Below are 57,671 nucleotides of genomic sequence, written 5' to 3'. Positions count from 1 at the left end.
TAAAGCTCTCCGCTGCGAACTGGGTATTGCACCATGTGCAGGTTTGGTCCAATCCACATGATGACATCATCTAGGTCTAAGTTTGCGTTAGTAGACACTTCTTCGATTGGTATTGTTCCACGATAAGCTACATACGCAGAGTTTACTGGCTGATCATCAATCAGTTGCTTACGCATGTTTGATTTTACGCCATCCGCCCCAATAACTGCTTCCGCACTAAACGTTTCACCTTTTTGGTTAACAATGGTTACTGTATCACCATTTTGTTCGGCAGTTTGAATCGCTTGATTTGTAAAAAAATGGATATTATTGTGTTTTTGACATGCTTCATAAAGAACTCTGTGTAAGTCAGAACGATGCAATACGATATAGGGTTGACCGAATTCTTTTTGGAAACCCTCCCCTAAATCAAGAGTTGCTAATTCTTTTGCTGTATAAACATCTTTTAGGACAAGACGTTTTGGTACCACCGCATATTTTAAAATTTCTTCTTTTACACCTAAACGGTCTAAAACTTCTAATGCGTTTGGTGCTAACTGAATACCTGCACCTACTTCTCCAAATTCAGGTGCCTGCTCAAAAATTGCGATTGATTTACCCGTTTCTTGGATTGATAGAGCAGCTGTTAAACCACCGATTCCTCCACCAACTATCATAATATCGCTTACATTAGCCATCGAAAATCCCCCTAATTGAGTTTATAAGTTCTATAAATAGTGAACAATGTTCCTTATAGGTAAACTCTAAATCATCTTGCGCTATTTCGTCAATAAAAAAATTATAAAATTCAGAACCTTTCAATCCTAAATATTCAAGTGATTTGAAACTTAAAAATACCCTTATCTGAAAACAATTAATATTGACAATTTTTCAAAAACCAATTAATATTTTTTATAAATAGTGAACTATATCTATAATTAGTGGAATCAAGGAGGGTAACTATGAAACTTATTAATTTTACTACCACTGGACATACACGTTCAGGGGCAATCGTGGATAACAAAGTAATCGACTTAAACTATGCTTATCAAGCACAGTTAAAAGCAGAAGGAAAATACCGATACGAAGCAATTGCCAAGGCATATGTGCCAGATAATACAGATGAGTTATACCAAGGTGGCAAAGAATCGCTGAAACTAGCGCAAAATGCAATCGATTTCATTTTAACGAATCCTGAAAGCTTTGATAAAAAAGTGGTTTATAATCGCGAGGAAATTAAGGTTGAAGCACCTGTCGGGCGTCCTGGCAAAATTATTTGTGTTGGTCACAACTATCGTGAACATATTTTAGAAATGGGCCGTGAACTTCCATCGAACCCAGTTATTTTCGCGAAATTTTCCAATACGATTTTAGGTCCTGAGGACGATATTCCACACTATCCAATTTCCGAGCAACTTGACTATGAAGCAGAGTTTACTTTTGTTGTGGGCAAACAAGCCCGCAATGTTTCCGAAGAAGAGGCATTAGACTATGTCGCAGGTTATACGATTACAAATGACGTTACCTATCGGGATATTCAACGCCGTACGCTTCAATGGTTACAAGGAAAAACAGTAGATGGCAGTGCACCAATGGGACCCTATTTAGTCACTTCCGATGAATTACAAAATCCGGCTGGCTTAGATGTTGTCCTAAAAGTAAATGGGGAAGTACGCCAAAAAACGAATACTGCCAATCTAGTATTCTCCGTTCAAAAATTAGTCGCTTTCTTATCCGAGTTAATGACGTTAGAGCCTGGTGATGTGGTATTAACGGGAACTCCCGGGGGCGTTGGAGTTGCTCTGAATCCACCAAAATTTTTAAAAGATGGAGATGTAGTTCGTATTGAAATCGACCAACTTGGTGCTCTAGAAAATAAAGTAAAGGCAACAGAAATAGTAGCCACTGTTTAGTTTGAAGATGTATGGGGTCGAGTAGCAATTACGCTACTCCCCATTTCTCTATTAAATTTGAAAAGTAAAGGGGAATGTGAAATGGCTGAAGTAAATCCTGAAGTTCAAGAGTTTATGAAAAGCTCAATTGTAACCGATTACACCAAAGATATTCAACAATACAACTTAGGACCTCTTTGGGAAGCAATTCCTACAATTATGCACAAAACGCCAAAGCCCCAAGCACAAGCATATCTTTGGAGCGATGAATTAATCAAAAAGAAAATGGCTGAGGCAGCTCAAATCTTCACACCAGAACGTGGTGGTGAACGTCGTGCGCTATATTTCCAAAATCCTGGCTTAACTTATCGTGAACCTTGGGGTTGGGGATCAACAACGCAAACGATTTATGCAGCGGTGCAAATGTTATTGCCTGGTGAAAAAGCACCATCTCACCGTCACTCACAAAGTGCATTGCGCTTCATTTCTGAAGGTTCAGGTGCCTACACCATCGTACAGGGTGAGCGTATTTTCATGGAAGAAGGCGACTTTTTAATTACGCCAAAGGGCTTATGGCATGGGCATGCCCATTTAGGTGCAGAGCCGATGTATTGGATGGATGCTCTAGATATTCCGACTATTTACGCAATCGGCGGTACATTCTTTGAACCATACGAAGATGGATTACAACAACCGGATATTCCCGATAACTTTACGGAGAAACGTTATCGGGGCGGTATGGTTCGTCCTGTTGGTGATGATAAATTCACAGTGGCTCCACTTGCTAATTATAAATGGGACCGCACTGTAGAAGGAATTAAAGGCTTGATGGAATTTGATCCAAATCCACACCACGGATATGCAGTAGAGTATATTAACCCCTCTACTGGTAGATCGGCAAACCCGACGCTTGGTACAAGAATGCAGCATTTACCGCACGGGTTCCAAACAAAGGCATTACGCCATACACACTCAACTGTTTACCAAGTGCACAAAGGTTCAGGTCATACAGTCATTAATGGCACCCGCTTCGATTGGAAGAAAGGCGATTACTTTGTTGTTCCAAACTGGGCTTGGTATGAACACTTTGCATCAGAAGACTCTTATCTATTCTCAGTAAACGATCTACCAATTATGGACCGTTTCGACTTAGAACAAGAGCAATCGTTTGAAGAAAATAACGGCCACCAAAAAATTACTGGAGAATTTAAAGCGGACCTCCGTTAATAGATTGGGCATTTTTCTTAGTGTTAAATTAGGTAGAAGTAGAGAATTTACGATCTAAAACGCTTGGTCATTCCAAGCGTTTTTCTTTTAGAGTTACTTTTGATAAAAAGGCATAAATATTGCTTTTTAAGTACCACCCCCTATCTCAAATAGTTTAGTATTCTCGAATAAACGTCTTTATTTCATCGGATAAAGTGGCTGTTTTCCATGGATGCCAAAAATAAGTGGAGCCATCAAACTGCAAATCGCATTTGTAGGCAATGGGTTCACCAGTGTAAAATACCATTTCGTAATATGTAGGATCTCCTTTATCTGTGTTAGGCTGGAAAGTAGCATTCGTCTTACTATTAACTAATAGTTGAAGAAATTCTTTAACTTCGTCGTTCATTGTCAATTCAGTGATCAGTTTAGTTCCTTCTTGTGTATAAGCTTGGTAAATTTCAATTTTCTTTACTTTATCGATGGGCATATCTTTAAAATTCCATCGGTTTTCCATATCATCTCTAGAAAAATACACACGATACCCATGTATGGAATCACTAGATTTAACAGCTATTAAATTGGGATGGTCCTTAATCTTGAAAATCTCAGCTCCCTTCTCATGGAAAGCAGCATCACCGTTTTTCATTTTATATTCTGGATTTGTTACATTATCTGCCACTTTAAATTTGACCGTACCAATCTTTTCCCCTATATAGCGTTGATCAGCTAAAACCCCAGAATGGATCCCATGGTACTCTTTTCCATCCCACTTAATAAAATCAACCCATTCAATTACGCTATGACCATCAAATGGTGTCGAGCGGCAACCCGTTAATATGAGCAAAATAATAATAAATATACTCCATTTCTTCATTGACATCGCCCCTTTATCCATTAGACGAAACTTCAAGGAAACCCGTTACGTACCGATGGGTGCCTGACACCTGAGAAATATTTTATATTTAGATCCCATATTGACTTTTAAATTCAAAAATCTCATCAACTGCTTGGTGATATCCACCCGATTTTTGAAAGGATTCCCTAATATTTGCAACAGCTTTATGGAAAGACGGCTGGTTTAACACATGATCTGCTGCATCACACAGCTGATTTGCCGTCAAACTCTCCATTTGTAATTGAATACCGGCCCCGATATTGGCAACTTGTTCGGCAATAACCGGCTGGTCCGCGCTTTGCGGGATAACAATTAGCGGAACCCCGTAATAGAGACCTTCATGGACACTGTTCATCCCGCCATGCGTAATAAATAATTTTGTGTATTTCAGCACCTCTGTTTGCGGAACATAATTTTTTATAATGAAGTTTTTAGGTATCTCCCCCAACTCAGAAAATTGAGTTTTTTCCCCAATCGACATGACCACGGTATGTTCTGTGTTCCCAAGTGCCTCGAAACAAAGCTTATAAAAATTAATTGCTTGGTTAAAAACCGTACCGAGTGAAATATAAATTGGGCTTTTCCCTTTGATTGCCGTAAGATCGAAGTTTTCTTGCGTTAATCGTGAAGAGATGGATGGACCCACAAATTTGTAGGTTTGGTCGAAATCTCCTCCAAAGGGTTGAAACTCCCTCGTTGTATAAACGATTGTAAGCGGTGCAGGATTACAAAAGACTTCGTAAGGAGAACGGATTGGGGTGCCATATTTTGCCTTCACCCTTGCAGTCAGCCTTTGGTATTCTGCATTTGTTTCTGCAGGAATTTTTTTAGAAAGCTGTTCGAACATGTTATCGAATGAGCTTTTAGTCTGTGCAAAGGAAGTACACGAATTGATGGCCGGAAGCTTAAGGATTTGGGCAAGTAAACGGCCGCAGCCAAACATAGAATCGTGGATGATGTAATCAAAATGCTCTCCTTCAATTTGCTCTAGAACACTAGGTATCATAATATCTGCCGTATGCAATAGACCGTTGATTCTTTCGAGTAAATTATTTCTCCCTCCTGAGATAAAGGCTTTTAAAAATTCTTGGACATCAAAGGTTCTTACCGTTGCACCTGTCTTCTCAATGCGCTCTCGAAAATCTTCGATTGTAAAGTACACTACCTCTTCACCACGCGAAATTAGCTCTTGAACAACACCAATAGTCGGATTGACATGTCCTTCTGATCCGGCATTAATAAATAATACTCGTGCCATTTTCACCACTCCTTAGAAAATAGTTTCTTAACAAAAATGCCACTGTCCCTACCCGAATTGCGTTGAGGAGAATTCGACAATTTGCGGTAGGGACACTTATTTTATGGAAAATGAGTATTTTGGACCTAAATTGAAGAGCAATACTTATTTACTAGAAATCTTTAATTCATTTTTACAATACTAGAATATTCCGTTAATATTCCCAGGCTATCATTAAGTAGTACTAAAAACTTTCAACTATTAGGAGGAACAATTTAATGAATAAGAGCAAAGTAATTGTACCATTATTAAGTGCTGCAATTCTCTTCCCTTCTGCAGTAAATGTCCAAGCTAATCCATATAAACCGATTCCAGTAAAATCGGTGGAATTTGTCGGAATGAAGGCTCCTGTTACAAAGGCAGAACGTTCCTCTATGTATAGTCAAGCATCAGCCCTTGTTACATTAAACGATGGTTCTCAAAAGACAGTCCCTCTAGAATATAAATCTTTGGCCCGCCCAGGAGAAATCATTAACGGCAAAGTGGTCGGCGCCGCTTATGATGTTAAGGGGAATATCATAAAAGATAAAGATGGCAAGCCATTTGTTTCTACAGCACCTGACGCGAATTCACTTTTTAGTGTCAACGGAAAAAGCGGAAAATTATATATGGTCAATCACTTCGAAAGTATTCCGGAAAAAGGTTACGGAAATATGCCAAAACCATTGTATTTAAATACAGTAGTACAAGATAAGAAGACGGGTGAACTGAAAATCACGGATATCAATCCGATTGATTTTTCAGCAGATGGCGGCATTTGGACCCCTTGTGGAGGTGTCTTATCTCCTTGGAATACCCATTTAGGCAGTGAAGAGTATGAGCCGGATGCCCGTGCACATGAAGCAAATCCAGCCACTTCCAGTGTAACTGCATTTGCAAAGAATTATTATCAAGACCCTAATGCAGTAGGAAATCCATACCTTTATGGACATACGACAGAAGTAAAGGTACATCCTAATGGTAAAGCAAAAGCTGTTAAACACTACAGCATGGGACGATTATCCTTTGAAAATGTTACCGTAGCACCAGATAACCGTACGGCATACTTCGGTGATGACGGCAGCTATACGATGTCCTTCATGTATGTGGCAGACAAAGCAAATGATTTATCTGCTGGTACGTTGTATGCTGCAAAATGGAAACAAACAAGCGACCAAAATGGCGGCGCGGCTGATATCGAATGGATCAAATTGGGACATGCCACAGACGCAGAAGTCAAGAAATTAGCTGAAAACACTAAATTCAGCGATATTTTTGAAACAACAACGGATGCAGCCTATGGCCAAGCAAATGGGTTTAAAGAAATAAAAACAAATTCCAATGGTGGCGGCAAAACCGAATGGTTAAAAGTGAAACCAGGTATGGAGAAAGCTGCGGCGTTCTTGGAATCCCGCCGTTATGGCGCTATTTTGGGAGCAACTTCCGAGTTCAATAAAATGGAAACTCTCACGTTAAACAAAGCCGACAATAAAGTTTATATGACCATGTCTTATGTTGAAAAAGGTATGACTAAAAATTCTAGTGATCCTGTGGATGATATTCAATTACCAAAATTAAGTTCCGGTGCTATTTATGAAATGAATTTAGCAAAAGGACAAAAAGATCGTGATGGCAAAAAAATTGATAGTGATTATGTCGTAACCGACATGTCCGCATTGCTGACAGGTGAAGACCTTCCTGCTCCTGATAAGGATGGAAACAAATCTAACCTTGAAAAAATTGCTAACCCTGACAATATTGCTTTCTCTGAAAAATATAGAACGTTATTCATCGCTGAAGACAGCGATAGACATATCAATAATGTTGGATGGGCTTATAACGTAGATACCAAGAAACTTTCCCGGATTATTTCGGCTCCAGATGGAGGGGAAGTCACTGGAGTTCAAGCAATCGATGATTTAAATGGTAAATCCTATTTAATGGTTGGTTCGCAAAACCCTGGCAACATTGGTTATATTGATTTATCCTCACTCAACTCTGGTAAGTAATCAATTCAACTCTATGACCGCTGGAAATCCTCCTGCGGTCCTTTTTTTGAAGGAAAAAACGAGGCATGGGAAACGGACCCATGCCTCACTTGTTTTATTTTACCCACTTTCCATTTTGGTTAAAGAAGTAGCGTTTTCCGTTAATTGTAAACCAGCCAGTGACCATTGCACCGGAGTTTTTGAGGTAGTACCAATTTGAACCATCAAGAAGCCATCCGGTTTTCATTGCACCGCTCTTTGCGAGGTAATACCATGTACCTCCACTGTTCAGCCAGCCCGTTTGCATCGCTCCACTCTTTGCGAGGTAGTACCATGTACCTCCGCTATTCAGCCAGCCCGTTTGCATCGCTCCACTCTTTGCGAGGTAGTACCATGTACCTCCACTGTTCAGCCAGCCCGTTTGCATCGCTCCACTCTTTGTGAGGTAATACCATGTACCTCCGCTATTCAACCAGCCCGTTTGCATCGCTCCACTGGATTGAAGGTAATACCAGGTTCCTCCAACATATTGCCATCCGGTCAGCATGATACCTTTTCCGTTCATGTAGTACCATTTTCCACTATCATTTAACCAGCCAGTTACTGGATTTCCGTTCCCATCATAGTAAAACCATTGTCCATTTTCCTTTTGCCAGCCATGTTTATCTGCCCCGACCACTGCCAAAACAGTTGCCCTATCTGCTCCATAAGTGATAGTAATTGAGGTTGATCCTGGTGCTAATGCTTTGACAAGTCCATTTTCAACCTTCACTATTTTCGAATCAAATCCACTATAGTTTGCTAGATTTGTAACATCTGTTTCCGTTACCTTATCGCCTATTGTTTTAATGGATTTTACCTTGAGCTGTGATGCGTTGCCCTTTTTCAATTCAAGGGATGCTGGACTTACCGAAAGTGTAGTGCTTGCTTCAGGTTCGACCTTAACTGTTACTGTCTTAGAGTGCTCACCAAACTTAATCGTAATGCTCGTCTCACCAGCACTTAGGGTCGTTACCTTACCCTTTTCGACCTTTATAATCTTTGCATTAAAGCCACTATAGTCCGCAAGCTCAGTAACATCTGTTTCCGTTACCTTATCACCTTGCGTTTTGATTGACTTTACTGTAAGTTTCTCTGTTGCGCCTACCTTCATATCAAGGGAAGCCGGACTTACTTCCAATTCAGTTGTAACTGCCTCCTTTACTTCAAATGGACCAAATGAAGTAATTTCTTCATTCCCTGCCTTGTCCTTAACCTTGACATGCAAATACCATGTTCCAACATCATTAACTGTAGTTGTAAAATCACCGCCGTACGAAGGAAGATTCACGTTTTTCCAGGACCCATCTGCATCAGAATCTGCGTTTGAAGAAAGCTGATAATCGACTGATGCAACCTCTTCTGATCCTTCCTGAACCTTCACTTTAATATCGAACGGTGCGTCACCGCTTGTTTCTGTATTTTTTAAAATCGCTTTCGCATATTGGAATGGCTCTTGGGCACCGTAATCGACAACCGCGCGAATCATATAGTTACCAACACTCTGATCGGCTTTGAACCATTGGCCACCGAAATAATCCCAGCTTCGTCCAGCCCAGTTCTTTTTATCCCCATCAGATACAAAACCCGGCACATATGGATAGTCGTCAGCCTGCAAATAGGTGATATAAAAATCATCCTTCACAACCAGGCCTAAATTGGAAAGGTCAACCTCTGTCCATTTGGATAAATTGCGCTGTGCCTTCGCTTTTATTGGTCCAGCAAGCTTATTTCCTGGTGCACCATTCTTGCCCTTAGCATCATAGACGGAAATTAAAATGTCATCCCCGCCGGGAACTGGAATATGTCCAGCCCAGAATTGCAGCTTCGCCCCTTTTAGCTTTGCAGAAGTTTCGCCATCTTTTAACGACATTTTCACCGCAAATCCGCTTCCAGCATTGCCCATGACAAGGTTCTTATTGTAGCTGCCATTATCGTATTTGATTTCACCTGATTCCTTATTGATAAAAGGACTTAATTGAATATCACGTTCAAGATTTTTACCTGGTTTAACATCAATTGTTAAGGTCTTGCTGTAATGGTCCTTTGCAAACACCTTAACAGTATAGGATCCCTCATACGCCTTTAGCTGATAATCCCCATTTTCACCCGAATGACCGGGTTCGGCTTTTTCATCCTCTAAAAGAAGAATCGTCGCATCCTTCAGTGCCTTTCCCGATGTATCTGTAACGGTACCCGAAATCGTTTGCCTTGGTAATGGCTCAAGTGTGATTTTCGGATTAACCTCACCTTTACTTGAAACGGTTACCTTCTGGGTCTGAGTCTTGTACCCGTATGCTTGCACCTCAACCGTGTACTTTCCTGGTGGATGATCGATCACAAATTCACCGTTTTGTGGATTTGACTTCGTCTTCCAGTCTGTTTCTACAACCTTAATCCCAGCATCAACCGGCAGCAAAGCAGCATTTTGAGATTCCCTGTCTGCTTTATGAAAGTCCATTAAAGGATAGACTGGATTGGCAAATGCTTCACTGTTCAGCTTAATTTCCTTATAGACTTCATGGTCTGCTCCGCCAGCCGGCGTACTGCCTACAAGTTGCATATCGTCCAAATACCAGCCCGGAACTTTCCCGTCATCTGTTTGAAGGTTAAAAGCAATCGTAATCTTTTTACCGGCATATTTCGATAAATCAATCCCGACCTCATGCCAATTTTCGTTATTTCTTGTAATTTGGTAGATCTTGTCCCAATTCTTTCCATCAGCAGTTACAAAAACGGTTCCGTAATCCCAGAAGCCCATATTGTACCACTGCTTAAAGCGAAGCTGTGTTTCTCCTTCCACAATGACAGGAGGCATCACGAGCGTCATATTTGAAAACATTTCAGTCTGACCGCGCAAATTCGTGGCAATGACATTTTTCCCTGAAGGCGGAGGGGTCTTGGGGCCATACGTTGAAACGCCCCATTCCCATGAGTTATTGATCCCATAGGAGGACCAGCCCTCAGGAAGGCTTTCGAAATCCTCAAAATAGCCGGCACGAATCCCATCCTTGACAGAAACCTTTGCCTCAGCAGTTTTTACCTGATTACCTGAAAAATCTTGAATCGTCCACCAATAGGTTATAGTGCTGCCTTTTACAGCTTCAGCTGGAATAATCGCTTCATATAAGCCATTTCGATAGTCCCCCGCATAACGTTTCGCATTAAAAGCTGCTTCGCTCGCATCCGTATATCGGACATGGAGGCTAACCTGATTCACACTAATATTGTCCATTGCTTGGATGGAAAATGGTGCATTTAACCCCTCATAGACCACATGACGAGCGTCCTGTACATAGGTCGGTGCTTCAGTATCATTGCCTGGCCCAACGACCTGACCCTTAATTTTTCCAATTCCTTGTTCAACGGCCTTTACAGCTGCATTTACATTCACAATTCCGTAGCCATAGCCATTATTCGGGGCTTCCGGATAATTTTCATCGGTTTTTGTTACAGCCGTTAGTTTTAAGATATCCTCAATTTGTGTAAGTGACAATGCTGGGTCCGCTTGTTTTAATAAAAGTGCTGCAGCGGCAATATGCGGAGCCGCCATCGAGGTGCCATTATAGCTGCCATACTCAAATGTATTCCATGTCGCCCCCGGCAATGAAGAGCGAATCCCAACCCCAGGTGCAGAAATGTCAGGCTTAACATCCCCTCTTTCAGTTGGCCCTCTTAGGGAGAAGCTTGCTAACTCATCTGTATTCGTCGTTGCACCAACTGCAAATGACTCCGGATAATTCGCTGGTGAACTTGCTGTTCCCGGCAGCGCAACTGGATTAAAAAAATCCGTATTTCCTACCGAAAAAACCGGGAAGATTCCAACAGAACGCCACGCCTGGACAAGTGGTCTGAACCAATCATTATTAATCGGGCGTCCTCCCCAAGAGTTATTGACAACATCCGGCGCCATTTCGGGATGTGGAACGCCCTTTTCATCTGTTGGCGCTAACACCCATTCAGCTGCTTGAATGATATAAGAATCATAGCTTTCATCATTCGCAAAGGCCCGTGCCGCAATCCATTTTGCACCTGGTGCGACACCAATTTGATTTTGTCCATCAGGCTCCTGCCCAACCATCGTTCCCATCGTATGTGTGCCGTGCCCGTCAGAGTCAACCGGGCTGCCAATTTTGTGAATCGCATCATACCAGTTGAACGTGTGTGATAGTTTATCAGGATTATTCGGGTCATACCCGCGGTACTTGGTTTTTAAGGCTGGGTGACTGACAGCAACACCGCTATCGATATTGGCAACAACCGTCCCTTCCCCAGTGATCCCTCGCGCCCAAACCTCATGAGCACCTACACGTTCAATATTCCATTCAACCGATCCGCTTTCATCTGCCTGCAGTTTCGCAGATTGCTCCTCCTTTTTGATCGGTTCAAGTGTTTGTTTTTCATCAAGGAGGATTGCCTTTACCTCAGGCAGTTCCGCAAGCTTCGCGGCGGACTCCTTCGTACCTGTTACGGAAATACCATTAATGATAAAAAAGTTATGAAACTCTTTTATTTTTCCGGAAGCCTTTTCCTCCTTTAGCCGGAGATTAATCCCCTTTTGTGTGAGTTTAGCCTTGTCCTGTAGGCCTTGTACAACAGCCTTTTGGACATTAGCCTTCATTTCCTTCTGAGAAATGTTTTTCTTAACAGAGGATTGCTTGGCTGATAAAGAAATTTTTTCCGTGTCAGCTTGGTCGCGCAGGACCACAATAAATCTAGCAAATTCATCCTTCTCAAATTTTTTTAATAGTTTCGCATCGATGACTTCACCTTTTGCAGAGCTCGTATCCGCCGGGATTACACTACTTGCAAGCGAATTCGCCGGCAGGGCCATACTTAAGGTCATCACCAACGCAAGTAAAAGCATACAAGCTTTTGCCCAAAATCGTTTGGTACTCCTCATTCTTTCACTCCTCTATTTATTTTTTGTATGTATGTGAATATTCCTAGATGTTATGGTGAGATGGTACTAAGTGGGGAAAACAGGGATGATATGACATGGTGGATAAATCTGCATAAACCTGGATATCTATTATTCTAGTAATAATCGCACCAGATAACTATAGGATGATTTTACTAAATTTTCTGAAATTTATAGGACTAAAGAAAGTGTTGGTATGTTTGCACTAGATAATATTTCCTAATAATCTATTATCCCATTCGCATTGATGAAATAAATTACGCAATAGTACTACAATGGATTCAATGTATCCACAAAGCCTTAACGGGATGGAAAGAAGGGGTGCCAATGTAAGTAGCAAAAGGAAGGGGAACAGCGGATTACCGAATATAAAAATTAGGCAGCAAACGGCGTTCTTATGCTGTACATTTGGCGGACATCGTCCAATAGAGAGGTCTAATAGACAATTTAAGTGGTTTAAAATAGGGTTTTGTCCAATAGAAGGGCTGTAATGGACAATTTGAGTGGTTTATAAGAGGGTTTTGTCCTATAGAAGAGATGTAATAGACAATTCGAGTGGTTTATAAGAGGGTTTTGTCCAATAGAAGAGATGTAATAGACAATTCGAGTGGTTTATAAGAGGGTTTTGTCCAATAGAAGAGCTGTAATGGACAATTCGAGTAGTTTATAAGAGGGTTTTGTCCAATAGAAGGGCTGTAATGGACAATTCGAGTAGTTTATAATAGAATTTTGTCCATTAGAAACGCTCTATGAGGCATCTTAGAAGTTTAAAGGAGAGAAGTGCGACCCAACTTGCGGATAACACAACTCGATTAAATAAAGGGGTTGATACAGAAAATAAGAACCATTTCAACCCATCTTCTTGGCACGCATTAACTTGTTCCTTAGATAAAATATCACAAAGGTCTGCAAAGTTCTTACTGATGGCTTCTTTAATTTTTTCCACAGTTAAATCTACTAGAATAGACCCAAATAATATCCCTCGCTAAATAAAAAATATAAATTAATTTATAACCTATTAAGGATTCTATCTAATCGGCAATTCCACAATAAAAGTTGTTCCTTCATTTTGTTTACTTCTTACATTGATACGGCCGCTGTGCAAGTCGACAATTGTCTTGACGATTGATAAACCCAGACCGGTGCCCTCGATTGTACGTGTACGTGCCTTATCGGCCCGGTAAAAGCGTTCAAATATTCTTTCTAATTCTGTATCATTCATCCCAATTCCTGTATCCTCATAGGTTACGATGACTGTGTCTTCTTTTTTATCAATTGATATCTCAATGCTGCCATTCTGTTTGTTGTATTTAATAGCATTGGATAGGAGGTTATCCCAAACCGTATTGAGCAATGATGGATCACCGATAATCTCGATATCCGGTAATGAGTAACTCAGCATAATCTCCTTGTCACTAACTGCCCATTGATAGTTTTGCACCAATTTCTTCAATTGCTGGCCGAGGTTAAAGGTTTGTTTCTTCATAATATCCTCATTTCTGTCTAATGAGGCCAGAAGCAGCAATTGTTTTGTTAAGGTAGAAAGCCTTTTAATTTCACTGTTAATGATGGATACATATTGGGATCTTTCTTCCTTGCTTATAGAATTAGTTTCTAATAAGTTGGTATATCCTTTTATATTAGACAGTGGTGACTGTATATCATGAGAAATATTCGAAATAAATTCCTTTCTCATGTCATCCATTTGTTCCAACTTTCTCGCCATCCGCAAAAAGCTATGGGAAAGTTCCCCTATCTCATCATGGCGTGTCACATCCAGTTCTACATTAAAATCACCATTTGCCAGTGATTTTGTCGCTTTTGTCAGGTTAGAAATCGGTTTTACTAAATATTTTGTATTAATAACAACCATAATGATGGTTAACGTAATGGCTATTCCAAGAATCCATGCAAATAAAATGTGCATCTCGTTGAAGAGGAATTTGATGTCTGGCCTAATAAAAAGAGCAAAAGTTTCTCCATTATATTTTAATGGCACGCCAATGGTATTATTTAGTTCATTGGCAAAAAAGCCTGTAACAAATTTTCCTCGTGGAAATTGAAGCATACCGTGAAAAATATGGCCGTTTATTACATCTTGTTGTGTTGAAATAGAAAGACTTTTGTTCCTGAAAGGTTCGCCAAAAAAAGTTCTGTTTCCGTTTGTTTCTACTAGGCATATTTGATAGCCAACTTTAGTAATGCTGTCCAAATACTCTGTCAAGCTTATTGTTGGATGACTTTCAGCAAAAGCAGCAATATCTAATGCGACTTTTGTATTTTTATTGTCATTATATGGTTTTAACTTCTGTTGATAATAGGTATTTGAAATGACAAAAGCTAAGAGAAAGCTAATAAACATCATTCCAATAGTTATGACAATAAATTTCGCATAAAGTGTTTTCATTTACGGTGGACCTCCAATAAATATCCAACCCCTCGTACTGTTTTTATTTGAAAATCATCCGTTAAGTTAGAAAAACGTTCCCTTAATCTTTTTATATGAACATCTACCGTTCTCGCATCTCCTTCATAATCCAAGCCCCATATTTGTTCAATCAAGTGTTCTCTGGAAAACACAAGTTTAGGATTAGAAATTAAATAAGATAAAAGCTCGAATTCTTTTAGCGGTAAGAGCAAGGTACGCTTCCCTACCTGAACTTCATAGCTTTTTTTGTTTATCGTGGTATTGCCAATTTGTAGTATGGCTTCATCCGGCTGGTGGTCATATCGCCGCAGCAATGCTTTCATCCGAAAAGTTAATTCTTTTGGCTCAAATGGTTTGACCAGATAATCATCTGTTCCGGCTTGAAATCCTTGCTCCTTATCTTCAATTTCGCTTTTAGCTGTTAAAAGGATTACTGGAATATCATACTGTTTTCGAATCTCTTTCGTAAGGGTATAGCCATCCATAAATGGCATCATCACATCCACTATGGCTAAATCACAGGCAGCCTTCTTGAGTATTTCTAATGCTTCCATCCCGTCTTTTGCCTGAAAAACATTATATCCATGTTCAGATAAGTGAATATCAACAAGCTTTACTATATTTATATCGTCATCCACAATTAAAATATTTGTCATATCATTTTCTTTCTCCTACACTTTTTGCAAAATCTGCCCATCACTCATTTTAATGATATGGTCAGCAAATGAAAGCATTTCTTCGTCATGCGTTACTATTAATGTGGCAATATGGAGTGTCTTTGTTAAATGACTGATTAAGGTCATCACATCTTTTGACCTTTTCGAATCCAAACTTGCAGTTGGTTCATCTGCAAAGAGAACTTTCGGTCTGTGGATAATGGCACGGGCAATTGCAACCCGCTGCCTTTCACCGCCGGACAATGAAGATGGATAGGCATGTTTTCGATGGTCCATTTCAACCAATTTTAGGATTTTGTCAACTTCTTTTTTCTGTTCCCGTTTTTTTAATTTAGATTCAGATACATCCAACATGAGTAACAACTGCTCTTCTACTGTAAGAAAAGGTACCAGGTGGGCAAATTGAAAGACGAAGCCAAATTGATGAGCCCTAATTTTCCGAACTTGTTCCGCATTCATAGAAGTCAAGTTTTTTCCTTCGAAGATTATCTGTCCATCTGATGCCGGCTGGAGTCCTGCAGCTATGGTAAGAAGGGTGCTTTTACCTGAACCTGATGCCCCTACTAAAGAGGTTAACTCCCCTTCTCGAAGAATAAGATTCACACCTTTTAGGATTTCTTCCGTCACTTCTCCATTTTTATAAGATTTCTTAACATTATCTATTTTAAAGATCATATTAAACCTCACCTTGTTGAATAGCTTGTAATGGTTGAACTGATTTAATTTGTAAGCCGGAAAGGGTTGCGCCAATAAATCCTATCATGAGGAAGACGATCGACAATTGAACGGTTGTTTCAGTTGTTAAACTGAAAGGCATTCCTGTAGGTGCTACCCTAGTAAAAATTTGACTAAGGAAAATGGCTATACTAAGTGCAATGACGGTGATAAACACCATTTGCGTCCACATTATTTTAAACAGCGAACTTGTTTTTACACCGATCGCTTTAAGAATACCGTATAAACCAATCTTTTGAACATTCATCATGTAAAAGAAGATGGCAAACAACATGCCGCTAATGACAACTAAAAACCATATAATCATGTTAAGGGACATCTGTTCTGATTTATAACTCGAAATGGTGTTAAGGAATTGATGGTTCGAAAAGGATTCCATACCAGAGAATGTTGGTACTGTACCCCCTTCAGGTATAAAAATCAACTGCATTTCGTCGGTCCCATAAATTTCTTTATAGTCCTCCATACTGATATAAGCTACAGATGCATGGCTGTATTTACTGTGTTTAACAAAACCTTTTACAATAACCTTGCCTTTGAATTGATTATTAGTTAAAGCATCACCAATTTTGATCCCATTATCCTCCATTGACTTGTCGAGTACAATTTCCCCTTTTTCTACATTTATAAACTGCTTAGATTTGGTCGCTGTCACAAACGCGACACTTTGCTGCTTCCCATCACGATCATTCAAAAACCCCATTTGAATGGAAAATGCCGTGGCATCCTTTTGTTTGCTTAAAATTTGATTTTGGATACCGCTGTCTATCCTAGACATGCTGTATTCCTGATTGGCTTCCTTCGTCATATAAAAATGTCCAGCCGGCAAATCTTTTATTAGACCTGCACTCTCTTGTGATAATCCATTTGCCAACCCAGATATCATAAATGTTAATAAGCTAACGAGAAAAATAATGGAACCTAAAATCATAAATTTTGCTTTACTTTTCTTCATTTCTTTCCAGGCAATATTCATCTTCATTCCTCCAATCTTTATTACACCCTTAGTTTAAGATCGGTGTGTGAACGGAAGATGAACAGAAAATTACATTACTAAATTTTGATATTCTAGGTTGCACTATTCGGTAAAAATTTTATAATCAATAATTTGAAAATCTGCCGTTCGCAAGAGACCGTTGATTCTATCGAGTAATTTATTTCTCCCGCCTGAGAAATTGATATCGCAGCAAACAAAGTCAACTCGATAATAACAAAATCCCATTCGTTAGAACGGGATTAAATTTCTATTCTTTAATATAATTTGTGAAACACATTCCACATACCCAGAGTATATGTGGCAACACATGTTATTCCAACGAAATCTTCACAGCATCATCCAAATATTCCGTTGTATTATATCCATAAATCAACAGCCACTTAGGAATCGCATTCTCTCCTGCGTTATCACTTTGTAACTGTATGTTTTGAACTGTAGAGAAATAACGGGGCTGCTCGATTTCTTCATATGCGACATGGATATCATTCATATCGTATTTATTCCCGTTTTTATCAACAAACACTCCGTCAGAACTCATCTCCGTTGAACTGAATTCGCTTCCATTCTCACCTACAATATTGAAGTTAAGCGACTCATATGCTCGATTCTCAGTTTCATAATTGCTTATGACAACAATCGTAGGCTGTCCAACTTCTACCTTGTCGATAGAGATTGTTGTGCCTGCATATTCAAAGCTTTGAGGATATTCTCCAGAAGCATCCAGTTCGATGGTTTTTGGATCTTCAATCGTTAAATGAGCAAATTTGAATTGAACGTTAACCTCTTTTGCTTTTTTTTCAAAAAGCGGATCGAAGCTTGTTTGGTAAGTAAACTGATCCATGTTGTGATCCATAAAAGAGCTGCCATACGTATCAGCTTTCACTTTTTTATTGTTCACTGTTAGATTTTTTAAAGTAAGAAATTCTATCCGCTTCCCAGGCTGATCATTATTAATCATATATTTTAGAATCGTCGCTGTTGGAGCGATGGTTAGTTTATCAAAACGAACCTTGATCCCCTCGATTTCTGTTTCTTCATCCAATGCATATTCTATAGAGGGCTGTTTTGATACAGGAATCTCGAAGTTCCAGTCCCCAAATTCATATTCCATTTCAGTCCCAGCCCTAAAAGCATTCCGATCAGGGGAATTATGAATCAATTTCTGCAGCCTTGTAACCTTCAGTTTAATTGTCCCGTTATCCGTTGACAGTGGCAACAGACCCAGCTTTCCTTGATACACGTTTGCTTTATTATTTACATCCAAGTTAAGGTCAGGAGGATAGTACTTTGTAAATGTTTCACGTCTCATGATTTCATATTCGTTCTTCACAGAAACACCATCATGATAATCCATCACATATTGATTGTCTGCAGCTGTATCTTCTATTTCATAAAAAACAAGCGTCTGAAACTCATCAGCAATCGCGCTCTTGATCCTAATTTTTATCCCGCCGCTTTCCGCTTCCAGGTTCAGCCTTTCACCCAGACCCTGTTGCAGAAAGGCACGCAGCTCTTGATTGTCTTCCGTCCATGTATAGTAGAGATTGGTAAAAGTACCTGTAAAATAACCTATACCTAATAATAATGCAATAACACTCGTAAAAACAATTCCCATTCGTTTACGTTTCTGTTTCTTCTGTTGTCTATGCTTTTCCTTTTCTGCCAGCCTAACTTTGACGTTCTCCATGAAATCAGGCGGCACCTGGAAATCCTCCATCGTTTCAGTAAGATTTATCATGGTTAACATAACATCCTGGAATGTTGCCAAATCCTCCTGACAGTCTTGACAATGATAAATATGTATCTCGAAATCAATCCTTTTCGACCGATCCAGGGCTCTTTCTAAGTAATCGATGTAATCCTTATGAAACTCCTTACAGCCATTAAAGGGTCCGGACCCCAGTTCTTTTCTAAGTGACTGAATTCCGGAAAACAAAAGCGCCTTCATCTTTTCTAGTGAAATGTGGAGAAGATGTGCTGTGTCCTCCTGAGAGATTCCTTTTAAATATGTAAGGAGCAACGCTTCTTTCTCATCCGCTTGCAAGTGATCAAGTGCTTTAAATAAATCCTTATGTTGTTCACTTTCCTCTGAAGCTTGTAAACTTCTATCCTCAGAAAGCTCCCGGCAGTTATCTATGAACTTGGATGTAACCCACGTTTCAAATGATGTTTCACTTTTAAATCGCGGCAATTCCTTTTGGACTTTTATAATAGACCGGAAAAAAAGCTCTTCCATTTGCTGCTGATTACTAAGATAGGACCGACCAAGTGTATAGAACGATTGTTTATGCTGATCGAACCAATCGACGATGGATTCCATTCCTTTTTCGCTTATTGTAGTGATTGACATGGGATCTATTTTTACTGGGATCATAAATGTGTTCCCCCCTTTCTCCTTACCTTGCACGAAGCACCCCATCTGGATCTACCTAGGTTCTCCGTCCTCAAATTTTCAATACTACTATTAATATCTTAATAATAAATGTATCTGTACCATATGATCCATAGTAAGAATAGCCGCCGTGTGGTTGATCCAGTTTATTCGATTCATCAAAGAAAATTTCATAGCTTACTTTAACCCATACTAATTACCTTATATTGTAAACGTAATTAACACACTAAACAATGTAAAAAAGCCCTTTCCGCGGAATGGGCTTTATTTCTAATTACATAATTTTATTTCTCAATCAACTCTAAAAAAGAGCAAATCGTTAAGATCCCTTTATCAAAGTTTTCTAAGTGAAAATGTTCATTTGGTGCATGAAGATTTTCATCTGGCAAACCGAATCCCATTAAGACAACGGGAGCATTTAATGAATGGCTGAAATCCGATACAATCGGAATAGAGCCGCCTTCTCTTTTGTAAACAGGTGATTTCCCGTACACGTTTTGATAAGCCTCGGCAGCCTTTTGAATCATCGGACTGTCAATCGGGGTTAAAAATGGGTTACCCGTATCGCCAAGAGCCACCTTTACCGTACATCCTATTGGTGCATGTTCTTCCAAATGGTTTTTGATCAATTCCTGGATCTTTTCAGGGTTTTGATTGTGGACTAGACGGCATGTGATTTTGGCATGTGCCTCGTTTGGGATGACGGTTTTTGTACCTTCCCCTTGAAATCCGCCCCATAGGCCGTTTATTTCTAATGTTGGCCGGGAACTGATTCTCACTGGGTAAGGATAATTGTTCTCCCCTCCCGATAAATCTGTTAGACCTAACGATTTTTTCAGTTTTTCTTCATCAAAACCCAAAGCTTTAATTTGTTCCTTTTCAAACTCTGTCAGTTCCTCAACATCATCATAAAAATGCTCCACATTTACTTTCCCGTTCGCATCATGAAGGCTTGAAAGCAACTGTACTAATAAGTGGTTAGCGTTCTGAACTCCCCCGCCGAACATGCCCGAATGCAAATCAGAATTGGCCGTGTTAAGGGAAACTTCCAGCGCACATAGGCCTCTTAACGAATAGGTAATGGCAGGCACTCCTTTATCCCACATATCAGAATCGGAAATCACAACCACATCACAGGATAATTTTTCTTTATTTTCGGATAAAAAGTGCGGAAGATTGGGACTTCCGATTTCTTCTTCTCCCTCGATGCAGAATTTTATATTCACCGGTAATTTACCTTCTGATTCCAATAGTGTTTCCACTGCTTTAATATGTAAGAACATCTGTCCTTTATCGTCCGTTGCCCCTCTGGCAAAAATCTTTTCATCCCGGATAGCCGGTTCAAAAGGAGGGGTTTCCCATAAATGAACAGGGTCAATGGGCTGCACGTCATAATGACCGTATACTAACACAGTGGGGGCATTTTCATGATGAATCCAATCAGCATAAATAATCGGGTGCCCTTTTGTCTGGATGATTTCCACATGTTCCATTCCAATGTTATTTAATTTATTGGAAATCCATGAAGCCGCTTTTTGAATGTCCTCTTTATTCTCCGATAAGGAACTAATACTGGGAATCCGGAGTAATTCTTTTAATTCCTCAACATTCTCATGATGATGATTGGATAAAAACTCGGATAATGGGCTCATTTTATCACCTTTTCTATTTTATTTTCTCTTCTATTTTATACAAAAAGTTGGAGAAAACCTACAATTCCAAAGTAAGGAATTCCTGCATACTCACTTCAATCTTGAAATGACCATCCTAATACCTTTCCATAAAACTTCATTGCCCGATCCTTGAAGTATGCCCATCAAGCTGCCTGGTGATGGCTTATTTGATTAAATTAGCAGGTATTTCGCCATTGATCCCGGAAACGAGATTAGTGGCAGCTAACATCGCCATTTTAAAACGCGTTTCATAAGTTGCAGAACCGATATGCGGTAAAGTAACGACATTTTCCATAGAAATTAGTGGATTATCCAAATTAATTGGTTCCTGGACAAAAACATCCAATCCCGCACCATAAATTCCGCCTGTTTGGAGTGCATGAATTAACGCTTCCTCATCCACGGTTTTCCCTCTTGAACAATTGATGAAAATAGCCGATTCTTTCATGAGCTCAAATTCTCTTTTTCCCATTAGCTTTTCAGTCTCTGGGGTGAGCGGTGTCATAAGACAGACAAAATCAGATTTCTTTAATAGTTCTTCCATTGAACAATACATGGCATTATACTTTTCTTCAGCATCCCTATTTCTCGAACGGTTGTGGTAAAGAATCTCCATATCAAACCCAAGGTGCGCCCTTTTGGCAACTACAGAACCTATTCCTCCCATACCAATGATCCCTAAAACTTTATGATGGACATCTATTCCAAACCACGGTTCTTCGAGATTTGTTTTCCACTGCCCAGTCTTCACAAATTGGTCTAATTCCGGCATCCTTCTAGCCGTGGATAGGATCAACCCGATAATAGTATCTGCGACAGAGTCATTTAACACTTCAGGAGTATTAGTTGCCATTATTCCGCGTGCTGATAATGCTGATAGTTGTAAATTATCATAGCCGACTGAAATATTACTTACAATTTTTAGATGGGGAGCATTTTCTAATAATTCCTCATCGACTTTTAACCCGGAACCTATAATACCATTCGCATTTTTTAATTCATGAAGAAATGCCGGATACGTATTTGAATCTAGTTTCTCAAAATACACAATTTCACACGTTTTTTGGATAAAATCTAATACTCTTTGATCTACTTTTTTATATACAATCACTTTAGGTTTCATGAGCATCCTCACTAAGCTTTTTTTATTTTTGGCTGTGTTAAAAGAGAATGTTGATTTCCGTTCCAGGCGCTTCGCGTTCCGCGGGGCGGGCGGTGAGCCTCCTCGGCGCTAAAGCGCCTGCGGGGTCTCACCTGTCCCGCTGCTCCCGCAGGAGTCTCGCGCCTTCCACTCCAATCAACATTGTCATCAAAATCAACAATATTCTTTAACACAGCCTTATTCTTTAGAAAATCTCCGTTAAATTTCAACTAATATTACCGATTCTAAAGAATATGATTTTTTGTTACTTTATGTCGAACGTAATCAAGATGTAAAAACATTTGATGAAATGCCTCAAAAGGATCTCTTTTTTCCAATGCCTTGTAAATTGCCGTATGATGCTGAACAGTTCGTTCTGGTTCACGAACTTTTATCTCATCGTTAATTTTGACAAGTGTTACGATTAACGAATCAACCATACCTTCCACAATTGGATTATTGGCGCTTAACGCAATGATGCGGTGAAATTCTATGTCCGCTTCTCCGTAGTCATTGTCTTTACTGTTTGCAATCACATCAATCGTTTGTTTTAGTCTTTTGAGCTCTTCATCGCTAATTTTCTCAGCGGCTATCGTAATTAATCCTAGTTCCAATGCCATTCGCGCTTCAACCAATGCCTGTAGGTTATCGTGTGCTAGGGATAACATAATCGAAAAAGGATGACTGCTAATTTTATTGTTAAAAAAAGTGCCTTCCCGTGTTTTGCGGGTAATTACACCCAATGATTCAAGTGAGCTGAGCGCTTCACGTAATACAGGACGGCTGACATTTAGTTCTTCCATAAATTCCATTTCCGTAGGGAGCTTATCTCCCGGTTTCAGCTGACCACTATTTAACAGTTGGATAATACTTTCAACTACCTGCTTGGATAAAGTATTGCGGTTTACTGACTCAACTTTTATTTTTTTTGGAGTTTCATCCATCTTTAGGCTCCTTGTTTTTCCATTTTTGTAAGCCTATTATAATATATTGAACCTCCCTTATCACCTTAAGAAATAAAAACGCTGCGAAAAATTAGCAGCGTTATAGAATATTTTTTTGCTACAGTAGCAACCCCGTAAGGAGTTTTGTTACGATAAATCAAATAAAATTAGGACGATAGATTAAAAGAGCAACCGTTTACATTATTTATTGTATTATTGTCTTACAAATAAATCATCATTCAAACTTCTAATAAATGTTTTATTTTTCAGGCAAATAAACAAAGGATTCAAGTAATAGGATGGAATGGACATCCATATGACTGAAGGTATTTCTCATGAAGATAAATATGTAAAAAAGCTTACTCCTAGAGTAAGCTTAACTTCCGATATAAACACTATCACATGTTCCAGCTTTTGGTTCATAATAACAATGGTTTTTAAATTGACCAGAATGAGGTTGACCGTACCATGTTGGAGGGCATGGAGCATATGGATTAAAATACCAAAGGGCATATTTCCCTGGGTGTTCTCTCCAATAATCCAAATTCTTTTTTGCTAATCTTTTTTCAGAAGTTCTCGCTTTTTGATAAAATACATTCCCTTTTTGAACAGCTTCAAAGGAATAATTTCCTCCTTGTACTTGATAAATTACTTGGGGAATTGTTCTTAAATTTTTAAAGTCTGAACAATCTCCTTTAAGACGATTGACAATGACATTTCCAACATATAACATTCCCTGTTTTCCTTCACCTTCGGCTTCTGCTCTCATCATCCTTGCCATTAAGTCCACGTCCGAACTTCGATAATTTACTCTTGGCATATTTTTCACCTCCAAAATATAGTATGAAAAAAAGCCTACATTGATGTCATTGTTAATAAAATTTAATCTGTGGTGCCTAGTCACGTCCCAATTTAGATTCAGATACCTCCAACATTAACATGAGCTGCTCTTCTACTGTGAGAAACGGAACGAGATCGACAAATTGAAATAATAAAAAAAACGCTGCAGAGCGACTGCAACGTTTCGTTTCTATGCATTTTAAGTTAACGGCTAACCTCAGCATTCGCTAATTTTTCATAGTATTTTAAGAGACTGCTATGATCATCAAACTCATTGCCGTCAGTTTTTAACGCATACATCATTTCAAGAACCGCCGCTGTTAAAGGTGTTGGAGCCCCGAATTCATGGCTTGTCTCTAATGCATTCGTTAAATCCTTAATATGCAAATTAATGCGGAATCCAGGATTAAAGTTTCGATCCAGCATCATCGGTGCTTTTGCGTCTAAAACGGTGCTTCCTGCTAAGCCACCGCGGATTGCCTGGTAAACAGCTTCAGGATTCACACCCGCTTTTTGCGCTAATACGAATGCTTCAGAAACAGCTGCGATATTTAAGGCAACAATCACTTGATTGGCAAGCTTTGTTACGTTACCTGCGCCGATTTCTCCGACTAGGACAACCGATCCTGCCATAGCAGATAGTACTTCTTTCACTTCATCAAAAACTTCTTTCTTGCCGCCAACCATCACGGAGATGGTTCCATCAATTGCTTTTGGCTCCCCGCCGCTGACAGGTGCGTCCAGCATTTCTACTCCTTTTTCCACCAATGCTTTATATACTTCCTGGGAAGCTGCCGGTGCAATGGAACTCATATCCACATAAATTAATCCTTCATGCGCGCCTTCAATCAGTCCATTTTCTCCTAAAGCTACTTCTTTCACGTTAGGAGAGTTTGGAAGCATCGTAATGACAATATCTGATCTTTCCGCAATGGCCTTAGGAGTAGATTCTACTTCTGCACCCAATGCTTGGAGTTCTTTAGCTGCATCCTGATTAAAGTCGCTGACAATCAATTGATATCCGGCTTTGATCAGGTTTTTGCTCATAGGCTTACCCATAATTCCAAGACCGATAAATCCGATTTTCTTCATATTATTTCTACTCCTTTATATTTCTATTTTTCTAGTAATCCAGCTTCTGCCATTGAGCTTCTTAATGTCTCTAATAATTCCCCTTTACTGCTCTGGACAGGTTTGACACAATCGCCAACCTCTAATCCGAGTAAATTCGCCATATCCTTTGTGGCGACAGGGAAGGTCGTTTTATCTTGGGCAAGACGAACGGGATTTAACGCGAATTGTGCTTCTAATGCTCCCGCAAAATCCCCAGCCATATATTTGTTGTAAATCGACGTAACCAGCGGGCCAAACATATTGGCGGTTGAACAAACGCTGCCAACTGTCCCTATGCACAATCCCGGAAATACAAGTGTATCTTTACCGGCCATGACTTTAAAATTCAAATCCCTTGTGCAGCGGACCAATTCGCTAAGCATCGTAAAATCTCCGCTTGAGTCTTTTATGCCGACAATATTGTCAACATCCCTGGCTAATTTATCAACCAATTGAACAGAAATGTTGTAGCCAACTCGGCCTGGGTTATTGTAAAGCAGTACTGCAGTGTTTGGAACGACATCTGCCACGGCTTTAAAATGATCATATAATTCGTCAAAGTCTGGCTTTAGAAACATAGGCTGGAGAATCGAAATCCCGTCAGCCCCCATTTCCTCCGCCATTTTAGCAAGACGAACGGCCTGTTTTGTTCGAATCGCCCCAATCCCGAAATAAACAGGAACCCGGCCTTTTGCCTGGTCGATGATTGCTTCAAAAGCAGTAAGCATTTCTTGCTCTTCAAACGCATAAAATTCACCGTTACTTCCGAAAGCTAATATCCCGTGGACTCCATCTTCAATCACATGGTCAACCATAAAACGCAGCTTTGCTTCATCGATATTTTCATCTTTGTCTATTGGAGTGATAATGGGAACAATAATTCCTTTAATATCGTCTATATTCATCATAATTGGATCTCTCCCATGAATGTTACTAGTCATCTATATTTTAATTGTATATTTGTCTTACAAATAAATCATTAGGCAAATACACAAAAAATTACACGTTTTTTTATCATATAACCGTCATTCTTTTTTCATATTCACAATTTGAAAAACACTTCACAAACATAGCTGAATGACGAGCAATGAATAGGTTAGTTAAATCTTTAATACCCTGCAAACATTTTCTGTAGTGAACGCTAAATTCTCATGACCGGATTCAAGAGCTTCCTCAAGTGAGGTAACCCCTTTTAAGATGCCTATTATGGCGTTAAACCCGTGGTGATATAAAACATCAACACCATGGCCAATCCTGCCGGCAAAAGCGATCACAGGAACCGAATGTTTCTTTGCAATGGCAGCCACTCCGTACGGTGTTTTACCAAACAAGGTCTGACCATCAATACTTCCTTCCCCTGTAAAACAGAAGTCCGCTCCGATGATTTTCTCTTCAAGTTCCGTATACTCGATGACAAGTTCAATTCCCTTTTTTAGCCGGGCATTTAAGAACGCCATTAATCCCGCGCCGAGTCCGCCGGCTGCTCCTGCACCTGCAATATGGGCAATATCGAGCTGCAGCTCTGTCTTAACCACTTCTGCAAAATGAGTTAAATTCCGGTCAAGGAGGCTCACCATTTCCGGGTCTGCCCCTTTTTGCGGGCCAAAAATAGCGGAACAGCCATTGTCACCAATTAAGGGATTGTTGACATCGCAAGCCACATCGATTTTTACCTTTTTAAGCCTCGTGTCTAATCCGCTTATGTCAATGGAATGCAGCTGCTCCAAAGCGCCGCCGCCAAACGGCAGTTCATCACCATTTTGATTCTTAAAAGAAACCCCAAGTGCCTGAAGCATTCCCATCCCGCCATCATTGGTAGCACTTCCGCCAATTCCAATTAAAAATCGATTCACACCTTGATCGAGAGCATGCCTTATTAATTGACCCGTTCCATAAGTAGTCGTTACTAGTGGATTGCGGTCTTCTTGTTTAATGAGACCTATTCCACTGGCACTTGCCATTTCAATCACAGCGGTTTTCCCCTCATCCAAAAGTCCGTATTCAGCTATAACTTCTTTTCCTATTGGTCCGATTACCTCTGTCTTGATGATTTCTCCGTTCGAGAAACTCACGAGCGATTCCACCGTTCCTTCCCCGCCGTCTGCCATAGGAACAATTAGACATTCTGCATCAGGAAAGACTTTTTTGATTCCTTTTTCCATTGCAAGGGCAGCATTCTTCGCCGTCATACTTTCTTTAAATGAATCTGGCGCTAGTACAAATTTCATCATAATCTGTCCTTTTCCTCGTTTTCTAGTTTAAACAATGGAGGGTGACGTTTTTGTCACCCCATTTTTCTATCGTACAAGACACGGACGCTTATTATCGAATTTCCATCCTGGGATTAAAAACTGCATTCCGGCGGCATCATCACGGGAACCTAATCCCATGTTGTTATATAGCTCGTTCGCTTTTACAATTTGATCCATATCCACTTCAATCCCCAATCCTGGCTTATTAGGAATGGTGAGATAACCATCCTCAATCTTATATGGATCTTTGGTTAAATGCTCGATGCCTTCCTGCCAAATCCAGTGTGTATCAATAGCCGTAATATTACCAGGAGCGGCCGCTGCTACATGTGTGAACATGGCAAGTGAAATATCAAAGTGGTTATTAGAGTGTGAACCCCATGTTAAACCAAATTCATTACACAATTGGGCTACACGTACAGATCCCTGCATCGTCCAGAAGTGCGGGTCTGCAAGCGGGATGCTCACAGACTGCATTGCGATGGCATGAGACATTTGTCTCCAGTCTGTTGCAATCATATTGGTTGCAGTCGGAAGCCCGGTCTGTTTTCTAAACTCCGCCATGATTTCACGGCCTGAATACCCGTTTTCTGCGCCGCATGGGTCTTCCGCATAGGTCAAGATTCCATGCATATCTTTACATAACTCCACCGCTTCATTTAAGGACCAAGCTCCGTTTGGATCCAACGTGATTCTAGCATCCGGGAATCTTTCTTTTAGAGCCTTAATCGCTTTAATTTCTTCCTTGCCTTCTAAAACGCCGCCTTTTAATTTAAAGTCTGTAAATCCATAAAGCTTGTGCGATGCTTCGGCAAGCTTGACCACTGCTTCAGGTGTTAAAGCTTCTTCGTGACGGATCCGATACCATTCTTCTTCAGCATCCGGATTGCTGTAATACGGTATATCTGTCTTATTTCGATCACCAATGTAGAACAAATAACCCAATGTTTTTACTTTTTCACGCTGCTGCCCTTCCCCTAAAAGCGCTGCAACCGGTACATTTAAATATTTTCCCAGTAAATCTAGTAATGCCGCTTCAATCGCTGTTACAGCATGGATGGTGATTCGGAGATCAAAGGTCTGCAGACCGCGTCCTGCTACATCACGAGAAGCAAATGTTTCTCTTACTTTATTCAAGATACTATGATAATGGCCGATGGATGAACCAACCACCAATTCTTTTGCATCTACAAGCGTTTTACGAATTCCCTCACCGCCGGGAACTTCCCCGACACCAATATTTCCGCATGAATCCTTTAGGACAACAATATTCCTTGTAAAATAAGCACCATGGGCACCACTTAGATTAAGAAGCATGCTGTCACGACCAGCGACAGGGTATACATTCATTTCGGTTACGACGGGAGTAGTTTTTACTGTGTCTTGCACTGTTGACATGATATTATCTCCAATCTTAATCTTATTTTACTTTCAAGTCTTCCTATTTATATAAAGAGTAATTGAATCTCTTATATCCAAAAATCATCGGGCAGTAATCCTATAACCGTTACTGCCCACTACATATCTTTTTAGAAAAATAGATTTAGTATTAATACACCTGCTAAGCCTATCAAACCGAGAGCCGTGGTGTAGGTTGTTCTGATCTTTATTGCTTCGCCTACAGATAAATTTAAGTATTCTTTAAACATCCAGAAGCCCGGATCTGTCACGTGTGAGAACGAGATACTTCCGCAAGTGACGGCTAAGGTCATTAATTCCATGCTGACACCAGATGCCTGAGCGATTGGCAGAACCACACCGGCTGCTGTCATAACAGCCACGGTTGCTGATCCAAGAGCAATACGTAAAAGAGCTGCGATTAACCATGCAAGGATAATCGGAGAAATATTCAAACCGCCTGTGATATCTTTAATGTAGTCGGCAATACCACCATCAACCAATACTTGTTTAAAGGCACCGCCTGCTCCAATTACCAAGATGATCATGGCCATTGGTTTAACAGCATTAGAACATGATTGCATTACATCTTTGAGAGGACGGCCAGCTCTTGGTCCAAGAAGCCACATTGCAAGTAATAGGGCAATCAATAGGGCCATATTGGAAGAACCAACGAAATCCATTATGTGTCTAAAACTATTTTCCTTCGGCAAAAATAATGTACAAACTGCATCAATTGCCATTAATAATACTGGTACAAGTGCAACAAAAACACTTACGCCAAAGCTTGGCATTTCTTCTTCTTTGAATGTTTTGTTTGTAACAAGTCCTTCCGGTATTGACGGATTAATTTTTTTGAAGAAAGGCACCCGAGTCCATGTTAATCCAATAAAAGATGCCGCAGGGATGGCAATAATCAAACCGTAAAGAAGCGTTAATGACATGTTAGCGTTAAAAACTCCAGCAACTGCAGCCGGTCCCGGATGCGGTGGAAGGAAACTATGGGCTGTTGATAATGCGATTGACATCGGTAAAGCTACATAAAGTAGATTTAATTTTGTTTGGCGAACAATCACAAACACAAGAGGTATGATTAATACGAATGCTACTTCATAGAACATCGTAACGCCAAGGATTAAAGATGCGATTAAGATAGCAACTTGAACACGTTTTATTCCCATTTTGTCCATTAGTCTAGTAGCAATCCTCTGAGCGGCACCAGCATCTGCCATCAACGTACCGATCATGGCTCCAAGTCCGACAATAATCGCCGTTCCTCCTAGCTGGCCTCCGAGACCATTAGAGATTGAACCCCAAATTTTGTCGAGCGGCATGCCTACTAAAAAACCAACAAATAAAGAAGTTAATAACAATGAGATAAATCCATTCATTTTTAACGGAATCATCAAAATTAGCAATACGACAACTGCTAAAGCAACATACAATAAGGGCATGTTTATCTTCCTTTCCAGTAAGATATTAAACTGTTTGGTGCCTTTAGGGCATTTGAACAAAACATCAGACTTGCAATGGGACTTCTCTACAATATTCTAAACCAATAAAACTTTTAAAATTCTGTTAGTAAACGTTTACATTTTTATTGTATAATTGTCTTACAAATAAATCATTAGTCAAATGGATAAAAAATATATTTATTTTTTTGTGCAAATACAGTGTAATATTTTTATTTTATCAGGGAGGAAATATGAAAATAAACAAAGTTATAGCTCAAGAGATTGCTGATAAGGTGATGAGCGTTATTCCCTATAAAGTTAATATCATGGATGAAAATGGTTTAATTATTGGAAGCGGAGATAAAAAACGGGTGGACACCATTCATGAAGGAGCCGTTTCTGCCATTGAACAAGGAACTATGGTAACGATCTATAAACCGGAAGGATCTTCAAAACCGGGCGTAAACATCCCCATTCATTTTCAAAATATGACGATTGGGGTCATTGGCATAAGCGGTGATCCGCAGATTGTCGCACCTTTCGCCGAACTAGTCCGTGTAACAGCAGAGCTATTAATCGGCCAGGAATTTTTATTTAAAGAAAGAAGAATAAAGGAACAAAGGATGGAGGAATTTCTGTATCATTGGGTTTTTCGGGACAATGAGTATGATACAGCTTTTTTCAATAGTGCGGAGGCAATTGGGGTTAATCTGAAATTGGTTAGAAAAGCCGTCATCATAAAAGGGAAATTACGTAAACAGCCATCATTATTCACTCAGGAATTTACCTTCAAACTTAATCAGGAAAGCCAGCTATTTATCGTTCCGGATACCAGTGATATTGCCAATCGGTTAGAGCCCCTTATTTCTCAAGACTCAAAAGTAGGAATCGGGGATCGTCATGAAATCCTGGCTAAGTCAGTTCAGGAAGCAAAAAGGGCGATTGAAATATCGGAAAATTTGAAATTTGGACAGATGATTTGTGAGTATCCACAATTAAAATTTATTGATTATTTAACAAATAAAAGTGTGTCTTTTGATGAAATCATTCCTTTTTTCGCGCAGCTCGAAGAAAATCAAAAAGGGCAGGAGTTATTGGAAACCCTTCTTTGCTTTATCGAAAACAGCGGTGATATGAACGCTATATCGTATAAGCTTCATATCCACCGGAACAGCTTAGCCTACCGGCTTCAAAGAATTGAAATCCTTACAAACAAGAACCCCAAGAATTTTATTGATTTATTTCAGCTTTTTACTGGATATGTGCTATATAAAATGAAGCATTCCTCATCATGAAATACAGCCTTCACGTTCGAACGTGAAGACTGTATTTCCCCCCTAATGAATAACCGAAATAATTGAGATCCCAATAAGGGCTATAATGGACAAATGGACACCATTTAATCTTAAGCCTGTTTGAACTCCGGATATTCCGGTCTCCTGCCTGAAAAAGCGATTTGTGATTTCAAAGACATTCCCCCTCTTCTGTCAGGTGATAGGAGCTGGGTTAAATAAAGTAAAATCATTATGAAGACCGTACTTTTCAGCCAAGCATTGTTTACGTCCGCTTGCCACATCAATCATTTCATTAAAAAGCAGTGTGCCAATGTCCTCTATGGTTGCGGCACCTGTTACAATCGGTCCGGCATTAATATCGATCAAATCTTGCCACATATCCTTCATATCATTTCGTGAGCACACCTTAATAACCGGCGCCAATGAGAGTCCATACGGAGTACCGCGTCCGGTCATAAATACTTCAAGCGTCATTCCGCTTGATAACTGACAAGAACCGCACACAAAGTCACTTGCCGGCGTCGCGGCGAAAATCATTCCTCTTTTAGTAGGTCTTTCTCCCGGGGAAAGTACCTCAACAATGGGTGACCTGCCTGACTTGGCAATCGATCCCATTGCTTTTTCAACAATATTGGAAAGTCCGCCTTTTTTATTTCCTGGAGTCGGATTGGCCGATCGGTCCACTTGACCGTTCTCCAAGTATTGATCATACCATTTCATCTCGGCTATTAATTTTTTGCCAACCTTGTCATTTATACAACGTTCGCCAATGATATGGACACCATCGCGGACCTCTGTCACTTCAGAAAACATGACGGTTGCACCCGCTTGAATCAACATATCGGCAGCGTAGCCGGCAGCTGGATTAGCCGTCACACCGGAAAAGGCGTCACTTCCGCCGCATTGCATCCCAACAAGTAACTTGGAGAGAGGAAGTTCGACACGAGTTCTTACATTTAGTTTTTTCAGCTTAGTTTCTGCCTTTGCCAAAATCTCGGCCATAATGGCATCATGGCCCTTTACATTTTGAAATACCACCACATTTTCATGCGTAATATCTTCCTCATCCAATAGCATCTCTAATGTCAGTTTTTCGCATCCCAAAGAGATGACCATCGTTTCCCCGCCGAAGTTCGGATGTTTCACAATATTGTGCAGCATTCGAACAGGAATTTTTGCTTCCGGAGCATTAATAGCCACGCCGCATCCATAGGCATGATTGATGGCTACCACATCATCTACATTTGGATATTTCGGCAAGAGCTCCTCTTTAATCTTCTTTACTGCGTTATTTAAAATGCCCGTCACACATTGAACGGTTGTCACAATCCCCAATATATTTCTGGTCCCTGCATATCCACCATCCGAGTTTGGAAATCCCATGAACGTTTTCTTTGGCGGTTCAGGTAAATCTGTCACCAAATTCACGGCAAATTTCATTTCATCCAAAGATGGGGGATTGGGAAGTGTGATCATATGCTCGTTAATCCAGTCACCTTTATTGATATTCTGCTGCGCATATCCGATTTGAACCCCATAACGGACGATCGCCTCTCCCTCAGGAATATCATTTAAGGCAATTTTATGCCCCTGCGGAATATCTTGATTAGCGGTAATATCCTCCATCACCATGGTGCCTGCTGAAACGGCATTTACCGTTATGGCAACGTTATCATTTTCATTGATCTTTATAGATTGAGTAAGTCCCATGCCTCTCCCGCCTTTACACTTGTTCTTTCTTATTAAAAATCGTAATCTGAAATCAGCAAAAAGTAAAAGTTATAAATTTTAGATTTCTCTTAATAAAATTAAGAGCTAAGAGGTGCATTTTTAGACATGGACTTAAAACAAATCGAATATATCCTTAAAATTGCGGAAGAAAATAATATCACGAGAGCGGCCGAAAAGCTTTTTATCACACAGTCCGCTTTAAACCAGCAGCTTTTAAAACTGGAGAAAGAACTGGGAACCCCACTTTTCGTTCGTTCCAAAAGTAATTGGCACTTAACCCGTGCAGGAGAGATTTATGTAGAAAACGCAAAAAAGATCGACCGTATTAAAAAAGATACGTACAACCAAATAAATGATTTAGTGGAGAGGAAAAAGGGGAAATTAGTCATTGGATTACCGCCGGAACGCGGGCCAGAAATGTTTGCCTCCATCTATCCCCTTTTCTATAAAAAATATCCGAATGTAAAAATAGAGCCGGTTGAAATGGGGGTAAAACAGCAGCAACAAGAAATCAAACTTGGAAATCTTGACATTGGCTTTTTAACATTACAAAGCTTCCAGAAAACAAATGACGAGTATATCCATATCTGTTCCGAGGAAATCATTTTAGCCGTTCCGGGAGCACATCCCCTTGGGCACCTTGGAGGAAAATGGGGTAAAAAGCTTCCTGAAATCAGCTTGGAATCCGTTAAACATGATTCTTTTGCGATTATGCAAAAAGGCTCCACACTAAGAGAAATTTACGAAAATCTTGTTGCTGAAGAGGATTTCAGCCCTACGATTCTTTTAGAAACCAGAAGCTGCCATAACTTATTCCATATGGTCGACGAAGGGATTTGCTGCTCGGTTTTTCCCATTACATACGCCATGGAGAGCCCCGGCGTTTCGTATTTCTTGATTAAACAAAAACCAGTCTGGGAGGTTTACGCCAGTTACAAAAAAGGCAGTTACTTAAGCAGCATAGCCAAAGACTTTATTCAGCTTGCCGCTGATTATTGGTCAGCAAAATTAGGAATTATTCATGAATCCTTGTATTAATTGCTCTGTTTGAAACAGAATAACTAACAATTAATATAAAAAAGAGCAATAAAAGCCCTGAATAAGGGCTTTTTCATATAGTTGTGTCCAGTAGTGGCAATACATGGGATGTTGACGAGTTTTTAAACTCAATTAATCTTATCTTAACTTCTCATTTTATTTCAGCGAAATCTTCACAACCTCATCCAAATATATCGTCGAATTATATCCATAAATCTCCAGCCTTTTAGGAACCACTTTCTCTCCAGCGTTGTCACTATGTAGCCCGTAGCTATAAACTGTATCGAAATATCGAGGCTGCTCGATCTTTTCATATACGATAGGGATATCAATCGTATCGTATTTAGTCCCGTTTTTATCAAAGAGCACTCCTTCAGAATTAATCTCCATTGAAATAGGTTCATTTTCATCCTCACCCACAATATTGAAGTGAAGCGACTGATATGCTCGATTCTCAACTTCACGATTGCTTATGACAACAATGGTAGGCTGTCCAACTTCCACCTTGTCGATGGAGATTGTACTGCCCGCATATTCAAAGGTTTGAGGATATCCTCTAGAAGCATCCAGTTCAATCGTTTTAGGGTCTTCAAACGTTAAATGAACAGATGCGAATTGAACGTGGACCTCTTTTGGTTTTTCACCAAAAAGTGGTTCAAAGTGTGTTTGAAAGGTATTCCAATTCATGTCTAGCAGTGAACCCAAAAAAGAGCTGCCATAGATATCAGCTTTCACTTTTTTATTGTTCACTTCTAGATTGTCAAAATTAAGACCATCTATCCGCTTTTCTAGCCGTTCATTATTAATAGCAAATTGCAGAATTGTCGCTGTTGGAGCAATGGTTAGTTTATTAAATCGAACCGGGATCCCTTCGACTTTTGTTTCTTCATCTAGTTCATATTCGATAGAAGGCTTTTTTGTAACAGGGATCTCGAAGTTCCACTCTCCTGTTTCAAATTCCATGTTCTCGTAAGTACTAAAACTATTCTGGTCAGAGGAATCACGAATCAATTTCTGAAGCTTTGTGATCTTCAGTTTGATTGTCCCGTTATCCGTTGTCAGTGGCAGCAGACTCATCTTTCCGTAAAACACGTTCTTTTCTTTATTATTTTCAGCCGATTTAAGGTCAGGAGGATAGTACCTTGGATATGTTTCACTACTCATAATTTCATATTCGTTCTCCACAGAAACACCCTCATGATAATCGATCACATATTGATTATCTTTAGCGGTATCTTCTATTTCATAAAAAACAAGCGTCTGAACATCGTCAGCAATCGCGCTCTTGATCTTAATTTTCAACCCATCGCTTTCCGCTTCCAGGGTCAGCCTTTCACCAAGACCCTGTTGCAGAAAGGCACGCAATTGCTGGTCCTCTTCTGTCCATGTATAGTAGAGGTTGGTAAAAGACCCTGTAAATACACCTATACTGATTAATAATGAGAAAACACTTGCAAAAACGAGCGTAATTCGTTTACGTTTCTTGTTCTTCTGTTGCCTTTGCTTTTCCTTTTCTGCCAGCCTAGCTTTGACGTTCCCCATGAAATCAGATGGCACATGGAAATCCTCCATCCTTTCAGTAAGATTTAACATGGTTAACATGACATCCTGGAATGTTGCCAAATCCCCCTGACAGTCTGGACAATGATAAATATGTTTCTCTAAATCAATCCTTTTCGACCGATCCAGGGTTCTTTCTAAGTAATCGATGTAATCCTTATGATACTCTTTACAGCCATTAAAGGGTGATCCGTACCCTAGTTCTTTTCTAAGTGACTGAATTCCGGAAAACAAAAGCTCTTTCATCTTTTCCACTGAAACTTGCAGAAGATATGCCGCTTCCTCCTTAGATATTCCTTTTATATATGTAAGGACTACCGCTTCTTTCTCGTACTTTTTCAATTGATCAAGTGCTTTAAATAATTCCTTATGTTGTTCACTTTCCTCAGAAACTTGTAAACTTCTATCCTCAGAAAGCTCACGGCAGTTCTGTATGAAAATGGATGTTACCCACGTTTCGAATGATGTTTCACTTTTAAATCGCGGCAATTCCTTTTGGACTTTTATAATGGAGCGAAAAAAAAGCTCTTCCATTTGCTGTTGATTTCTAAGATAGGACCAACCAAGTATATAGAATGATTGTTTACGCTGATTGAACCAATCTACGATAGATTCCACGCCTTTTTCACTTATCGTAGTGATTGACATGGGATCTATTTTTGCTGGGATCATAAATGTGTTTCCCCCTTTATTACATCTCTTTGTACCTAATGGTATTTACATCTTGAATTCTCTATCATTCTATTCATTGTTTCGAAAATGGACGTGGAATAGGGTTGAATCAAATTTATATAGGACTGTGTACCTGTCTCGATTGTCGAACTTAATTCCCGGCTCCATAATAGGAATAGCCGCTATTAGGTTGATCTTGTTTATTGATTCATCAAAATATATTTCATAGCTCACATTTATCCAACACCATAGTATTATTACCTTATATTGTAAAGGTAATTAATACACTAAACAATGTATATTAAACTAAAAATAAGTTAAAGAGACGGCTAGTCGTTATTATCTCCGGTACTTTGGCTAGAGCTGGCAACTACTAAGGAAATTTAGGGGCAGTCCCCCGTTGCGTTAAATTGGCGGGGACTTACTGTTTTATCCAGGAAACTAATACACTGAAAAAAACAACCTAGAAATAGAGTTTGCAAAAGGATATTAAAAATAAAAAAACACCTGCAATTCTGCAGATGGCGGTAATTACTTTTTATAGATTCTTAGTTTTTCTTAAATATATTGTGAGGCAGCGGAGAAATGGCTTAGATGCAACCCTAGCCGTTATATCGTACAAATTTGTTTCGTATTAAATATACGAACAAAAACATGAACAAAGGCACAATGTAGCTGATCATTTCTAGAAACATGGATTGTGGTTCGTACCTAGATATTATGATTCCCCCATCTGAGCTACCGAGGGTTCCGTTAAAGATACCGTAGCAGACGTTCAGCCCCCAATGGATGCCGGTGTCCCCCCAAAGCGAACCGGTTTTATAAACCGCATATGTTAACGATAGTCCGAGGATAAGAGAAAACAGCGTGTTAGTTAAACTAAACCCTTCATTCCAAGAGTCGTCTAGGGCATAAAGTATAAGGGAAATGATAAAAACCCATTTCAAAGGAATTCTCTCTTTAAAATGCCCAAATACATACCCTCGGATGATGATGTCATTTAAAAAAGATCCGACCAAAAATGTGAGCATCACCATCAAAAGTGACATGATCATCTCTGGGAAAGGCTTCCCACCCGTTATTTCAAATCCGCCAAAAAGATAAACGAGTATGTACTTCATCAGCCAAAATGAAAAACCGATAATAAACCCAATTACCGTATTTCTCCACCATTTTGGATGAAAGCTGATTCCGATACCTTTATACTCTTTTACCTTAGTTAGCATTAAAATTCCCTTCAATAATGGAAAAAACAAAAGGACTAATAAAACCTGTAGTAAAAATTGACTTGACTTCGCAATTCCCATGTTCAAATACAAATCCAGCACAATGAAACCTGCTATTACTTTACCGTAATAACTCATATGTTCCCCCTGATTCTTTTATCTTAATTATAAGAAATTAACTACGCGATGCCTAGTTGTTTTCTTCAAATCGAAAGGAAGGTTTTTACTTAAAGGAAACAGGTGCTTAGTGATGCGAAAAACTGAATAAAATAAGTACACATGAGTTGATGTGATTCATTTTTTCTCTAACTTTTTAAGAGTTACATCATTTCACGGTCCCCATCCATCAAGATTCTTTTCCAAAGTTATCAAGCAATGCACGCACTTCATCTGTTGATTTCGTGTTCATCAATTGATTTCTTAATTCAGCAGCTCCAGGAAATCCTTTTACATAAATTTTGAAAAAGCGATGAAGCCCTGTGATTGAACGTGGCAGTACTTCCGCATATTGATCTTGAAGATCAAGCTGCAGTCTTAAAAGATCAAGGTGTTCTTTACTGCTATGCTCTTTTGGCTCTTTTTCAAAAGCAAAAGGGTTTTTAAAAATACCTCGCCCGATCATAACCCCATCAATACCATATTTTTCAGCAAGCTGCAGCCCGATTTGACGGTCAGGGATGTCTCCATTGATGGTTAGCAGCGTATTTGGTGCGATACGGTCACGTAATTTTTTTATTTCCGGAATTAGCTCCCAATGCGCATCTACTTGGCTCATTTCCTTTCTTGTACGTAAATGAATAGAAAGGTTCGCAATATCCTGTTTTAAAATATGCGTTAGCCACTCCTCCCACTCCTGAACCTCCTCATAGCCAAGTCGTGTTTTCACGCTGACAGGCAGTCCGCCCGCTTTTGCTGCTTGAATAAGTTCTGCCGCAACGTCTGGACGCAGAATAAGACCGCTGCCCTTCCCTCTCGATGCCACATTCGGTACAGGGCAGCCCATATTAATATCGATACCTTTAAATCCTAACTCCGCCATACCAATACTCATTTGACGGAAATATTCGGGATTATCCCCCCAAATATGTGCCACCATTGGCTGTTCATCTTCTGTAAAAGTCAAACGGCCACGCACACTTTTCATGCCCTCTGGATGACAATAGCTATCCGAGTTTGTAAACTCTGTGAAAAATACATCCGGTCGGCCGGCTGCACTTACTACGTGACGAAAAACAACATCTGTCACATCTTCCATTGGTGCAAGTACAAAAAATGGTCGTGGTAATTCACGCCAAAAATTATCTATCATTTCAAACTCAAATCCTCTCACTATGGATACAACTTCAAACTCTCGGTCAAAAAATTTTAAGCCAAATGTTCCACTTCTTTTACACTTATATCATGCTTAATAACTTATTATCAAACACAAGGACATTTATAATTCGTGAAAAACTATTGTGAAAATCGACCATGTTTATTTTAACGAAAATCGGTCCTGAATGGTATTTTTATTAACAAAAAGGCTCTGTTATTATTCATTTTTGATTTTCGTATAGGTATTAGAATTCATAGGCGGAGAATTTCCGGCTAATATATATAAAGGAAGCTTAAGAAGCAGATATAAACGGAGAAATTCCGATTAACGGCTCTAAATAAGACAAAATCCAAAGGTTTGGATAATATAATCGGAAAAACTTCCTTTATTTTTAGGGAAATATGTGTATTTCCCAATTTAAGCGGAATTTTACCGTTTATTTTTCTAAGACTATGAATCATCATTCAGTTATATCAAATCCAGTAAAATTCACCATTTGATAACCCTAAGCATCTTTCACGCTATATTTTTTTCCTTGGTTTATAAATACCCAAATTAATTTAATTGGTAAGTATCCCAGCATACCCCCAAGTGTGTTCAAAATCAAATCGTCTACATCAAAACTACCGAATTTAAAAACCAATTGGGTCAGTTCAAATAACAGACTTAGACAAGCCGTGGCAATTGTGACATTTTTTAGACTTAGAAATCTCTTAGATAGTAGCGGAACAATGAAACCAAAAGGTGCAAAGCCAATAATGTTTCCAACTAAATTCACAATTCGGATATTTAAATTTATATCCGCTAAAAACAAATAATAAATAATTGTTTTGAAAGGTATGAAATTATGAGTGAAATACCAGGAATATTCATCATTACTCTTGAAAGTAAAATTGCTAATTATAACTTCTAAAGGAAGATACTTAAATAATATTAATTTTGTAAGAATTGATAGATACAAACACAGAAGGATTATTAAGACTACCTTGGAAAAAATTTTCATATTTATATAAACTCCAATCTACTATTTTTTATTGACCTTCTCTTTCGAATGGCCCTGATTTCCCCATCTAAGTATATAGACGAATTTACCTTCAATATGGGTTAAAAAAATTAAATGAGTAAGGAGAAAAAGATATTGAGTCTGTATTGAATTTTTATTGAAGAGAATAGAAAAAAGCCCGGGTTCCTATTGAGAAAATCCCGGGATAATATTAAGTGAACCAGCAATCGGAAACTAGTTATTGAACCTTTGCATTATAAGCTCTGCTAAGTAACTTGGGCTGTAGGGGGTCCCTTCTTGTATCCACCATGTTATGATGCCAAGTGACGAGGAAACAAGTATCTCCTTGGGCATTTGGAACGATTTCCCTTTCGCTTTGCGATTTTCTTCCGAATAAGTGACGATATCTAACAAAATACCGAACACTCTTTTACGGAAATCCTTGTTTTCGAGCATTACATTGTAGAGTCCTGCATTTCGATAAAAATGCTCAAGAAAGGAGACCAGCTTAGCCGGAGGTGTTTGAGATCCTGTCATTGCCTGACGATCCTCTGGTGAAGATTTAATCGTCTGACTTAATTCTTCAAATACATCCTCAATCATCTGCTCCATTAGATCATTAATATCATGATAGTGTAAGTAGAACGTAGCCCGGTTTAATTCAGCCCGATCAGAAATCATTTGTACCGTCATTTTGTTTGGATCGTAATGTTCCTGAATCAATGATATGAGTGCCTCTTTAAACATTTTCTTTGTCCGTTTGATTCGCGGATCAATCCTTACCTTCTCTTTTTTTGACATCTAATCACCTCTTCGTCTATTATTTCTAACTTTATCGACAAGAACTTTATTATATGTCCATTAGTTTACAAATCCTCGAAAAGTGTGCATGGTATTTTTCACTCTTCTCATGTTAGTATTTGATTTATTGATACACTATCAACTAAACGACAACGTGTCAATTTAATAATAAAAGGGGAGGGAATTTAATCGACCATGAATCAACCAATCAAAAGAGGGATTCTTCTCTTCATCTTATTGTTAGGTTCATTTCTATCCGTGCTTAATCAGACGATATTAAATGTTGTGCTACCAGATTTGATGAAGGAATTTGCGGTCTCAGCTACCACCATTCAATGGCTGTCAACTGGTTTTATGCTTGTAAATGGAATCTTAATTCCGGTAACAGCCTTTTTAATGCAGCGTTTTACTACTCGGCAGCTTTTTATTAGCTCGATGGTTTTACTGCTTGTGGGTACCTTCATCAACGCAATCGCTCCAAACTTCGCTCTTTTATTAACTGGCAGGATGATCCAAGCTGCCGGAGCAGGTATTATTATGCCGCTATTAATGACGGTTACCCTTGCAGTGTTTCCCGAGGAAAAACGGGGGACGGCAATGGGAACGCTCGGACTTGTGATGATTTTCGCACCAGCTATTGGTCCGACTTTAGCTGGATTCATTGTTGAACACTTTTCATGGCGGTGGTTATTTATCGGCATGTTCCCGCTTGTCGCCATCGTGATTGCTTTATCCTTAAAATATCTAGTAAATGTTTCGGAAACCTCCAGACCAAATCTCGATATCACTAGTATTATTATGTCTACTGCAGGGTTTGGTTCATTACTTTATGGGTTCAGTATTGCCGGAGACAAAGGCTGGGGAAATGGTTTGGTTTTAGGCTACTTAACAGCAGGCTTACTATTTTTAATACTCTTCTGCTGGCGACAGCTGCCTTCAAAGGATCCTTTGTTAAATATACGAGTCTTCAGAATCAGAATGTTCACCATGACCACTATCGTAAATATTTTAGTGACGATGGTCATGTATGCGGATATGATATTATTACCCATCTACTTGCAGACAAGTAGAGGATATACCGTCCTTGAAACAGGACTGCTGTTACTGCCTGGTGCTCTAATTAATGCAATCATGTCCCCTATCTCCGGTCGGTTATTCGATAAATTTGGGGTAAAACCGCTAGCGATGATCGGTCTAATCTTTATTATCGCTGCATCATGGGGAGTTACCGATTTAAGTGAAACCACTAGTTATAGCTATTTGATGATTCGAACCATCATCTTGCGAATTGGTATGTCTTTCATTACGATGCCGATTACAACTGCAGGGCTTAATGCCCTTCCGAAAAACCTGCATTCCCATGGATCAGCTGTATCTAACACCGTCCGCCAGGTAGCAGGTTCTATTGGAATTGCACTTGTGGTCACCATTATGACAACCAGGACGAAAAGTCATGCTACTGAGCTTATTCATTCTGGTAATGGGCTGTCTAAATCTCGGCTAATTATCGAATCTTCCATACTCGGCACGAGTGATGCCTACATTTTTACGGTCATTTTAGTCATCATTGCCTTCCTTTTTACTTTATTTATTCCTAGAAAGGGAGCGTCGAAGCAAGAGAAGACCATAATTGAACGGCAGCACAATACAAGCTGTGATGCTAAGAGTAGGTGAATCAGAAGAAATTGCCCAAGTTGACCTCTTTTTAGCCTCTGATGAATCCAGCTTTATCAATGGTACAGTTATAGTAGCAGATGCTTGATGGACTTCTGCAATTTAAAATAATGATAGAAAAAACTGACCCTACCATCAAAAAATGGATTGAGTCAGTTTTATTGGATTCTTAGAAACCATTTCCCTTAAAATCTCAATACCCATATCAGTAGCTATATCTATAGCGTTATTTCCTGATTAATGTTTTCCTTAACTCCAGCGCTTCACGCTCGTAACAACATTTTGTCGAAAGAAATACATTTGCAGAAAAAGAGCCCGTTTCTATTTTGAAATAGGCTCTTTGAATTATTTTAATACTACTCTGATATGATGATTATTTGTGAACTTTAGGAAAGATTAAATGTTTTGCGGGATAAAAGAAATTCATAAGATTATCTGGAGATGTAATGCAAATTGTTACATATGAAGGTAATTGCTACTATAGGGTTATTTGGATAAGCCGCGAAATTCGAAAATTAAGCAAACAGTCTTAAAACATTAGCCAAAATACACTTCAACACTCCCTTCTATTTTTGCTGTTGCTAAACAATTTTGTATAAAATTCTGGATTTGTTTTTGATCCCAAGTTAAGAAATCACTTTCTGACAGAGAATCTCCATTTTTATAAAATCGCTTTGAGGCACTCAAAGCCTTTTCAATTTGTTGTATCGAGAAGGTAGAGCTGTCGCCCGATCCACTAACTCCTGCATCGTATTTATTTGCATCAAGTAAGTTATACAGTATGGCTGCATTATAATTTCCCATGCTGAAACGTGCATAAGCAATTTCTTCTCCTGCTTTATTGTATCCTGATATATCGTGACCCATTATTTATCCTCCTTCAGATATAAATTTACTTCCCAAAAATAAATGGTCTTAGGAAATGATTATATTTTTACATGGTTTACCTATCCTTTTAGGTCTATTTTTTTAAAAACAATTTTCTTGAAATAACTTGGAAGGCATGGGTGTTACAGCGGAAAAATGTGATGATTCAATAAGGAGGTTATTTGGAAACGTTCGCAAAATTTAAAAGTTGTATTTATTCTTCAAGGTTTTCATAAAATCATTTTGCTACCTCCTACAGATAAAATATTATCACATTAGAATTCAAATAATTTTAGTCTTTTCAAAAGCTTTTCTACAATTATGTGAACATTAAAATTTAAACATACACAAAAACCGACAATGTTCGAATATGACATTTTGTAGAATGGTAATATAATTCACATTTTTGAAAAGAGTTTGTCATCAATGACGCAATTCAATCGTCTAATGCTATAAGAGATAACAGCTGAAGGTCAGGTATGGGGGGATACTTAATGGAAAGCACGGTAAATAATCAAGAAATTGAGAAACAACGGGTGAATTCAGCTAAGTGGTATGCAAACTGGAGGTTTATTACAGCAAGTATCATTATAATTATCGGGCTCTTCATTGCAGCAGGCAGCTACTATCAGGCAACCCATTTTAATTCACAAATCAAGATTAATGGCATTAAAGTCGGTGGGATGACCGCTGATCAGGCACTAAAAAAATTAAAAACAACCGTATTAAAAAATGTTGTCTATGTCGGACAGCAGCAAATTATAGATGGAAAAGATACAAAGATGGTATTTACGAATAAGGATCTTCCCGATGTCAAAAAATTGTTAAAGAGCCAGAGGACTTTTTTCCCTTCTTCAAAAGCGAAAGGCTATTCATTAATGCCCGGCAATCAGGATCAGTATCGAAACCAGACGTTGAAAAAACAGGTGGAAGAAAAGCTGCTGACCATGAATAAGGGTTTAAAAGCGCCACAAGATGCGGTAGTTCGTTTGGAACAAGGCAAAATTGTTGTCACTAGCAGCATTAGTGGAGAACAGTTTGATGTCGCCGGTATTTTGAAGGACTTCGAAAAGCAAAAATATATTAGTGAAATCCGGCTCAATCCAGTTTACTTACAGCCGATTAAAGAGGACAGCGAGTTTATAAAAAATCAACAGAAAAAGTTCGAAGAATTCCTTGCTCAGACCATTGATTACATGGTGCAGGATAAAGCTTTTACGTTAACCGCGGGCGAATTAATTAAGAATGCATCTATTTCAAAAGATTTGCAGATTAAGATAGCTGATGCCGGTGAAATTAAGCAAAGAATCGCTGAAATTAACAATGCCCAATCAACATTAAATAAGGATTTCACATTCAAGACCCATTCAGGTTCGTTGATATCAGTTAAAGGTAAAGGCTATGGCTGGTCCATCGATGTCGAAAAAGAAATACCGCGTATTATGGAAGCCCTTGAAAATGGGGAGAAATCGGTTTCCGCCTCTAATATTTACGGACATGGCTGGAAGGGTGAAGGCTACGGATATGATACAATCGCCAATAATGGTATTGGCGATACGTATGCTGAAGTCTCCATTGCAGAGCAGCGAATTTGGATTTACAAAAATGGAAAATTAGTCGTGACAACGAATGTTGTGACCGGCACACATGATAATCGTCATGATACATCACCAGGTGTGTGGTATATCCTTTATAAGCAATCACCTTCCGTACTAACGGGCAGAGAAAACGGAAAAATCACTTATCAGGTTCCTGTTAATTATTGGGCCCCTTTTACGAATGACGGACAGGGATTCCACGATGCCAGCTGGCGAGGCAATTGGGCAAGTAATGCCTATCTTGGGGCAGGATCGCATGGCTGTGTCAACACACCGCCAAGCATTATGAAAGCTGTGTATGACAATCTCAGCACCTATGAGCCGGTTGTTGTTTACTAAGACAAGTGAGGCTGTTCCAAAAGTATAACTTTTTAGGAGCAGCTGGCTCTTTCTTTTCAAAGAATAATTCGTTTTATTTGGTAAAGCATCCAAACAGGTTCATTTGGATGCCTTTTTCTATCCTGATTTCAATTTTTATTAATTTTTTTAATAATGTAACAGGTACCGTCTTTAGCAAAAAATAAATCTTTTCCCTTCATTAGATTAAAATGTACCTTCTCTTTATCGTACATCAGTTTTTCCACTTTTTCATATTGCTCCAACATGCCAGCTTCTGGGTTAATAATAATAGCTTGATTGGTTGAAACAAATCCCTTAGGGTCACTTTTTCGTTCCGGCTTTAATTCGGCCATCCATTCTCCATGAAGCAAAATAGTTTGTGCAGAAATTTTTGTTTTTCGGTTTTGAATGGACCAAGTTTTACGGCAGTTACAACGGTAAATTTTGCTCTTCATCCCTTTGTACCCTCTTTCGATGATCATGAATGAAGTATCATATTAATTGTATTCATCGAATATTTAGGTTATGAAGCCCATTTTCCTGGATATGCCTATCCGCATTATTTCTTGCATACTGCATTTAACATCTCTTCCGGTGTTCCTTCGAATATAATTTGTCCGCCTTGTTTTCCTCCTCCTGGACCCAATTTTATTACCCAGTCGCTCGCCGCTATCAAGTCTAGTTTGTGTTCGATTATTATCACGGAATTTCCTCTGTTTACAAGGTTTTGAAATACATCTAAGAGTTTTTCATTATCTTCTGAGTGCAGTCCTGAGGATGGCTCGTCTAACAGATAGATTTGGCCCTCTTTTTGTAAGTGGCTTGCAAGTTTTAGACGTTGAATTTCTCCACCGCTTAGGGAACTTGTCGTCTGCCCCAAGGTCAGATAACCTAATCCCACATCTTTTAGCGTATGGACTCTTTTTATGATTTTTGGCGCTTTGAAATAATTTATGGCCTCGTCTATTGTTAAATCTAAAATCTCTACTATATTTTTATCTTGATAGCGATAACTAAGCGCTTCGTTTGAGTACCTCGTACCACCACATGCCTCACAAGGAATCGTCACTGGATCTGCAAATGCTACTTCTGGCGTTAGGACTCCTTTTCCTTTGCAGACAGGACATGCTCCTAAGGAGTTAAAGCTAAACAATCCTGCCGGTTGTCCTGTTGCTTTTGAAAATATAGCGCGAATATCATCCATTATTCCCATATATGTAGCCATAGTTGAACGACTGGAGATTCCTATACCGCCATGTCCTACCGTTATAGAATCTGGATACTTTTTCGTGAAGGCTTCCAATATTAAGGAGCTTTTACCTGAACCAGATACTCCACATACAGAGACTAAGACATTTTTAGGAATATTGACGCTTATATTTTTTAAGTTATTTGTACTTGCTCTTCTTATTGTAAAATAACCTTTTATTTCCCTTGGGTTTTTATTTATTTTTAACTGGTGCTTTAAGGCTGTTGCGGTGGGAGAGTTTTTTAGTCCTTCTAATTTTCCTTGATAGACAACTTTCCCTCCATTTACACCTGCTCCTGGTCCCATCTCAATTATTTCATCCGCAGCTTTTATTACTGATAGATCGTGTTCGATTACGATTACGGTATTATGTTGGTCTTTTATCCTTTTTAGCATCTGTATTAACATATCCACTTCTTCTGGATGGAGTCCCGCACTTGGTTCGTCGAAAATATAGGTGATATTATTTAGACTGCTTCCTAAATGACGAGCAATTTTTACCCTTTGTGCTTCACCGCCGGACAGGGTGCCCATTTTTCTTGACAGACTCAAATATCCCAGTCCCATGTCGACTAGTTGTTTTACATACGGGATTGCTTGTTGTGCTATCGATTTCCCCATAGGATCTTTTATTTTCTTTAGTTCTTCTAGCATTTCTGGCAGCTCTAATTGGTCGTATTCTGCGATATTTAGGCCATTTATTTTGCACTCTAATACCTTGGGGTTTAAGCCTGAACCTTTACATGTTGGGCATAATGAATGCGTTGACACTGCTAAGACATCATCTTGCGATACTTGTTTTAGTTTTGAGATGTCTCTATTTATATAAACACGCGTAAATCTAGGTAATAACCCATCCCACTCTGCATTATGGGGTCCATTTTTTTCGGCGCATAAGCTCTTTCACCTTCTCGGGGACCATATAAAAACAGGTGGAGTTCTTCTTCTGAGTAGTCTTTTAGCGGTTTATCTGGATCGAATAATCCGCAGGTCATCATCCATTGACCTTGCCAGCCTGAAGGCGATAATGGTTTAAATTTCACTGCATATTCTCGAAGTGACTTATCGTAATCGATCATCTTATCAAGGTCTGGTGCAATGACTTCCCCATATCCGCCGCATTCAGGACATCTGCCAAAAGAACCTTGGCTTGAAAAATCAGTGGCAGAACCGATCGGTGGATTTCCTACTCTCGAGAACAAAAGTCTAATTAATGGATCAATATCCATATAGGTGCCCACCGTTGAACGGGAATTGCCTCCTATAGGTCTTTGTTCTACTACTACAACCGGGCTTAAGTTTTGCATAAGATCGGCGTGGGGTCGTTCGTACCTTGGCATTTGATTTCTGACATAGAGAGGATAGTTCAAAGTCATTTGTCTTCTACTCTCTGTTGCTAATGTATCAAAAACCACTGAGCTCTTTCCTGAGCCTGAAAGACCAGTAAATACGATGATTTTTTCTTTTGGTATGTTTAAATCTACATTTTTTAAATTATTTTCTTTAAGCCCTCTTAAAATGATTTCGTCTTTTATTCCTGACATATTACTATCCTTTCTATCCATTAATACTTTTCAATGGATCGTTCAACAATACCATCAGAACTAAACCCATTACTTGATAATAAAAACATTTATTTCATAGTTTATCCATTTTTGCTTCACCACTACTATAGTCTTATTATGTATGGATTGTAATTGACACGTAAAAAAGGGTCAGACAATCATGACACATGTTCAGAGTGTATGTGGCAACACATGGGTGCTGGTGAGATGAATTTACTTCAGCGGGTGGAAATCTTAACCGCCTGTTTTCATAAACTTTATTTTTAAAAAAGGGAGAACCTCAAAAGTTTTTCTATTTGAGGTCCCCCGTTTAATATTACCCTATTATTTTTTATAGCACCTTACTTAAGAAAGCCTTAGTTCTCTCATTCTGTGGGTTACCGAATAACTGATTCGGTTCATTTTCTTCTACAATATATCCTCCATCCAAGAAAATAACACGATCTCCAACTTCCCGGGCAAATCCCATTTCATGTGTAACAACAACCATAGTCATACCTTCTTTAGCAAGCTGTTTCATAACCTCTAAAACATCTCCGACCATTTCCGGATCAAGTGCAGAGGTCGGTTCGTCAAAGAGCATAATTTTTGGATTCATTGCCAGTGCCCTTGCTATGGCAACTCGCTGTTTTTGTCCCCCAGATAGTTCTCCCGGGTAGCTGTTTGCTTTTTCTTTAAGTCCAACCTTAACAAGTAACTCAAGAGCAGTTTTTTCAGCCTCCGCTTTATCAATAGTAAAAATTTTGATAGGACCTAAAGTGATATTTTCTAAGACAGTTTTATGTGGAAACAGATTGAATTGTTGAAATACCATTCCAACCTCTTGTCTAACTTTATTTATATTGATTTTGGGGTCTGTTATCTTATGTCCGTTAATCACTACCTCACCGCCTGAGATTTCTTCCAGTCGGTTTAAGCACCGAAGGAATGTACTCTTCCCTGACCCAGAGGGGCCGATTACACATATAACCTCTTTTTCTTGCACCTCCGCATTAATATCCTTTAATACCTCTAGGTTTCCAAATGATTTCCTTAAATTTTTTACAGATATAATGCTCATCGCAGCTCAATCCTCTTTTCTACGAAATTAGCAAGTATGGTTAATAAATAGATGATGATAAAGTAAATAACACCTACAGCCAGCCAAACCTTAAATGCTTCAAAGGTTGCTGAAGCCTGAATTTGGCCCTGCTGTGTTAAATCCGCAATTCCAATAACGGATAAAAGAGAAGTGTCTTTTAAACTAATAATGGATTGGTTCGTAATCGTAGGGAGCATTCTTCTAAAAGCCTGAGGCAGGACCACATAGCGCATGGTTTGAGCACCTGTAAAACCAATCGACCTAGCTGCTTCTGTTTGTCCCTTATCAATTGATTGAATGCCTGCTCTGATAATCTCTGCAAAATAGGCTCCTGCATTGATGGCAACAGTGATAATACCCGCTGTTGTATTGTTCAAGGAAACTAAATTAAGGGAATTTATTCCAAAATAAATAAAAAACAACTGTACTATAAATGGAGTTCCTCGAATTGCATCAACATACACTTTCGCAATCCAATTCAAGATTTTAATAGGCGCAAGCCGTAACAAGGCCACCAGTAAACCAATTACAAAACCTAGAATAATGGCAATAACAAATATGTAAAGTGTGACTTGAAGTCCTTTTAATAATATTGGTAAGGCTGCAATAATAGTATCCACTTTTTTCATCCCCTATCGAAAAGAAGGCGCGCTTTATGCGCGCTCTGTAATCATTATTTATTCACCAAGATAAGAGTTTACAATTTTATCATATGTTCCATCTTTTTTGAGTTCAGCAAGACCTTTATTAATTTTTTCTAATAAATCCTTGTTTTGTCCTTTCAAAACAGCAATTCCATATTGGTCGCCATTTAATCGATCACCCACAATTTTCAAACCAGGGTCCTTTTGGGCAATCGCATAGGATATAACAGGATAATCTTCAATAAGTGCATCTGCATTTCCATTAGAAACTTCCTGGAACATTGCTGGACTATCGTTAAATTGAACCACATTAATTCCTAGTTTCGAGGCATTTTCTTGTGCAAATTTAGCACCTGTTGTTCCTTTTTTAACGGCAACATTTTTTCCTTTAAGGTCATCCACTGATTTAATATTTGAATTATCTTTTTTTACAACAACTGTTAAACCTGCTTCAAAATACGGAGTTGAAAAATCTACTACCTTTTTTCTATCATCTGTAATGCTCATTCCAGCAATAGCTACATCAAGCTGATTGGCTTGCATAGCTGGAATTATTCCACCAAAATCCATTGCATTAAGTTCAATTTTAAAGCCCTGATTTTCAGCAATGGCATTGATCAAATCAATATCGATACCCTTATACTCATTTCCATCTTTGTATTCAAATGGAGGGTAAGTGGTATCCACGCCAACTTTATATACCTTTTTACTACTCGCATTATCTCCTGTTGTTTCCTTGGCTCCACATGCAGCGATGAAGAGAGTAAGAATTAAAAACAAACTAAACAAACTAAATTTCCTCATTTTTCAAAGCACCTCATTTTTTAGATTATTCTTATTGATATAGCAAGATATTAAACACTATAAAAGTATTAATTTCTTGTATATACCCTAATTAGTGGACAAAATAACCTAAATGAATGAACTATTTGATTTCACAGTCAAGGGGGATTTTTAATGTAGAAATGCCCAAGACTTATCGACCTTCTATCTTTTATTTGTATTTATCATACAGCTGGGGACTGGATTTTGTGCTTAGGGTCCTACTGATGGCAAGTTCTTCTGAATAGGATCTAATATAACGGGGACAATTGTTAATTTTGTATTTGGCATAAGAATGGCACCTCCTTTGGTTGATATGTCTATCGTACGGGAGATGCCTGGTCGTTTATATGCGTTATTTGATTACGGTCTTACTATATATCTTCGAAATGTTGCTTATTCAACTGAAGCACATTTATCTTTTTTTGTCTCAAGGCTCCTAAAGTATTCTTTCAACATCTCTTTCTTCAGAAGTGCACCCCAATATGGAATAAGTAATCCTTTAACTCACAAATCTATTGAATAATTACTGGGAATATTTATTCAGAAGACTATTGATGGAGTTATTTATTTCATTGATGTTAGGATTTCCTACTTTCGTATCGTTAATGCTATAGTTCCTTTTTAGTTGAATAATTCTTTCTACACTTTCATCTAATCTTTGTTTTGATATTTCCCCATTTTGAACTGCAGTTTTTATAGAGTCGATAATCTTTACAACATTATTATAGTCATGCCCTACTAAAATAATATCGCTTCCTGCCTTAACTGATTCTACCGCTGCTTTGCCAATATCAAAATGTTCTGTAATGGCACCCATTGTCATATCGTCCGTTATGATTACTCCCGTGAAACCAAGTTGTTTTCTAAGTAGATCCGTCATGACAGCTTTTGACATGGTCCCTGGATTCGTTTTATCCAATTGAGGCAATAAGATATGGGCGACCATCACAACATCTGCTCCTTGTTCAATCGCACGTTCAAAAGGAATTAACTCTAATTCTTTAAGTTCCTTAAGGCTTTTATTTACAATTGGAAGATCCAGATGGGAATCAACCGATGTATCTCCGTGACCGGGAAAATGCTTAATTGTCGTGATGACGTTTTGGGACTGAATCCCTTTCATCGTTTGAATCCCAAGTTTACTTACTATTTCTGCGTTGTTTCCAAATGATCGATCCCCGATTACTGGGTTATTTGGATTGCTGTTAATATCGAGAACAGGGGCAAAATCGAGATTTAAACCAAATTTCTTTAATTCTTGCCCTAAAAGTGTTCCGACTTTATAAGAAAAATTAGGATTATTTACCTGTCCAATCTGTTTATTTGGAGGAAAGTTAACAAGTCCACCCGGCAATCTTGTCACACGTCCCCCTTCTTGGTCAACGCCTAGTATAAGCGGTAGACTCGAACTATTTCCAGCTTTCAGTTGATTCACAAGTTGAACCGCTTGTGCTGGGGTTTCAAAATTATTTTTGTAAAAAATAATTCCTCCGACATGGATTTGGCTTATTAATTGTTTTGCCTTTACATCCATTGTAGTCCCGTCAATTCCAGCAAGAATCATCTGGCCAATTTTATCTTCTAAGCCCATTTTAGAAATCACTTCTGAAATGGTTTGATTTGCTTGTTGATTCGGTTTTTCAACTTTTCCTTGTTGACCAGGTGTCTTTTCAATCTGTGTATAGAGCGAGATATGGTCAACTTTAGGATTTGGTTCTTGTTCTGTTTTTACTGGTAAAACCCATAACAAATCAGTAGAAGCCGTTGCATGATAGACAAGTATCATTTGGTCAAGCGTTGAATCTTTATAGTATCGAATGGCATCGGGCTCTCCACCAGTTTTCTTAATTTCATTTAAAGAAATGTTTTGTAGTTCTGAATTATAAGATCGTATATCATTCACAGTATTATTGGCATAGCCGATAGTGGCATGATGACTTTCGTATTCCTCATACCTGCCTTTGGCAGTTTCCGAAATATGGTCCGATTTCCCCCACTCTTGATTTACTTCCTTCCATTCTGTTTCACCGGAAACAAAGGAAATGTTCGGAACCTTACCTACCTTAGATAAAGAAAATGTTTTCTCTACTATTTTCTCAAGATTTGAATTCTGATTATTCTTCGAATCCTTTGTATTTTTACCGGAAGGTTGAGTTATTATTGGATTTTCTTTACCTTGCGTCGTCTGTTCGCTCCCTTTTTCTTTGATTGCATAATAATAAACACCAATGAATAGGGCTAAAATTAAAAGTGGAATCGTATAAATAAGTAGTTTATTTCTAGATTTTTTTTGTCTTTTCATACTCCAATTTCCCTTTCTAACTTTTCGTTTCTTAGCTTTTCTGACGCTTTTTTCACATTTTTTCGAGTTCAACTTCCGATGGTTATTTCTATTGTTTTAAATCCATTCAAGGGGATGAATTCATTCATCCCCTATTTAATTTGTTAATTATTATATTTGCACATTATTCCAAAGCTCGTTAGCAGTGGTTAGTTTTTGTTTGATATTTTATCACCATTGTCTTCCAGGGTCGTTTGACATATTATTAACGGTACCCTTAGGATAAAGCACGGAATAGTGGTCCATTACCGGGTCCGGATTGCTTTTTGAAGGCTCAGGAAATACTAACAAAATGTTGAATTCCGAATTTGCAACATACCCTATAATCTCCTCGCCGTTACTTTTCACATCATATGCCGGAGTTCCAAATACTTTCTTTACCATAGAAAGTGATAATTCATTTAATTTCTTATCAAAGGATCTTGCCTCAAAAATCTGTGAACCTTTGTTGAATCCAAATACCACATTGTATTTTGAAAATACAGCATAATTCCCTTTAGCACTAGGTACCCAATCAGCTTTATCCGGAGTTCCTAGCTTTTTCTCTACATCATCTATAATAGTAGTTTTAACGGGAAAGTCTGAATTTATGATTTTACCCTGCTTTGCCAATTGCATGACACTTGAAAGCAGCTTTCTCTGAGTATCGCCATTAGAGGATATAGCAGCTGTATTGTTCTTCAATACTGACGCTTTGTTTGTCTTGTCTTGTGTTGTATTGCTTTGTGATTCTTGGCTGATATTTCCTTGCGTTGTATTGCTTTGTGATTCTTGGCTTATATTTCCTTGCGTTGTATTGCTTTGAGTTGCTTCATCTTGAGATGTTTTTTCCACTGACGGAGTTGAACTAGTTGTATCGCTGTTTTCATTTGGGCTAACATCTGAACTGCCAGGTTTAATGGTGGTTGAACAGCCTACCATAATAGTAAGAGATAGAGCTAAAACTGCACATATTGCCGAACTTTTTTTAAATTGTGTAATCATAATAATTCTCCGTTTATTGTCTTTACTTGCATATCCTAATGTCCCAGTAGTACTCTTTTTTTCTGAGAATAATCTAAGCATATTGATTATTGTCTGACCGTATTTTTTGACTTCTTCTGTCTTTAAAGTGTTGATGACAGACGCATCACAAGCCACTTCACAGTCTTGTTTTACCTGATTAAGTGAATACCATATTAAGGGGTTGAACCAATAGATTGCTTTAACAATCATAAGCAAGGTGTTTACCACTAAATCCTTGTTCTTAATATGATTTAATTCATGGCTTAACACAAACCTAAACTCTTCCGGGGTTAATTTGTCTATAAGCTCCTCCGGAATTAAAATTTTAGGACGAATCATCCCGTAAACTGCAGGTGATTTCGAGTAATTACTATAAATAATTTTTATCTTTGAATTAATTTTTAACTTTGATTTTCCAGCTTCTAAAATTCCAATTAAGTCTTCTTTTTCACAGACTGAACACTTTTTCAATTTAACCATCATCATGATATTTACACATAGAATATACAGTAAAATTGAGGAAACACCTATTATCCACAGCATTGCTGCAATATCATAAGTAAAAATAGCACCTATAATACCTGTATCAGCTAATGCGTTATTATCTTCTATAGACGGTCCATTTCCGGTTGTGATAGTACTGTTTGGTACTATGTTAGGAACATATTGTTCTGCTATAAAATGAGGATCAAGTTCCTTCTGTTCAATTGGAATAAAATTCAGAAAGCTTATATGACTTTGAATGTCTATTGGCAGTATTAACCTAAGTACAAGCAAAATCCAAATATAGTAATGAAACTTTGCACTAAGTCTTTGTCTAAAAATAGCCTTAATGACAAGTATCCCTAATGCTAAAATACTGCCCATAAGCGAAAGTAATAAGACTTCTTTAAATATTGCAGATAAAACCATGCACCATTACCTGCCTTTTACTTGTTATTTTTTTTATTAAGCAATCTTTCCAGTTCTTCTATTTCCTTCTCAGAAATCTTCTCTTCCTTTATAAAATTGGCGAGCATAAGGTGGATAGAACCATCGTATACCTTTTGAATAAACGACCTTGTTTCATCCAATATACAATCTCTTTTATCTACCAAAGGATAATACTCATAATGAGGCGTCTCCTTATTCACACCTAAAGCACCTTTCTTTACCAGTCTGCTGATTAATGAATGAATTGTTTTCGGACTCCAATTCTTATTAGAACCTACTGCCTCTACAATCTTCGCAGAAGTTAATGGAGCTTCTTCCCATAGCACCTTCATTACGATACACTCTGCATCAGATATTTTGCAATCTGCTTTCTTCATCTTTTTCCTCCGTCCTACAAGTGTAATCCAATTTATAGACTACACTTGTAGGATGGTGGTGTCATCAGTCTTTTTACCCAACTTAGATGATTAGGACGTTCGTTAAATAAAAGAAGGAAAAATGAATTATGAGGCACATTTTAAAAACAAAGGGACAAACTCCGGTGTGATTTGCGGTGACTGTCACGACCCGAATAATCTCACTTTATTAAGATGGGCAGACTTTAATTTAGCCCTAAAGTCGAATTACATTTTTCACAAGAAATAACTTCAAGTAGAAAAAGCAGCTAAAATCTAGTAAGATATCCACATGTGACATCAATATAAGGGGTTAAAAAAATGAGCGTATTAAATGTAAAAAATTTAAGTCACGGTTTCGGTGATCGTGCGATTTTTAATGATGTGTCTTTTCGACTTTTAAAAGGCGAACACGTTGGACTAGTTGGGGCAAATGGTGAGGGTAAGTCTACTTTCATGAATATTGTTACTGGGAAGTTGCAACCCGACGAGGGAAAGGTTGAGTGGTCCCGAAAAGTTCGTGTAGGTTATTTAGATCAGCATGCTGTACTTCAAAAAGGTACTACGATGCGTGACGCTTTGAGTACTGCTTTTCAATATCTATTTGATGCTGAAGCAGAGATCAATGAACTTTATGCAAAAATGGGTGATGAAGGTGCTGATATCGATGCACTGCTTGCTGAAGTTGGAGAGCTTCAAGAAACTTTAGATAGTAATGATTTCTATCAAATTAATTCAAAAGTTGAGGAAGTTGCTCGTGGTCTAGGATTAGACGATGTTGGACTCGATCGAGATGTAGATGATCTTAGCGGTGGACAGCGTACGAAAGTTTTGCTGGCAAAGCTTTTGCTAGAAAAGCCTGAAATCCTATTACTAGACGAGCCAACGAACTATTTGGATGAACAGCATATTGAATGGTTGAAGCGCTATTTACAGGAATATGAGAATGCATTTATCTTGATTTCACATGATATTCCATTCTTGAACAATGTTGTTAATTTGATCTATCACATGGAAAACCAAGAGTTGAATCGCTATGTTGGGGACTATGATAACTTCTTAAACATTCATGAAATGAAGAAGCAACAGCTAGAGTCTGCTTACAAGCGTCAACAACAAGAAATTGCTGATTTGAAGGATTTCGTTGCTCGTAACAAGGCAAGTGTTGCGACTCGTAATATGGCGATGTCTCGTCAGAAGAAGCTCGACAAAATGGAAGTTATTGAATTGGGGAGAGAGAAACCGAAACCAGAGTTTAACTTCAAAGAGGCCCGTGCTGCTAGTCGCTATATTTTCACGGCTGAAGATCTTGTTATTGGTTACAATGAACCACTTTCCCGCCCTCTGAATTTGAAAATGGAACGCGGACAGAAGATTGCATTCGTGGGTGCAAACGGTATTGGGAAGTCTACTCTTTTAAAAAGTATTCTTGGGCTAATTGATCCAATTTCCGGTAAAGTGGAACGTGGTGAGTATCAACACATCGGTTACTTCGAGCAGGAAGTTAAACAGTCTAACTACAACACTTGCATTGAAGAGATTTGGAGCGAGTTTCCAAGTATGAATCAGGCTGAAGTCCGTGCCGCTCTTGCAAAATGTGGATTAACGACGAAACATATTGAAAGTAAAGTCGAAGTCCTTTCTGGTGGCGAAAAAGCCAAAGTTCGATTGTGTAAAATATTAAACACAGAAACGAATTTATTAATTCTAGACGAACCGACCAATCACTTGGATGTGGATGCAAAAGATGAATTGAAGCGTGCTTTAAAAGCGTATCGCGGAAGTATCTTGATGGTATCCCACGAACCTGATTTCTATCGTGAAATTGCGACTGATATTTGGAACTGTGAGGATTGGACTACGAAGGTGTTTTAAATAAAGATTAAGGGGGTACTCTATGAATGGAAATTCACTTGAGTACCCCTTTTTATTAGCCATCCAAACTTTTTAATATAGATATTCTTTTAGATTTCTTAGAAAAGCTCATCCAAACTAAAGTTAGAATTAGTAAATAGAACAAAAGAAAAAGGTCAGTCCCCCATTGCCGTGTTAAAGCAGAGGGAGACCGACCTAAAATCAAAATCTTTATAAGAAAGCTAAATTTCTTTTAAAATTATTTTCGCAACAGCTTCACAGTGGCTTGAATAGTGATCGCAGAAAAATATTGATGTAGTAGTGTTTTTGCCGTCCCCAAATGACCGAAAGTTGACGGTGTTGCCTGTCCAGAATTAGTCGGATATAATGTCCATGTATACATATTTCGGAACATTT

Annotated in this window: 40 protein-coding genes and 3 pseudogenes (1 of these 43 running past the window's edge); 9 read left to right on the top strand and 34 right to left on the bottom strand. The window is 38.7% G+C overall.

Translation table 11 applies throughout. The features are described from left to right. Positions 1–677 carry the 5' portion of an FAD-dependent monooxygenase gene (locus tag ACIQCO_RS15825; protein WP_400430182.1) on the bottom strand. It extends 517 nt beyond the left edge of the window, so 677 of the gene's 1,194 nt are visible here — the first part of the coding sequence; its start codon is at positions 675–677; its stop codon lies off the left edge, out of view. 264 nt (positions 678–941) lie between these two features. On the opposite strand from ACIQCO_RS15825, the gene ACIQCO_RS15820 reads away from it, so the two are divergent. Further along, positions 942–1,892, top strand: coding sequence for a fumarylacetoacetate hydrolase family protein (locus ACIQCO_RS15820; RefSeq protein ID WP_400430180.1), 951 nt, complete (start codon positions 942–944; stop codon positions 1,890–1,892). A gap of 81 nt (positions 1,893–1,973) precedes the next feature. Next, entirely contained in the window at positions 1,974–3,098 is a 1,125-nt protein-coding gene (locus tag ACIQCO_RS15815; RefSeq protein WP_400430382.1) for a cupin domain-containing protein, read from the top strand. A 154-nt stretch (positions 3,099–3,252) separates the two neighbouring features. On the opposite strand, the gene ACIQCO_RS15810 is transcribed toward ACIQCO_RS15815, so the two are convergent. Together ACIQCO_RS15810 and ACIQCO_RS15805 are read right to left on the bottom strand one after the other, a co-directional pair. Continuing rightward, positions 3,253–3,954: a hypothetical protein gene (locus ACIQCO_RS15810; RefSeq protein WP_400430179.1), complete on the bottom strand. Its 702-nt coding sequence runs from the start codon at positions 3,952–3,954 to the stop codon at positions 3,253–3,255. Positions 3,955–4,042: 88 nt separating this feature from the next. After that, positions 4,043–5,233 carry a macrolide family glycosyltransferase gene (locus ACIQCO_RS15805; RefSeq protein WP_400430177.1) on the bottom strand — a complete coding sequence of 397 codons (1,191 nt, stop codon included), beginning with the start codon at positions 5,231–5,233 and terminating at the stop codon, positions 4,043–4,045. 257 nt (positions 5,234–5,490) lie between these two features. Between ACIQCO_RS15805 and ACIQCO_RS15800 the strand changes: the two genes are divergently transcribed. After that, entirely contained in the window at positions 5,491–7,260 is a 1,770-nt protein-coding gene (locus ACIQCO_RS15800; RefSeq protein ID WP_400430176.1) for a PhoX family protein, read from the top strand. 94 nt (positions 7,261–7,354) lie between these two features. On the opposite strand, the gene ACIQCO_RS15795 is transcribed toward ACIQCO_RS15800, so the two are convergent. The 16 genes and pseudogenes from ACIQCO_RS15795 to ACIQCO_RS15720 all read right to left on the bottom strand — a co-directional run bounded on the left by ACIQCO_RS15795 (position 7,355) and on the right by ACIQCO_RS15720 (position 30,243). Further along, on the bottom strand, positions 7,355–12,181 hold the full coding sequence (locus ACIQCO_RS15795; RefSeq protein ID WP_400430175.1) for a S8 family serine peptidase: 4,827 nt from the start codon (positions 12,179–12,181) through the stop codon (positions 7,355–7,357). 1,045 nt (positions 12,182–13,226) lie between these two features. Further along, positions 13,227–14,606 carry a sensor histidine kinase gene (locus tag ACIQCO_RS15790; RefSeq protein WP_400430173.1) on the bottom strand — a complete coding sequence of 460 codons (1,380 nt, stop codon included), beginning with the start codon at positions 14,604–14,606 and terminating at the stop codon, positions 13,227–13,229. Then, positions 14,603–15,283: a response regulator transcription factor gene (locus ACIQCO_RS15785; protein ID WP_400430171.1), complete on the bottom strand. Its 681-nt coding sequence runs from the start codon at positions 15,281–15,283 to the stop codon at positions 14,603–14,605. The genes ACIQCO_RS15790 and ACIQCO_RS15785 overlap by 4 nt, the downstream gene beginning before the upstream one ends. A gap of 15 nt (positions 15,284–15,298) precedes the next feature. Then, positions 15,299–15,979, bottom strand: a complete 681-nt coding sequence (locus ACIQCO_RS15780) for an ABC transporter ATP-binding protein (protein WP_400430169.1) — start codon at positions 15,977–15,979, stop codon at positions 15,299–15,301. Position 15,980: 1 nt separating this feature from the next. Next, complete coding sequence (locus ACIQCO_RS15775; RefSeq protein ID WP_400430167.1) at positions 15,981–17,015, bottom strand: ABC transporter permease; 1,035 nt, start codon at positions 17,013–17,015, stop codon at positions 15,981–15,983. Positions 17,016–17,346: 331 nt separating this feature from the next. Next, positions 17,347–19,410, bottom strand: coding sequence for a sigma-70 family RNA polymerase sigma factor (locus tag ACIQCO_RS15770; protein WP_400430165.1), 2,064 nt, complete (start codon positions 19,408–19,410; stop codon positions 17,347–17,349). A 302-nt stretch (positions 19,411–19,712) separates the two neighbouring features. Then, complete coding sequence (locus ACIQCO_RS15765) at positions 19,713–21,080, bottom strand: dipeptidase (RefSeq protein ID WP_400430164.1); 1,368 nt, start codon at positions 21,078–21,080, stop codon at positions 19,713–19,715. Between the two features lie 184 nt (positions 21,081–21,264). Continuing rightward, positions 21,265–22,224, bottom strand: a complete 960-nt coding sequence (locus ACIQCO_RS15760; protein WP_400430162.1) for a 2-hydroxyacid dehydrogenase — start codon at positions 22,222–22,224, stop codon at positions 21,265–21,267. A 263-nt stretch (positions 22,225–22,487) separates the two neighbouring features. Continuing rightward, positions 22,488–23,186: a FadR/GntR family transcriptional regulator gene (locus ACIQCO_RS15755; protein ID WP_400430160.1), complete on the bottom strand. Its 699-nt coding sequence runs from the start codon at positions 23,184–23,186 to the stop codon at positions 22,488–22,490. 376 nt (positions 23,187–23,562) lie between these two features. Further along, complete coding sequence (locus tag ACIQCO_RS15750; RefSeq protein ID WP_066095752.1) at positions 23,563–24,006, bottom strand: cell wall hydrolase; 444 nt, start codon at positions 24,004–24,006, stop codon at positions 23,563–23,565. Positions 24,007–24,094: 88 nt separating this feature from the next. After that, positions 24,095–24,181, bottom strand: a pseudogene (locus tag ACIQCO_RS15745) (hemin ABC transporter ATP-binding protein); the annotation flags it as partial. 49 nt (positions 24,182–24,230) lie between these two features. Then, entirely contained in the window at positions 24,231–25,118 is an 888-nt protein-coding gene (gene garR, locus ACIQCO_RS15740) for a 2-hydroxy-3-oxopropionate reductase (RefSeq protein ID WP_400430157.1), read from the bottom strand. A gap of 23 nt (positions 25,119–25,141) precedes the next feature. Continuing rightward, positions 25,142–26,047 carry a dihydrodipicolinate synthase family protein gene (locus tag ACIQCO_RS15735; protein ID WP_400430155.1) on the bottom strand — a complete coding sequence of 302 codons (906 nt, stop codon included), beginning with the start codon at positions 26,045–26,047 and terminating at the stop codon, positions 25,142–25,144. Between the two features lie 192 nt (positions 26,048–26,239). Next, the gene (locus ACIQCO_RS15730; protein ID WP_400430153.1) at positions 26,240–27,367 is read right to left on the bottom strand and encodes a glycerate kinase family protein; all 1,128 of its coding nucleotides are present in this window, start codon (positions 27,365–27,367) and stop codon (positions 26,240–26,242) included. Positions 27,368–27,436: 69 nt separating this feature from the next. Beyond that, positions 27,437–28,789, bottom strand: coding sequence for a glucarate dehydratase (gene gudD / locus ACIQCO_RS15725; protein WP_400430152.1), 1,353 nt, complete (start codon positions 28,787–28,789; stop codon positions 27,437–27,439). A 131-nt stretch (positions 28,790–28,920) separates the two neighbouring features. Then, positions 28,921–30,243, bottom strand: coding sequence for a gluconate:H+ symporter (locus ACIQCO_RS15720; RefSeq protein ID WP_400430151.1), 1,323 nt, complete (start codon positions 30,241–30,243; stop codon positions 28,921–28,923). Between the two features lie 251 nt (positions 30,244–30,494). Here ACIQCO_RS15720 and ACIQCO_RS15715 point away from each other — a divergent pair, with 251 nt between their 5' ends. After that, positions 30,495–31,538 (top strand): CdaR family transcriptional regulator, encoded by a 1,044-nt coding sequence (locus tag ACIQCO_RS15715; RefSeq protein WP_400430149.1) that lies wholly within the window; start codon positions 30,495–30,497, stop codon positions 31,536–31,538. 192 nt (positions 31,539–31,730) lie between these two features. Here the strand turns inward: ACIQCO_RS15715 and garD are convergent, their stop codons facing one another. Then, positions 31,731–33,248, bottom strand: coding sequence for a galactarate dehydratase (garD, locus tag ACIQCO_RS15710; protein WP_400430147.1), 1,518 nt, complete (start codon positions 33,246–33,248; stop codon positions 31,731–31,733). Positions 33,249–33,374: 126 nt separating this feature from the next. Between garD and ACIQCO_RS15705 the strand changes: the two genes are divergently transcribed. Beyond that, the gene (locus ACIQCO_RS15705) at positions 33,375–34,307 is read left to right on the top strand and encodes a LysR family transcriptional regulator (RefSeq protein WP_400430146.1); all 933 of its coding nucleotides are present in this window, start codon (positions 33,375–33,377) and stop codon (positions 34,305–34,307) included. Positions 34,308–34,463: 156 nt separating this feature from the next. Here the strand turns inward: ACIQCO_RS15705 and ACIQCO_RS15700 are convergent, their stop codons facing one another. From ACIQCO_RS15700 to ACIQCO_RS15680, 5 genes are all read right to left on the bottom strand, one after another. Beyond that, positions 34,464–36,539 (bottom strand): DUF4179 domain-containing protein, encoded by a 2,076-nt coding sequence (locus tag ACIQCO_RS15700; RefSeq protein ID WP_400430145.1) that lies wholly within the window; start codon positions 36,537–36,539, stop codon positions 34,464–34,466. Positions 36,540–37,141: 602 nt separating this feature from the next. Beyond that, positions 37,142–37,903, bottom strand: a complete 762-nt coding sequence (locus ACIQCO_RS15695; RefSeq protein ID WP_400430143.1) for a CPBP family intramembrane glutamic endopeptidase — start codon at positions 37,901–37,903, stop codon at positions 37,142–37,144. 208 nt (positions 37,904–38,111) lie between these two features. Beyond that, on the bottom strand, positions 38,112–39,074 hold the full coding sequence (locus ACIQCO_RS15690; RefSeq protein WP_400430142.1) for a tRNA dihydrouridine synthase: 963 nt from the start codon (positions 39,072–39,074) through the stop codon (positions 38,112–38,114). Positions 39,075–39,585: 511 nt separating this feature from the next. Beyond that, positions 39,586–40,041: a VanZ family protein gene (locus tag ACIQCO_RS15685; RefSeq protein ID WP_400430140.1), complete on the bottom strand. Its 456-nt coding sequence runs from the start codon at positions 40,039–40,041 to the stop codon at positions 39,586–39,588. A gap of 276 nt (positions 40,042–40,317) precedes the next feature. Beyond that, positions 40,318–40,884, bottom strand: a complete 567-nt coding sequence (locus ACIQCO_RS15680; RefSeq protein ID WP_400430139.1) for a TetR/AcrR family transcriptional regulator — start codon at positions 40,882–40,884, stop codon at positions 40,318–40,320. A 195-nt stretch (positions 40,885–41,079) separates the two neighbouring features. Here ACIQCO_RS15680 and ACIQCO_RS15675 point away from each other — a divergent pair, with 195 nt between their 5' ends. Together ACIQCO_RS15675 and ACIQCO_RS15670 are read left to right on the top strand one after the other, a co-directional pair. Then, positions 41,080–42,558: a DHA2 family efflux MFS transporter permease subunit gene (locus ACIQCO_RS15675; RefSeq protein WP_400430137.1), complete on the top strand. Its 1,479-nt coding sequence runs from the start codon at positions 41,080–41,082 to the stop codon at positions 42,556–42,558. Continuing rightward, positions 42,533–42,646: pseudogene (locus ACIQCO_RS15670) on the top strand (SDR family oxidoreductase); the annotation flags it as partial. The gene ACIQCO_RS15675 and the pseudogene ACIQCO_RS15670, both read left to right, overlap by 26 nt. Positions 42,647–43,095: 449 nt before the next feature. Here ACIQCO_RS15670 and ACIQCO_RS15665 read toward each other — a convergent pair. Continuing rightward, complete coding sequence (locus ACIQCO_RS15665) at positions 43,096–43,425, bottom strand: hypothetical protein (RefSeq protein WP_400430135.1); 330 nt, start codon at positions 43,423–43,425, stop codon at positions 43,096–43,098. A 494-nt stretch (positions 43,426–43,919) separates the two neighbouring features. On the opposite strand from ACIQCO_RS15665, the gene ACIQCO_RS15660 reads away from it, so the two are divergent. After that, positions 43,920–45,362: a L,D-transpeptidase family protein gene (locus tag ACIQCO_RS15660; RefSeq protein WP_400430133.1), complete on the top strand. Its 1,443-nt coding sequence runs from the start codon at positions 43,920–43,922 to the stop codon at positions 45,360–45,362. A gap of 128 nt (positions 45,363–45,490) precedes the next feature. Here the strand turns inward: ACIQCO_RS15660 and ACIQCO_RS15655 are convergent, their stop codons facing one another. From ACIQCO_RS15655 to ACIQCO_RS15620, 8 genes and pseudogenes are all read right to left on the bottom strand, one after another. Further along, positions 45,491–45,817 (bottom strand): hypothetical protein, encoded by a 327-nt coding sequence (locus tag ACIQCO_RS15655; RefSeq protein WP_400430132.1) that lies wholly within the window; start codon positions 45,815–45,817, stop codon positions 45,491–45,493. 104 nt (positions 45,818–45,921) lie between these two features. After that, positions 45,922–48,155, bottom strand: a pseudogene (locus ACIQCO_RS15650) (ATP-binding cassette domain-containing protein). Between the two features lie 352 nt (positions 48,156–48,507). Next, positions 48,508–49,236: an amino acid ABC transporter ATP-binding protein gene (locus ACIQCO_RS15645; RefSeq protein WP_400430130.1), complete on the bottom strand. Its 729-nt coding sequence runs from the start codon at positions 49,234–49,236 to the stop codon at positions 48,508–48,510. Then, positions 49,233–49,877: an amino acid ABC transporter permease gene (locus ACIQCO_RS15640; protein WP_400430128.1), complete on the bottom strand. Its 645-nt coding sequence runs from the start codon at positions 49,875–49,877 to the stop codon at positions 49,233–49,235. Before ACIQCO_RS15640 ends, ACIQCO_RS15645 begins: the two co-directional genes overlap by 4 nt. 57 nt (positions 49,878–49,934) lie before the next feature. Then, positions 49,935–50,705: a transporter substrate-binding domain-containing protein gene (locus ACIQCO_RS15635; RefSeq protein WP_400430126.1), complete on the bottom strand. Its 771-nt coding sequence runs from the start codon at positions 50,703–50,705 to the stop codon at positions 49,935–49,937. Positions 50,706–51,249: 544 nt separating this feature from the next. Further along, the gene (nagZ, locus tag ACIQCO_RS15630) at positions 51,250–53,028 is read right to left on the bottom strand and encodes a beta-N-acetylhexosaminidase (protein ID WP_400430124.1); all 1,779 of its coding nucleotides are present in this window, start codon (positions 53,026–53,028) and stop codon (positions 51,250–51,252) included. Between the two features lie 210 nt (positions 53,029–53,238). Next, positions 53,239–54,984, bottom strand: a complete 1,746-nt coding sequence (locus tag ACIQCO_RS15625; RefSeq protein ID WP_400430122.1) for a M56 family metallopeptidase — start codon at positions 54,982–54,984, stop codon at positions 53,239–53,241. A gap of 17 nt (positions 54,985–55,001) precedes the next feature. Next, positions 55,002–55,382 carry a BlaI/MecI/CopY family transcriptional regulator gene (locus tag ACIQCO_RS15620; RefSeq protein WP_400430120.1) on the bottom strand — a complete coding sequence of 127 codons (381 nt, stop codon included), beginning with the start codon at positions 55,380–55,382 and terminating at the stop codon, positions 55,002–55,004. A gap of 339 nt (positions 55,383–55,721) precedes the next feature. Between ACIQCO_RS15620 and ACIQCO_RS15615 the strand changes: the two genes are divergently transcribed. Next, the gene (locus ACIQCO_RS15615) at positions 55,722–57,275 is read left to right on the top strand and encodes an ABC-F family ATP-binding cassette domain-containing protein (protein WP_400430118.1); all 1,554 of its coding nucleotides are present in this window, start codon (positions 55,722–55,724) and stop codon (positions 57,273–57,275) included. Positions 57,276–57,671: the final 396 nt, after the last annotated feature.

Source organism: Neobacillus sp. NPDC093127, assembly GCF_044754175.1.
Lineage (GTDB): Bacteria > Bacillota > Bacilli > Bacillales > Cytobacillaceae > Neobacillus.
This window is presented reverse-complemented; position numbering and strand designations above follow the sequence as displayed.

Excerpts from the sequence above, each read along its gene's own strand:
- ACIQCO_RS15820 (WP_400430180.1), top strand. The coding sequence starts at position 942 with ATGAAACTTATTAATTTTACTACCACTGGACATACACGTTCAGGGGCA.
- ACIQCO_RS15815 (WP_400430382.1), top strand. The coding sequence starts at position 1,974 with ATGGCTGAAGTAAATCCTGAAGTTCAAGAGTTTATGAAAAGCTCAATT.
- ACIQCO_RS15810 (WP_400430179.1), bottom strand. The coding sequence starts at position 3,954 with ATGAAGAAATGGAGTATATTTATTATTATTTTGCTCATATTAACGGGT.
- ACIQCO_RS15805 (WP_400430177.1), bottom strand. The coding sequence starts at position 5,233 with ATGGCACGAGTATTATTTATTAATGCCGGATCAGAAGGACATGTCAAT.
- ACIQCO_RS15800 (WP_400430176.1), top strand. The coding sequence starts at position 5,491 with ATGAATAAGAGCAAAGTAATTGTACCATTATTAAGTGCTGCAATTCTC.
- ACIQCO_RS15795 (WP_400430175.1), bottom strand. The coding sequence starts at position 12,181 with ATGAGGAGTACCAAACGATTTTGGGCAAAAGCTTGTATGCTTTTACTT.
- ACIQCO_RS15790 (WP_400430173.1), bottom strand. The coding sequence starts at position 14,606 with ATGAAAACACTTTATGCGAAATTTATTGTCATAACTATTGGAATGATG.
- ACIQCO_RS15785 (WP_400430171.1), bottom strand. The coding sequence starts at position 15,283 with ATGACAAATATTTTAATTGTGGATGACGATATAAATATAGTAAAGCTT.
- ACIQCO_RS15780 (WP_400430169.1), bottom strand. The coding sequence starts at position 15,979 with ATGATCTTTAAAATAGATAATGTTAAGAAATCTTATAAAAATGGAGAA.
- ACIQCO_RS15775 (WP_400430167.1), bottom strand. The coding sequence starts at position 17,015 with ATGAATATTGCCTGGAAAGAAATGAAGAAAAGTAAAGCAAAATTTATG.
- ACIQCO_RS15770 (WP_400430165.1), bottom strand. The coding sequence starts at position 19,410 with ATGATCCCAGTAAAAATAGATCCCATGTCAATCACTACAATAAGCGAA.
- ACIQCO_RS15765 (WP_400430164.1), bottom strand. The coding sequence starts at position 21,080 with ATGAGCCCATTATCCGAGTTTTTATCCAATCATCATCATGAGAATGTT.
- ACIQCO_RS15760 (WP_400430162.1), bottom strand. The coding sequence starts at position 22,224 with ATGAAACCTAAAGTGATTGTATATAAAAAAGTAGATCAAAGAGTATTA.
- ACIQCO_RS15755 (WP_400430160.1), bottom strand. The coding sequence starts at position 23,186 with ATGGATGAAACTCCAAAAAAAATAAAAGTTGAGTCAGTAAACCGCAAT.
- ACIQCO_RS15750 (WP_066095752.1), bottom strand. The coding sequence starts at position 24,006 with ATGCCAAGAGTAAATTATCGAAGTTCGGACGTGGACTTAATGGCAAGG.
- garR (WP_400430157.1), bottom strand. The coding sequence starts at position 25,118 with ATGAAGAAAATCGGATTTATCGGTCTTGGAATTATGGGTAAGCCTATG.
- ACIQCO_RS15735 (WP_400430155.1), bottom strand. The coding sequence starts at position 26,047 with ATGATGAATATAGACGATATTAAAGGAATTATTGTTCCCATTATCACT.
- ACIQCO_RS15730 (WP_400430153.1), bottom strand. The coding sequence starts at position 27,367 with ATGAAATTTGTACTAGCGCCAGATTCATTTAAAGAAAGTATGACGGCG.
- gudD (WP_400430152.1), bottom strand. The coding sequence starts at position 28,789 with ATGTCAACAGTGCAAGACACAGTAAAAACTACTCCCGTCGTAACCGAA.
- ACIQCO_RS15720 (WP_400430151.1), bottom strand. The coding sequence starts at position 30,243 with ATGCCCTTATTGTATGTTGCTTTAGCAGTTGTCGTATTGCTAATTTTG.
- ACIQCO_RS15715 (WP_400430149.1), top strand. The coding sequence starts at position 30,495 with ATGAAAATAAACAAAGTTATAGCTCAAGAGATTGCTGATAAGGTGATG.
- garD (WP_400430147.1), bottom strand. The coding sequence starts at position 33,248 with ATGGGACTTACTCAATCTATAAAGATCAATGAAAATGATAACGTTGCC.
- ACIQCO_RS15705 (WP_400430146.1), top strand. The coding sequence starts at position 33,375 with ATGGACTTAAAACAAATCGAATATATCCTTAAAATTGCGGAAGAAAAT.
- ACIQCO_RS15700 (WP_400430145.1), bottom strand. The coding sequence starts at position 36,539 with ATGATCCCAGCAAAAATAGATCCCATGTCAATCACTACGATAAGTGAA.
- ACIQCO_RS15695 (WP_400430143.1), bottom strand. The coding sequence starts at position 37,903 with ATGAGTTATTACGGTAAAGTAATAGCAGGTTTCATTGTGCTGGATTTG.
- ACIQCO_RS15690 (WP_400430142.1), bottom strand. The coding sequence starts at position 39,074 with ATGATAGATAATTTTTGGCGTGAATTACCACGACCATTTTTTGTACTT.
- ACIQCO_RS15680 (WP_400430139.1), bottom strand. The coding sequence starts at position 40,884 with ATGTCAAAAAAAGAGAAGGTAAGGATTGATCCGCGAATCAAACGGACA.
- ACIQCO_RS15675 (WP_400430137.1), top strand. The coding sequence starts at position 41,080 with ATGAATCAACCAATCAAAAGAGGGATTCTTCTCTTCATCTTATTGTTA.
- ACIQCO_RS15665 (WP_400430135.1), bottom strand. The coding sequence starts at position 43,425 with ATGGGTCACGATATATCAGGATACAATAAAGCAGGAGAAGAAATTGCT.
- ACIQCO_RS15660 (WP_400430133.1), top strand. The coding sequence starts at position 43,920 with ATGGAAAGCACGGTAAATAATCAAGAAATTGAGAAACAACGGGTGAAT.
- ACIQCO_RS15655 (WP_400430132.1), bottom strand. The coding sequence starts at position 45,817 with ATGAAGAGCAAAATTTACCGTTGTAACTGCCGTAAAACTTGGTCCATT.
- ACIQCO_RS15645 (WP_400430130.1), bottom strand. The coding sequence starts at position 49,236 with ATGAGCATTATATCTGTAAAAAATTTAAGGAAATCATTTGGAAACCTA.
- ACIQCO_RS15635 (WP_400430126.1), bottom strand. The coding sequence starts at position 50,705 with ATGAGGAAATTTAGTTTGTTTAGTTTGTTTTTAATTCTTACTCTCTTC.
- nagZ (WP_400430124.1), bottom strand. The coding sequence starts at position 53,028 with ATGAAAAGACAAAAAAAATCTAGAAATAAACTACTTATTTATACGATT.
- ACIQCO_RS15625 (WP_400430122.1), bottom strand. The coding sequence starts at position 54,984 with ATGGTTTTATCTGCAATATTTAAAGAAGTCTTATTACTTTCGCTTATG.
- ACIQCO_RS15620 (WP_400430120.1), bottom strand. The coding sequence starts at position 55,382 with ATGAAGAAAGCAGATTGCAAAATATCTGATGCAGAGTGTATCGTAATG.
- ACIQCO_RS15615 (WP_400430118.1), top strand. The coding sequence starts at position 55,722 with ATGAGCGTATTAAATGTAAAAAATTTAAGTCACGGTTTCGGTGATCGT.